The sequence below is a fragment of the Rheinheimera sp. KL1 genome, assembly GCF_001275035.1.
Taxonomy (GTDB): domain Bacteria; phylum Pseudomonadota; class Gammaproteobacteria; order Enterobacterales; family Alteromonadaceae; genus Pararheinheimera; species Pararheinheimera tangshanensis.
The window spans coordinates 57672-113731 of sequence record NZ_LAMX01000029.1 but is presented as its reverse complement, the minus strand read 5'-3'; the positions used below and the strand labels follow the sequence as shown (position 1 = coordinate 113731).

The following is a 56060-nucleotide window of genomic DNA, read 5'->3' as shown; positions in this document are numbered from 1 at the left end:
CCTATGTGACTGGGGCGAGAGCGCGCAGTCAACAAAGCTGCAGCTTCAAGTACGAGGCTATAGTTAGAACTGTACTGTCACCCCAGCCATATAAGTCCGGCCACTAAAGGTGGTGTTATAGGCTCTGTCGCTGGAGTCACTATATAACTCGTCCCGCACATTGGTCAGGTTTATCGCTTCCAGGTTCAGTTTTACACTGTCACTTAAGCGGTAAAATGCAGAGAAATCAACGTTGGTCGTGGCATGGTAACCACGTTCGTCATCGTCAATCGAGCCACTTTCCACACCCGTAATATAATCACTGCGGTAAGCTGCAGCAACACGGGCACCCCATTGTTCTGCTTCGTAATACAGCGTGAAGTTGTAGCTTTGTTTGGATAAACCAGGGAAAGCTTTGACTTGATCTTCGCCTGAGTTTTCGACGTTACGATACAAGGTGTTACCGTCTGCCCAGGTGTAGTTGGCGATCACACCTAAGTTATTAAAAGGCTCTGGCAGGAAATCCAGATCGCGTTGCATCGCCAGTTCAAAACCTTTGATGGTGGACGAATCAGAGTTTTGTGGTGACGACACATTAAAAATGTCGTTGACCGTTTTACCTTTTGGTAATAATTCAGCAGGTAAACCCAGTTCGCTGTACACAATCTGCTGAGTTTCAGTGACGATAAAGTTATCGATATCTTTGTAAAACAACGCCGCAGACAACAGGCCTACATCTTCAAAATACCATTCCAGCGCCGTATCAAAGTTATCAGACTCAAAGGGTTGCAGATGTGGGTTACCCACCGAAATCTGGCCTATATCATTTTCACCCAAAGAGGTTTGGCTAACGTTGGCCGAAAACGCCATAGCGCCTAACGAAGGACGGGTCATGTTTTTGCTCAGGCCAGTACGCCAAATCACATCTTCAGCGAACTCGTAGGCAATATTCAAACTTGGCAAATAGTCCGAATAATCGCGCACCATCTCTGTTGGAATACCTTTGGACAAACCTTTTGAGCTCAGCTCTGTAGTGAAGTAACGCACGCCAACATTGGCACGCAGCGGCATACCTGCCACATCGTATTCAGTGTCGTAAACCAGATAAGCAGCCTGAGTTTCTTCGGCTAAATCATAAGCCGAACTTTCCACTGTGTAGGCCTCTGTTAAAGTGAAATCGCTCAGGCCATAAAAGGCCTGCAAAGCCGCCATATCACCTTGTAACCAGCTTTTATCTGGATGACCATTAAACAGTTGCACCTGTTCTGCCGTCAGAGTTTTTACGCCCTGATTTTGTGGTGTGGCTTTATTGCTTGGGAAATCCTGCGCCACCCGCTCAAAACCTGTGTTAGTGAACTTTTTGTAGTTGGCACCAAATTTCAGGCTGGAACTGTCGGTTAAACCATAGTCAAAATCCAGCTTGGCATTGTCAAAGTCGGAGTAGATAAAGTTCGACTGGAAGTACAAATCTTTGACGGTGTAACCGTCCAGCGTAGTGACATCAAAATCAGGTGAGTAGCTGTGGCCGTAGAAAGCATCCTGAGTAAAGTCGGTAATAATATTCACTTTTTTACTGGCTTCGATATTGAGCTTATTCACACGAGGCTGCTCGTAATCAGACGAACTATGGCCAATCATAGCGCTCATTTTTAAGTCGTCGGTCAGAGTCCAATCTGCGGTTAAACTGGCCTGATTTAATACCGACTCGTTGCGATCCTGCCGGTTTTCATTGCGCCATGTTGCGTTTTTATAATCGGCATAAACCACTTCTTTGCTGCCGTTATTGTCACGCCAGACTAAGTCGTTCACCACAGAGTTATCTTTCACCGCCATATGATGCTCAGACAGTTCGTTTTCCAGTTTGCCGTACATCAAATCCAGCACCAGGCTGAAATCTGAACTGGGTTTGTACTGCAAAGCTGCAGTAATACCTAAACGGTTTTGATCGTTTTCCCAAACCGAATAACGGTGGCCACGCGGGAACCATAATTCACCTGAATCTAACTCGGCTTGTAAGGCAGTATTAGTGGCATCGGCCGCTTTTTTACCGCCTTCACGACGCCAGCGTGTGGTATTAGTGCCGTATTCGTTAGTCGCTCTGTCGCTGTAAGCAACAGACAGCAGCGCACCAAAATCCGACCAGGTATTAGACAATAAAGCTGCGATACGAGGGTCTGTGCTGTCGGTATTGCTGTTGGTGCCTACCTGAGTGGAAACAGCTGCTTGAGCGCCGTCGTAATCAAAAGGTTTGGCAGTACGTAAATTGACAGTACCGGCTATGCCACCTTCTTCCTGATCGGCAGAATAGGATTTTTTTACATCAATCTGGTTAAACAGCTCAGAGGCAAAAATATTGAAGTCAAAAGCACGGGTACGGGACACAGCACCACGCGCATCCATAGGCGAAGACGAAGTACCTAAAGCTTCCATGCCGTTCACCTGAACACGGGTAAAATCAGGGCCCAAACCACGCAAAGAAATCTGCCGGCCTTCGCCGCCTTCACGGGTAATAGTGACACCAGGCACACGTTGTAATGAGTCGGCCAGGTTCAGATCCGGGAAATCGGCAATATCTTCCGCCACTATCGAATCCTGAGCGATCATGGCTTCACGCTTCAGATCTTTGGCTTTGATAATAGAGCTGCGAAAGCCTTTGACCTCAATCACTTCTGTTTCCTGAGCTTTAGCTTCTGTAGCTGCTTGGGCTAAGACCATAGGGCTGTAAAAAGCCGGAAGTGCAGCCAGCACGGCCAAAGCCAGATGACTCTTGCGAAGATTCGTCTTCATAATTAATCCATTATTCCTGGTTAGTTAAGCTGATTAAGTAAATCTGCCAGGCGCAAATGCGCAGCAGTCCCCCTAAAGAGCAACAACCAGTGATTTATGGACAGAGAATTTTATGAAGGTTTTTTTACAGGCGCTGCGGGACTGTAACAACGCTTACAAAGATAGCTTGATGGTCATAAAAATTAACCAAAGCAAAGCCGCGCTATACAGCAGAGAGAAGATTGAATTTAATACTAACAAACTGAGCCACACCGGACCGCTAAACTGGTTTTCGTCTCTTGTTTTTTTTAGACACAGCAGAACTGAAGAGGGAATTAACAATAAAGCGGAAACTAACAGCATCAGCAAAACCAGCATTACACCAAAACCTGAAGAGGGTGAGCTGGATTCATTTGCAGCGTAACTATCGGAAAATGAGAGGTAATAACACACTGCTATGATGGCAATACAAAAACCTGCAACCTGAGCTTTTTTCATTTAACAGCCTTTTATTTTGCGAAGTCAGTAGAGTTCAGATAAGCGTGACCACTAATGCCGTCGCAAACGTACAGTACTTTGCGTTTTGCGACGACCCAAGATAATAACTGTCAGCCACAACAGCGGCCTGGTTTTATTGGATCTCAAACAACTCCACATCAAAAATTAGGGTGGAACCGGCTGGGATTTTGCCTGCGCTGCGGTTGCCGTAAGCCAGATTAGAAGGGATATAAAAACGGAATTTATCGCCCACTTTCATTAACTGCACACCTTCGGTCCAGCCGGGAATCACGCGGTTTAGCGGAAAAGAAATAGTTTCACCGCGCTCCACTGAGGAGTCGAACACTGTGTCGTCGATCAGAGTGCCGTGGTAATGCACCCGCACTGTGCTGCTGGCCGTTGGGTGAGTTTCGCCGCTGCCACTTTGTAACACTTCATATTGCAGGCCTGAAGCTGTAGTTTTTACGCCTTCTTTTTTAGGGTTTTCAGCTAAAAATGCGCTGCCTTTTTCCAGATTTAGCGCTGCGGCTTTTTGGTTGTTGGCGTTGTTGTAGAAGTAAAAAGCTATACAGGCAAGAACTATGATGATTAAAGCAATTTTCATGGTGGGTCCGGTTAATTGAGCTAGATAAAGCCATCTTATTGTTAATGTTGGTTTTGGTCAAAGATTGGCAACAACCCAAGAACTACCGACCCTATTTTTCCCTGTTTTTCTTTGTTTCTAATCGCCGCTATTGAGAGCTATGCAGGCTTTGCCTACAATGGCGCACGTTTTATTGATTACAGGCCAGAGCCATGACAGACACTCAAGACACTGCAGCACGCCCGGATTTACCGGACCGCCTTTGCACCAACCCACGCAGCCCACATTATGTTGCGGCCATTTTTGAACATGACGTCGGTATTCGCCTGAACGGCAAACAGCGTTTTGACGTGGAAGAATATTGCATCAGCGAAGGTTGGGTGAAAGTGGCAGCAGCCAAAGCACTGGACCGCCGTGGCCAGCCTTTACTGATGACGTTAAAAGGTAAAGTAGAAGCTTTTTATACCGAAGCTAGTTAATGCTGCCGCTTTAATTTCGTTTGGATGCAAGACGGGCAGGGATAAACCCTGCCCCTACACTTTCGCGGCGAGTGCAATCTTCGCAGCCGTATTTAGCATCAATAAAATACCAAACTTCCCCATCAAAACTCCGCAGTCACTCCAAGCATATAAGTGCGGCCGCTGTAGGTACTGTTATAAGCTCTGTTGCTGGAGTCGCTGTACAATTCGTCGCGTTGGTTGCTCAGGTTCAGGGCTTCAAGCTTGAGTTTGATATGAGCGTTGAGTCTGTAGTAAGCAGAAAAATCCAGATGAGTACTGGCGTGATAACCTCGTTCATCATCATCGCCAGAACCCGCCTCCACTGCGGTGATGTAATTGCTTCTGTAAGCAGCCGCGACACGGGCGCCCCAGCTTTGGGTTTCATAATACAGCGTCAGGTTATAACTGTGTTTCGATAAACCCGGTAGGCTTTTGCGCTGACTTTCGCCAGTGTTCTGCACATTCGGATACAAGGTATCTCCCTCCGCTCTGGTGTAATTGGCCATCAGGCCTGACTGGTCAAAAGGGGCAGGCAGAAAATCTAAATCCCGCTGCAGCGCCAGTTCAAAACCCTGAATAGTGGCCGAACCGGAGTTTTGTGGTGACGATACATTGAAAATATCCTCGACCGTTTTACCCTCTGGTAATAAGTTGGCCGCTAAACCCAGCTCGCTGTAGCGCTGCGGCCTGGTGTAAGTCAGAATAAAGTTATTGATATCTTTATGAAAAATGGCGACTGAAGCCAAACCAGCATTTTCAAAATACCACTCCAGCGCCGTATCAAAGTTATAAGACTGATAGGGTTGCAGCTCTGGGTTACCTCTGGAGATTTGGCCTATATCGGTTTCGCCCAAGGAGGTTTTACTGACATACACTGAATAAGCCATAGCGTCCAACGATGGTCGGGTTATGTTTTTACTCAGGCCAGTCCGCCAGATCAGCTCCTCAGCCAGGTCATAAACCAGATCCAGACTGGGTAAATAACCTGAATAGGTTCGGTTCAGACGGACGGGTTGGTTATCAGAGAGTCCTTCTGAGCTGAATTGGGTATCAAAAAAACGTAAGCCAAAGCGCGAACGAAATGGCGAGGCTGCAAGCTCTGAATCGCTTTGGTACAGCAGATACAAAGCTTTGGTTTGTTCAGCTAGGTTGTATACAGAGTTTGCCAGAGTATTAGCGTCCGTTAAGGCAAAATCGCTCAGGCCATAAAAATCCTGCACTGCAGCTATATTGCCTTCCAGCCAGCTTTGGCCCGGATGGCCCTGATAAATCTGCACCTGATTTGAGTTCAGGTTAATAATTCCCTGATGCTCAGGCGTCGCGTTGTTATAGGGAAAACCGCTGGCCTCTTGCTCAAAACCTGAATTGTTAAACTTTTTATGGTGAACACCAAAAAGTAACGCCTGACTGTCGCTTAGCTGGTAATCAAAATCCAGCTTGGCATTATCAAAACTTGAGTAGATAAAATTCGACTGGAAAAACAGATCTTTAACTGTGTAACCTTCAATAGAAGTGACATCAAAATCAGCCGAAGAACTGCGGCCATAAAAAGCATCCTGACTGAAGTCTGTGATGATGTTGGCTTTTTTCTTCGCTTCAATATTTAGCTTTTGCAATAGCGGCTGGCTTTAGTCGGATGAACTGTGGCCCAACATAAGGCTGATCTGTAGATCGGCAGTGGCTGCCCAGTCAGCCGCTAAGCTGATTTGATCAAACACCGATTCGTTATAATCCTCGCGGCTTTCATTACGCCAGCTGGCATTTTTATAGCTGGCATACACCACTTCTTTATCTCCCTTAGCGCTTTCCCGCCAGATCAAATCCTTGACCAGATTATTATCTTTTACCGCCATATGGTGTTCAGCAAGCTGGTTTTCCAGCTTGCCATGCATCCAGTCCAGCACCAGACTGAAGTCCTGATTGGGTTTGTATTGCAGCGCTGTTGTGATGCCTAAACGGTTTTGCTCATTTTCCCAGACAGAAAATCGCTGACCACGGGGAAACCACAGCTCGCCTGAATCCAACAAGTTTTGCAGTTCGGTATTGCTGCTGTCGGCCGCTTCTTTACCGGTTTCCCGCCGCCAGCGCGTGGTGTTGCTGCCATATTCATTGGTAGAGCGGATACTGTGAGTGATAGATACCAGGGCGCCAAACTCTGACCAGAGCTGAGAAAATACCGCTGAAAAGCGTGGGTCCTCGCTCCCGGTGTTGCTGTTCGTGCCCAATTGAGCCGAGATACTGCTTTTGGGCCCATCGTAATCAAAAGGCTTGGCGGTGTGTAAATTGACCGTACCCGCTATACCGCCTTCTTCCTGATCGGCAGAAAAGGACTTTTTCACATCAATTTGATTAAACAGCTCTGAGGCAAAAATATTAAAGTCAAAAGCCCTGGTTCTGGACACGGCACCACGCGCATCCATAGGCGAAGAGGAAGTGCCTAAAGCTTCCATACCATTCACCTGAACACGAGTGAAATCAGGGCCCAAACCCCGCAATGAAATCTGCCGGCCCTCGCCCCACTCTCTGTTAATAGTAATGCCAGGCAAACGTAACAAAGAGTTGGCTAAGTTAAGCGCTGGGAAGTCGGTAATGTCGTCGGCCACCAAGGAATCCTGTGCAATCATGGCTTCGCGTTTTAGTGTGTTGGCCTGAGGCAACAGTGCTTTGGTCACCGCATTTTGCTCTGCTACTACACTGGAACGCACTGCTATCACTTCTATAGCTGCAGGAAGTTTTTGGGTCTTAGTGGCGGAAGTGGCCACAACTACTGCGGGTTGTTCAGTCACAACTTTGGCTTTAATCAGCCAGCCTTGTTCCCGCGGCACAGCTTCCAAAGGCTGCTGGGCTAACAATTGATGCAAAGCTTCAGAAGCGTCGAATTCACCTTCAAGCGCAGGGGCTTGCAGCCCTTCAAGCAACGTCGGATCGTACAACAAGGGCTGATTAACAGTGCGGGCAAACTGCAGCAAGGCCGCAGATAAAGGTTGAGATGGTAAGGAATACAACTGCTTCTGTGGAGCGTCAGCAGCCCATAAAGCGGAGCCGTTGCACCAGCACAAAAGCAATAACAGACAGAGTTCAGGTCGTAACCACACAACCCGCCCCTGTTTTACTGTAACTGAGAGGCCGACCGGCTTAACCGGATGCCACTACTGTTATGCTGCAAAGTCAGGCCATAAGCCTCTGTCAGTGCCGACAGGGTTTGTTCGGTATTAGCCAGTTCAAAACGACCTGCCACCCGCAAGTCCGCCAGCTCAGCACTGGCACTGACTGGCACTAAAGCCGAGCGGTTGAGCCGGTGCAGCAAATAGGCTAAGGTTTCGTTTTCTATTTCAATCCAGCCAGAACGCCAATCGACCAACTGTTGTAAATCCACTTTGTGCACTTTTGATAATTTATGCTGTTGAATACGAATCCGCTCGCCCGTTTTGAGTAACACCGTAGGGCCTGCAGCACTAGCCTGCACCTGCACAGCCCCTTCATAGACTGTGATATCAATCAGGTCCGGGTCACGGTCAATATTAAATTCGGTGCCAACAGCCACTACACTGGCTTGATCCAGCCGTACCTCAAAAGGCCGTTGTTTATCTTTCGCCACCGCAAAATAAGCAGCGCCTTCGCCCTGCAACACCTGGCGTTTATCTGCAGTAAAAAATACGGTGAGCTGACTGTCCGGCGCTATATCAAGCACTGAGCCATCATCCAGCTCTTGTTGCATGCTGCTCACCTGAGCAGTCTTTAACTCGTAAGGTACCGGGCTGGAAAACATGCTGCTGTCGCCCAGATAAAGCACCAGCATCAGCACTGAACTGAAGGCCATAGCGGCACCAGCCCACTGTACTTTTAACCACACTTTAGGCCATTGTAAAAAAGACAACCGCCAACGTTTGAACGGCGAATGTTGATAAGCGGCCAAAGCTTTAGTTAAAGCGGGATCCTGCCAGGTTTTGATCATCGAATGCAGCAATTCGGCATGTTTTGGGTCGGCCTCCAGCCAATGACTGAATCGTCTTTTACTCAGACTATCGAGCTCACCACAGGCCAGTTTTTCCACCCAACTCGCGGCCTGAAGATACAGCTCCTGCTCAGCCTGTTCTTTGGTATTCAACTTTTCTTGTTCACTCAAAATAGCACTCACACCCAAAACTTATGCAGCAGGCTGCTGATCAAGCAGACGTTGAATATCGGCCAGCGCTCTGCTGACATGTTTAGAGACTGCATCCTCGCTGATTTGCAACAAAGCCGCAATTTCGCTGCGACTTTTGCCTTCCATTCGCAAAAGCACAAAGACTTGCCGTCTTAATGGCGGCATAGCCGAAAGCGCCTGACTCAACAGATCCACAGTTTGCTGCATGCTGGCCATTTCTTCCGGATTAGCACTCTGGCAGGGCTGCAGATCCGGTTCTTCGGTCTGCGCTGGTTTTAACCGCATCAACATATGGCGGGCTACAGTGAAAGCATAGGCTAAAGGATTCAGGATAGGCCGATGCTTCGCCTGCTCCAACACGCGGACAATAGATTCCTGAAAAATATCAGCAGCATCAGCACTGCTAGCATTGCGCTGCAGATAACGAACCAAAGGCCCGGAGTTTTTTAACGCCTGATGCATATCCTGCTGTAGCTTTTCAACGACAGACATAAAGACCCCATAGTTTCACTCTGGGCCAAACCTTAACTGATGGATATGACAGTATGTTGACAACGATGTCAGAAAGGACAAAGAAGATAAAGATGAAAAAGGAAGGCCAGTGATGGCCTTCCTGAACTGCAGAATTAGTTAATTTCAGTGACAAACTGTTCGCGACTGCGACGCACTTTTTGCAACTTCACCAGCCAGTCGCCTTCGTCAGCGCGGTAACCTAATGGCAGTAACAACACAGAGCGCAAGCCTTTTTCTTTTAAGCCAAGGATTTCATCCACTTTCACCGGATCAAAACCTTCCATAGGAGTACTGTCTACTTTCAGTTCGGCTGCCGCAATTAAAGCTGAACCTAAACCAATATAGGCCTGACGGGCTGCATGTTGAAAATTGGTTTCAGCGTCACGCTGCGGATAAGTATTGAGCAGCATAGCCCGATAGTTTTCCCAGCCTTCATTTTTAAAACCACGAATGTCGTTAGTTAAATCAAACATCTGATTAATACGTTCAGCTGTGTAGTGGTCCCATGCCGCAAATACCAATAAGTGTGAACTGTCGGTGATCTGCCCCTGATTCCAGGCGTGAGGCTTAATTTGCTCGCGTATAGCTTTATTAGTCACCACCAGTACTTCATAAGGCTGTAAACCACTTGAAGTCGCACTTAAACGTATAGCTTCCAGAATAAAGTCGATTTTATCCTGTGAAACCACCTGGCTCGGATCGAATTTTTTGGTGGCATAACGCCATTCTAACTTACTGATTAAATCAGACATCTGGTACTTCCTTAATAATAAAGGGGAAACAAATCGGACCACAATTATACGCTTGCAGCAGGCTATTTTGTTAGTTGATCTGGTTCTGATTTATCGCATTTTATTTTGAAGCGCTTAGCTTTGTGCAGGTTGAAAACTGCAGCTCCGCCCCCAATCCAAACAGCAAAAGAGCCAATGGCCCCTTTGCTGTTCAGACTGTATCAACTGCAGTATTAGTGTTTTGCCGCGGGTGTCACGTCCACTCTTTCCATATCAGCTTCCAGTACGTCCATCGCAAACTCCAGCCTTACCAACATATCTTTATACTCCTGGCCTGTGGCTGAATACTGCCATTGCTCCAAAGCTGTGATACTGACTTTGTCAAAAGTAGCTTCAGGCACAGAACGCACAATACGCACATTACTGACTTTGCCTTGTGCAGACACATCAAACCTGGCATCTACATAACCTTCTATTTTTTGTTCGGCAGCCTGAATCGGATACTTAGGTTCAACACGCATCACAGGCGCTGGTTCATTTTTCTTTGCAGCACCTGCAGCCTGGGCGGGTTGTTGTAACCACAAGCCAGCCGTCAGCACCAGCGCTACAGCTGTAACCAGTGCTGTTTTACTGAAACCTTGCTGAGTTTGTAACTGTAATAAACGTTGTTTCATCTGTTTTATCTCTGTGTAGTGAGTAGTCAGCCCCTGCCAGCGAAACGGCGTTGGCTCTGTGTTGCTTAGTAAAGCTTTACCATAAGCAATTTTGTCTGCTGTGGATGCGTTAGCTAACACCAGCGCATCACAAGCTAATTCCTGATCCTGACGATAGGCTTCATAGGCCAGCCAACACAAAGGGTTAAACCAGAACAACATCAACACAACAAGCGCCAGCATATTGCAAAGCAAATCTCCACGGCGCCAATGTGCCAGTTCATGCTGGATGATCAGTTGTTGTTGAACCACTGAAAAACGTTGGAAAAAGTCGACAGGCAATAGGATCTTAGGCTTTAAAACCCCACTGATATAAGGCCCTTGCATCTTACTACTTAACAAACAAGGCAAATCAGATGGAAGTGAAGCGGACTCAATGAGTCTGGCCGCAGCTTTTTCTCTGAGTAGTTGCAACTGGCCACTCAGCACTACAGCGGCAAATATGATAACGCCCCCTAACCACAACCACAGCCAAAAAGAGCCGCCACTGAACTGCTGCTCAGCCTGTTGCAAACTTACCTGATACACCTTCATCACAGCGGAGCCCGCATGACTGTTCAACTGCAAGGGCGCAATAAAACACAACAACAATAAAGGCACCAGAGACCACAAGGCATACAAAGTACGGGCGCCAAATCGTGTTAACACAGAAGGCCGTAGCAGCAATAAGCTCAATAACATCAAAGACAATGGCAACAGCAGTTCCAGCAGCAGACTAATCATTGTTGTTCTCCCGCTCCCAGCGCGCTATCAGTTGTTTTAACTCGGCAATATCCTGCTCCGCCAGTTTGTCCTGCTGCGCAAAACCTGCCACTAAAGGCGCGATACGACCGGAAAATACCCGCTGAATAAAACTCTGACTTTCCTTCATCTGGTAATCAGCCTGCTGCAGCACAGGGCTATATAAATAAGCTCTGCCATCTTTTTGATAAGACACAGCCCCTTTAGTCACCAGACGGTTTAGCAGAGTTTTCACTGTTTTTTCATGCCACTGACTGGCGTCAGCCAGAGCATCAACAACTTGATTAGCTGTGGCTGGGGCTTGTTGCCAGAGTATTTTTAGTACTTCCAGCTCAGCTTGACTGATATCTTTGCTCATAAACCACCTATCGATTACAAATGTAATACATAAACTATTACACTTGTAATCGATAACTGCAAGCAGATCATAAAAATAAATTTGCGGAAAAATGCAGCAGAGCCAGATGAAAGTCCTCTGCTCTATCTCTGTTTTATCTTAACTGCCATGGCGTTCATCAGGGTTTTATTTATCGCTCTACTGACCTATGCTAGCGTCCACTTATTGCTTTGACTGAATAAAGGCGAGTCTGTATGAAATTTAGTCTTTCGGCTCTGATGATGGTTGTGGCTGCAGGAGCGGCTCAAGCTGCAACCGAACCTTTAACCGCTCAGCATTTATGGCAAGTTGCGCGTCCGGGCGCTATGACCTTATCACCCAGTGGTCAACAGCTGGCATTGACTGTCACTCGTTATGATCTGGCTGCCGATAAAGGCAATGCCGATATTCATATTCTGGATTTACGCACCCAGCAACTAACCGCCTTAACCCAGCATCCGGACTCGGATACTGCACCGGCCTGGAGCCCGGACGGTCGCCAGCTGGTGTTTGTCTCCAAACGCGGCAATGAAACTAATCAACTGTTTTTATTGCCTTTAACAGGGGGTGAAGCCAAAGCTTTAACCAAGTTACCTGTTGCAGTACAGCAGCCTAAATGGTTTCCGGATGGTCAGCGTATTTTGTTTCTGGCCAATGTACCTAAAGGTTTTAATGGTGACTTTGCTGCATTAGCTGAACAGCTCAAACAGAAAAAAGACAATAAAGTCACAGCACGGGTGACTGAAAACAGAGTCTACAGATACTGGGACCATTGGCTGACCGATGACAGCTATCCGCATTTATTTAGTATCAACATCCACACAGGTGAAATTGCCGATTTAACGCCGGGTTGGGATCGCTGGTTTAGTTTAAATGGTGATGCCGAATTTGATATCTCTATCGATGGCCGTCAGATTGCTGTCAGCGCTGTGACTAGTGCGCCCCCTTTTGATCAGATCAATCACGATATTTTACTGCTGAAAACCGATGGTTCAGGTCAGTTTGTCAATATCACAGCGGATAATCCAGCCAGTGACACTAACCCGAAATTCAGCCCTGATGGCAAAAGTCTGGTTTATGGCGCTCAGCGCAGCACCTTTTTTACTGCCGACAATAACCAGCTGATCCGCTTTGATTTTAAACCTCAACAAAAAACCAATCTGACCCAGGATTGGGATATTTCGGTCGACGACTGGGAGTTTGGCAACAATGGCACTTTGTATTTCCAGGCCGCCGATAAAGCTAAATCGGCCTTGTACAGCATGCCTTTGGCTGGTGGTCAGGTAAAACAAATTTTGCGCCAGGCTGATATTAGTCAGCTGCAGATTGGCCAACAGCAACAAGTCTATCTGGTGCAGCACAGCATGAAGCAGATGCCGGAGGTTTATGCTCTGGACAACAAAGGCCGCACCTTAAAGCAGTTGAGTCGACTGAATACCGAGCTGCAGCAAAGTATTAGTTGGGGTAAAACAGAAGAGGTCAGTTTTGCCGGCGCTGATGGCAAACTGGTGCAGGCTTACATTACCTATCCACCGAACTTTGACCCAACTAAAAAATGGCCTTTGCTGAATGTATTACACGGTGGCCCTCACAGCTATTCGGGTGACAGTTTTAGTTATCGCTGGAATACCCAGGTATTTGCTGCTGCCGGTTATGTGGTGATCCAGCCGAACTTCCATGGTTCCACCAGTTTTGGTCAGGCCTTTGCTGAATCAATTCATGGTGAGCATCCAGTGAAACCTTTTATGGATAGCGAAGCCGCTGTAGATTATATGCTGTCGCGCGGTTTTATCGATTCGACCCGTTTAGCTGCCGCTGGCGGCAGTTACGGTGGTTATCTGGTGAGCTGGATTGCAGGCCACACCGACCGCTATAAAGCGCTGATTAACCATGCGGGTGTCTATAACCTGATGGGACAGTTTGCCTCTGACGCCACAGCACACAGAGTACATGCCTATGGTGGCTCGCCCTGGAATGGTCTGGATGTGATGCAGCAATGGAACCCGGCCTTATTTGCCGATAAGTTTGTCACTCCTATGCTGATCATGCATGGTGAGCAGGATTACCGAGTTCCTGTAACTCAGGGGCTGGAAATTTACGGTGTCTACAAGGGCAAAGGCTTAGATGCTCGTTTGGTGTATTTCCCGAATGAAAACCACTGGATTTTAAAACCGAATAATTCCATTTTCTGGTTTAACGAATTTACCAGTTGGTTGCAGCGTTATGTTCCAGCGGGCCCTACAGATTGAGGTCGGATTCCTTAACCTCGCTTTATCAGCAACAGGTCCAACAGGGCCTGTTGTTGTATGACGAGCCACAATATCAGTCGATATTGGCGCTGCAGCAGATAGCGGATCAGTTGTATTCTGGCCTGCCTGCTTTGGGCTTATACATACATGGCCCTGTCGGGCGTGGCAAAACTATGCTGATGGATTTGTTTTATCAGCAGCTGGCTCTGGATGGTAAAATCCGGCTGCATTTTCATCATTTTATGGCGCGGGTGCATCAGGAACTTAAACAGCATCAGGGCGAAGCAGACCCTTTATTGCATATGGCCCAAGACTGGGCATTTAAGTACAAAGTACTGTGTTTTGACGAGTTTTTTGTCAACGACATAGGCGATGCCATGTTGCTTGGCACCTTATGGCGTTACTTATTTCAGTTTGGTGTTGTGCTGGTGACCACCTCCAATGCAGTGCCAGAAGAGCTGTATAAAAACGGCCTGCAACGTCAGCGTTTTTTACCAACCATTGATTTGCTACGCCAGCATTGCAAAGTAGTAACCTTGGATAACGGCATAGATTACCGGCGCTTAACACAAAGTCCGATGCGTTTTTACCAACAAGGCGGCACTGCGGCAGAGTTAAAACAACAGGCGCAAGAGCTATTTGGCAAAGTACAGCCCCTGCCCGACTTTGAATTGTTGGGACGAAGTTTTGCTGCGCTCTGGAGTAACGATCACGTCATAGGTTTTGATTTTATGGCGCTGTGCTCAGGGCCACGCAGCCAGCTGGATTATATGCAGTTAGCCAGCCGCTACCAGGCCATAGCAGTGCTGGACGTACCGCAATTTAGCGCTGTATCGGACACAGCCATTTTGCATGGCGTGGAAGACTGTTATCAGCGTGAACATCAGGATATCTTTATCAGCAAGCTGGACAATGAAGCCCGACGTTTTATTGCGTTGGTGGACGAATGTTATGACAGAGGGTGTTTGTTACTGCTGAGCTCTGCAGTAGCTATTTCAGACTTGTATCAGGCGAAACAGCTGGAGTTTGCTTTTGCCCGCTGTGAGTCGCGTTTATATGAAATGCAGCAGTGGTTGCCTGACCCCGCTGAAAAACAACAGCAGGCACAGACAACCTGATGACTACAAATAACGTATCCAGGCCTGCTGGCTGCGTTTTTTATACAAAGAGAATTGCTTAGTTGGGTAATATAAAGCTGCCGCTAATAGCACGCTAGTCAGCCAGATCCACCCCATATGTTCCATGCCAAAGCCTACTCCCTGATTTGGGCCGTACACCGCCAACACAATCCGATACAGCACCAGCAAGACATACAAATGCAGTATGTAGAAAAACATCGGTGCCGAACCAAAGTTCACCAGCACCTGAGTCCAGTTGCCTTGTTGTTTCTCCAGCGTAAACAACAGTAAAAACATCAGACCTAAGGTCACCAACAAGTAATTTAATGAAGGTGGATACTTGGTCAGATTCAGGATCGACATCAGGCTGGTCAGCAGATCCGGATACAGCTGCCAATCGAGTGTTTCACCATAGATATTAAAACCACGCAGCACAATAAACAGCAGCAGACAGCCTGCACCCAATTGCAACAACAAACGGCCTCTGTGCTCTGCAGACATAGTTTTACTGTATAAAGGCCCTGCCAGATAACCCAAAATAATTACCCCTATCCAGGGTAAAACCGGGTAACTGGCTTTAATTTTCACAGCCCCTTCACTGACTAAAAAATTACGGTCATGCAAAATAGTCCATAAACTGTAGCCCCACTCATCCGGTTGAAAGCTGACAGGTGTCAGTAAGTTGTGGCCAAAGACAATACTAAAACCCAGCAAAGCCAACACAGCTTTTGGCCACTGACTGACCAGAGCCAACACCACCATACTCAAACCTATAGCCCAAATCACCTGTAACCAGATAGTGTGATAAGAACCCATCCATGAAAAATTGATGATGGTGACTTCCAGCGCTATTAAAAACAGACCTCTTTTCAATAGGAAGCCACGGGCCGAACGTGCCGGGCCATTCGCTGGATTGGCATACAACCAGGCCGACAAACCTGTTAAAAACACAAATACCGGTGCACATAAATGCGCGGCAAAACGGCTAAAAAACAAGCTGGCGGACGTTTCATCCAGATCCATAGGATCCAACACCTGCATATGATAAAAAAACCGCTCCCGCACATGGTCCAGCAACATAATCAGCATCACCAGCCCGCGCATCATATCGATGCTTTGAATGCGGCTACGGATAAAGGCTTGATCAGAATGCATAGGTCAGACTCACTTTATACGAGCGTGGCTCACCCGGCACTGTCCAGAGCGCTGAATAGGAGTTATGGATATAGAACTTATCGAACAAGTTATCGACATTTAGCTGAGCTTTCCAGTTCTGATCTAAATCAGCAGCCCAGGACAGGCCAAATAAAGTATGGGATGGCAACATATAACTACTATCGACTGAATCGCCGAGTCGTTTGGCGACATGATTAACACGCAGCCCTAATCGGCTTTCGACTGAACCCAGTGGTAACAACTGAGTCAGCATCAGGCTGGCATTGTGTTTAGGAATATTCACCAGACGACTACCAGCCGGCACATTGACCCCCCAGTCGATGTTGATCATATCGTTGGCGGTTTGAGTATCCAGGAAGGCATAAGACAATTGAGCTGAAAGCTGTTCTGTCAGCTGTCCTTGTAAGTCAAGCTCAATACCACGGCTGGTGGCTTCACCTAAAGTGGCAGAGAACCCCACATTGACCGGATCTGAAGTCAGGATATTGGATTTTTTCGCATCAAAAAATGCCACAGTGCCTGTGACACCCGAAGTAGTGAATTTCGCACCAATCTCATAAGAGTCACTTAACTCTGGATCAAAAGGGTTACCGGCATAATCAGTACCGCTTAAAGGAAGGAAACCTTCGGAATAGCTGCTGTAGAAGCTTAATTCTGGGTTTACTTCATACACCAAACCAATACGAGGGCTGACTTGAGTGCCGCTTTTGTCCGAACGGGTGGCTTTTAACAGCTCCTGAATATCCTGCTGATAATCGTCAAAACGTAGGCCCAGCAATAACTTCCAATGCTGTGTCAGATCCATCTGATCCTGCAGATAGACACCCCAGGCTTTTTGGCTTTCCAGATTCTCATACAAAGGCGCTGGAGAAGTTGCTGTTCCGCCATACACTGGGTTAAAAATATCTAAAGCGTAAGTACCTTTTGGACCACGAAACCGTGACAACAAGGTATACAAATCATAATCGTAGCCATCAGCGCCTATCAGAAGATGATGCACAATACCGGCAGTATTTAAATGACCACTTAATTCAAAACGTACTGAGGTATCTTCAGCCTGATAATCACGGTAACGGCGCTGACGGGTTAAGGTTTTGCCATCGTCAAACAAGGACTGGCGAGCGGCCGCTAACTCCGCATCAGACGAAAAACCATTTAAAGAGGAGTCGCGATAACCTAAACCTGCTAAAAAAGACCAGTCGTCGCTTAGGCTGGTTTCATAAGATAACTGATGACCAGTGGCTTCAATTTCGGTAGGGCCATCGCCAGGTTCACCTAAATAACGTGAGCGTGGCACAGTATTAAAATCGCCATTTAACACTACTATGCCGCGGTCAAATAACTGCTCTTGTTTCAGGTATTCAAACTCGTATAACAAGGCGGATTTATCATCCAGATCAATACGTACCGAAGGGGTAAATACTTGTTTTTCGCTGCTGACATAGTCGCGGAAGCTACCGTAATCCTGCACTGCGCCATTAATACGTACCGCTACATTGTCACTGATACCGTTAGTGTAATCGGCTTCTACTCTGTGCTGATCAAAACGGCCAGTAGAGACTTGCAGGTAACCTTCCTGCTGTTTTTGTGGTTTACGGGTGACCACATTGATAGTGCCACCAGGCTCTGAACGGCCATAAAGTGCTGAGCCCGGGCCTTTTAAAATTTCGACATATTCCACATTGGATAAGTCGCGATGACCACTGAAACCACGGCCGCCGTTAAAACCATTGATTAAATAACCGGATGGCATATTTTCATTGCCAGGAAAACCACGCAGCGAAAAACTATCCCATAAACCACCACCGTTATTCTGCCGTGAAATGCTGGCAGAAAAATCCAAAGCATCCTGAAAACGCGTTAAGGCATTATCTTGCAATACACTTTTGTCGATGACGCTAATAGACTGAGGTAAAGACTGGGCCGGAATATCGCCACGGTAAGCCTGGCGATATAGCACTTCGATACGCTCAATATCCTCTGCTGTCTCGGCCAGAGCAACAGGAACAGCGGCGATAAAGCCAAGAGAAAGCATAAGAAAAGACAGTTTAAAATTTAGACTTAGATGGTGGCTTGGCATGATGTTTTTAGTCCGGTCACTACAAAAGATTGGGCTGAATCGATAAAGTCAGGATTAAAATGATACAATATAACATATCTGTAAGCCAACAGATTTATCGGATCTCTTTGTGGTTCTGACGGCAAAGCAGCTTGAATAAGCCAGCCTCTGCCCCGATACTGCCTGTATAAAAGCTTTTCTCAATCGATGTGAGTGATAGATGGAACAATGGTTACAGCAGTTGCTGACTGAATATCAGGCTTATGCCCTGCTGATTTTATTTTTACTGACTTTTGCTGAATCTGTGGCTGTGTTGGGTTTGTTGGTGCCAGGCACTGCGCTAATGTTTAGTTTTGGTGTGCTGATTGGTGCAGAACAAATGGGCTTCTGGACTGCCTGCATGGTCGCCGCAGCAGCAGGTTTAGTAGGTGACTCTTTGTCTTATCTGGCTGGTCGCAAATTCAGGCCTCAACTGGAAAGCTGGAACTGGTTATCACGCCAGCAAAAAGAGTTAGATAAAATCAGTGGTGCTTTAGAAAACAATGTCTGGCTGGCGATAGTGGCAGGACGTTTTATTGGTCCAAGCCGGCCGCTATTACCTCTGCTCGCCGGTATGTTGCAGTTAGCACCATCACGTTATTTCCCAGCGGCCACTCTGGCTTGTGTATTGTGGCCCATCGCTTATTTCCTGCCTGGTATTTTGGCTGGTGTAGCCTGGCAGCTCAAAGGCACCAACCTGACCTTGTTTTACAGCTTGCTGGCCGGCTCAGTGGTATTGGCTATATTAAGCAGCTACTTGCTAAAAAAGTACTTACAACACAAAGAGCAGGACAAACCTAAACACCACTGGTTTTGGGGTTCTTTAGTTAGTATCTTCCTGACCGCTTTTTTGTTTTTTGAATTAAGCCAGCATCCGGCTACGCCTTTGTACTTAAAAGAGTTATCCGGATTAATGTTTTGATCAGATATGAATGACGCAATGCCACTTCGTGGCGATTGCATCCTACATTTGACGCTTTAGTCCCGGCCTAATTTAGATAATAAATGCCGTCTGACCGTCGGCCATTCGCAGGCGATAATGGAATAGACCACAGTGTCTCGTACTGAGCCGTCTTTTAAAATCATATGCTGGCGCAAGATACCGTCCATTTTAGCGCCCAAACGTTCTATGGCTTTGCGCGAGCTGTGATTAAAAAAGTGAGTGCGAAACTCTGCAGCTATAGCCTGATGTCTCTCAAATAAATTACTTAATAACAAAAATTTAGCTTCAGTATTTATCGCTGTGCGCCGCACAGATTCTGCATACCAGGTATAACCAATCAAGGCTCTTCTGCTGGCTTCATCCACCATATAGTAACGACTGGTGCCAACGACTTTTCCTGTCATTTTGCAACGCACCACATAAGGTACAGCTCCTTGCGCTTTGCTGGCTAAAGCCTCTTGCACATAAGCTGGCATTTCTTCCACTGTAGGCACCATGGCATACCAGAGTTTCCAGCTTTCACCATCAGCAACGGCTTGCTGCAAATCTGCTATATGCGACAACGCCATAGGTTCCAACCGGACAAATTCGCCTTCTAAAACCTCATTCTTTAACCATGTCATCTTTTCTAATCCTTTATTTTTTAACCTTGCCAGTTTTTAACCTTGCCACTCTCTACCCATGCCAATGCTGCCGCAGCTTTTGTAACAGGAACTCAGATAAGGCTTTTAGCACAGGCGATGAAGACAACCTTTGCACCGCCAATAAATACAAAGGGGCTTGCTCAGTTTTATAGTCAGGCAACAACTTCAGCAAAGCGCCGGAGCCTAAGTCAGACAGAATATCCAAACGTGATTTATAGGCAATACCTAAACCTGCCACAGCCCAGCGCCTGACAACATCGCCATCGTCTGCTACTAAAGCACCACGCACTTGTACTTGTTGTAATTGTCCATCTAACCAGAACTGCCATTTGCTATGCACAGCTTCTCCCAACACCAGCTGTAACACCTGATGCGAGCTGATGTCATCTGGTCGCTCTGGCGCACCACAGCGGCGAATATAATCAGGGGAAGCACAAAGCACCCTATGATTATCTGGTACTAAAGGTAGAGCAATCAGCTGTGAATCTTTAGGTTCGCCATAACGTAAGGCTAAATCCACAGGCTGACGGCCTAAATCAGCTAAGCGGTCACTGACCCGGATTTTCAGCTGCAATTTAGGGTGCTGCTGCTGAAACTCCGCCAGCCACAAAGCCATGCTATTACGACCAAAATCGGACGGCATAGATAAGGTCAGTTCGCCGGATAGCTGCTCTTTGCCCTGTTGTAATACTTGCTGGCCCTGCCCCAGCAGTTGAATAGCCTGACGGGCATAATCCAGATAGGCCATACCAGCTGCGGTGAGCCTTAAACTGCGGGTAGAACGCAAAATCAGTTGAGTATTCAGTTGCTGCTCCAGTCGTTTTAACGCCACACTGGCCAGCGCAGGCGAAAGATCCAGCTCACGCGCAGCAGCAGAAATAGAACCTAAATCAGCAGTTAATACAAAAAGTTGTAAGTCGTCACTTCTTAGCATCATTATCAAATAAATTTTGAAACTGAATCCAAATTTAGCATATTTTTCTAAATAGTCAGCACCTATAGACTAGCTCTATTGATCCAATGGAGTATTCAGATGAAAGCCATAGTTTATAGTCAAAATTTACCAGCCACAGATCCACAATCTTTGTACGACACAGAGCTGCCCACGCCAACGCCGGGCGAACATGATCTGCTGGTTGCTGTGAAAGCTGTATCCGTCAATCCGGTCGATACCAAAATACGCCGCAATGCCGACACTCAGGGCCAGCAAAGAGTATTAGGCTGGGATGCGGCAGGTGTTGTGACCGCAGTAGGCAGCGCAGTCACTGGTTTTAAGGCAGGCGATGAAGTCTGGTATGCAGGTGCCATAGATAAGCCGGGCTCAAATAGCGAGTTTCAGCTGGTGGATCAGCGAATAGCCAGCCATAAACCAAAAAGTTTAAGTTTCAGCCAAGCAGCAGCTTTGCCTTTAACCGCTATCACAGCTTGGGAATTGTTATTCGACCGTCTGGAACTGAATGAGCACAACAGCAAAGGTAAATCTCTGCTGGTGATTGGCGCCGCGGGCGGCGTAGGTTCGGTGCTATTACAACTGGCGCGACAAAAAACCCAGTTAAAAGTGATTGGGACAGCCTCAAGACCTGAGACTAGTGAATGGGTAAAAACCTTAGGTGCAGATTTAGTGCTGGATCATAAAAAGCCAATGGCAGCACAACTGAAAACTCTGGGCTTACCTGAAGTAGATTATGTCATTAGCCTGACTCATACCGACCATCACTTTAACGACATCATCGAACTAATTAAACCACAAGGCAAACTGGCGCTGATAGACGACCCTGAACCTATTGATGTGCGCCAACTGAAACGCAAGAGCCTGTCCTTGCATTGGGAGCTGATGTTTACCCGATCTTTGTACCAAACCGAAGATATGAGTGCTCAACAGCAGTTATTACAACAGGTGGCGGATATGGTGGATGCTGGTCAGCTTAAAACAACCTTAAACGCAGACTTTGGCACTATTAACGCCGAAAATCTGCGTAAGGCTCACCAGTTGATTGAAAGCCAACAAGCTATTGGAAAATTGGTCTTAACCGGTTTTTAATGCACAGGGCAGGAGTTCAGGGCAATCTGTTATTGTGAGCTGAGAAGTCCGGCACAGTGCGGTGATAGTCCTGTCCGACTAAGGCTGATGTAACAATAAAATCCGCTGTGGCTTTATTACAAGCCACAGGGATATTCCATACCACAGCTAAACGGATCAGCGCCTTAACATCAGGATCATGAGGCTGAGACGACAGCGGATCCCAAAAGAACACCAGCCAATCAATTTTCTGCTCAGCAATTAAAGCTCCAATTTGCTGGTCGCCGCCCAAAGGACCGCTGGCCAGACACAATACTTCTTTGTTTAACGCTTCATTCAGTAAACGACCTGTGGTGCCTGTCGCTACCAATTGCTTATCCTGAAAAAAATCAGCGTGTTGTTTTACCCAGGCCAGCAACTCAGCCTTTTTTCCATCATGCGCTACTAAAGCTATAGTTTTCATTGTTCTACTCCTTAAGATTGCTGCAAGCATACACCGAGTTTTTCATAGAGTTCAGCATACTTTGCCAAAGTATTTACTATTGCAATCAGGCGACAAGCCATCGAGTCCCAAGGAGCATAGTCCACTATGTGACTTGGGCGAGTGAGCGTAGGCAACAACGCTGCGGCTGCAAGTACGAAGACAAATAAAAAAAGCCCGGCAAAAGCCGGGCAAACAACCAAGGTCCACGTAAAAACTCGGTACTTGGGGTGAGACTGGAAAGTCTCTGCTATCAACCGACGATTTTTTTCATCGCGGTCATATAGCCCCTTAACTTTTTGCCAACCAGCTCAACAGGATGCTGGCGGATTGCTTCGTTGACAGCAATCAGGCGGATATTGTCTACACCATTGGCTGCAGAGCTTAAACCCTTGCCCACATACTCAGTGCTCAGCTTGTTAACGAAATCACGTAACAGCGGCACTGCAGCGTTACTGAACAGGTAGTTACCGTATTCAGCAGTGTCTGAAATCACCACGTTCATTTCGTACAAACGTTTACGCGCTATGGTATTGGCGATCAACGGTGTTTCATGCAATGACTCGTAATAAGCTGATTCTTCGACAATACCTGCAGCAACCATGGTTTCGAACGCCAGCTCAACACCGGCTTTTACCATAGCGACAAACAAAATGCCGCGGTCGAAATAATCCTGCTCTGGAATTTGTTCGCTGGATACCGGCGCATTCTCAAAACCAGATTGACGAGTTTCTTCGCGCCAGCCAAACAACTGCTTATCATCATTGGCCCAATCGGCCATCATGGTGCGGGAGAATTCACCGCTGATGATATCGTCCATATGTTTTTCAAACAGCGGACGTAAGGTAACCTTTAATTCTTCAGCTAAATCATAAGCTTTGATTTTGGCCGGGTTCGACAAACGGTCCATCATGTGAGTGATGCCGCCGTGTTTTAAAGCTTCAGTTACAGTCTCCCAGCCAAACTGGATTAACTTGGCGGCATAACCAGGCTCCACACCTTCAGCCACTAACTTGTCGTACGCCAGAATAGAGCCGGTTTGCAACATGCCACATAAAATGGTTTGTTCGCCCATTAAGTCAGATTTCACTTCGGCGACAAAAGACGACTCCAGTACCCCGGCACGATCACCACCTGTTGCTGAAGCGTACGCTTTGGCAATTTCTAAACCTAGACCTTTAGGGTCGTTTTCAGGGTGCACTGCAATCAGCGTTGGCACACCAAAACCACGTTTGTATTCTTCACGTACTTCAGTACCTGGGCACTTAGGCGCCACCATCACTACAGTGATGTCTTTACGAATTTGTGTGCCTTCTTCCACAATATTGAAACCGTGCGAATACGCCAAAGTGGCACCTTGTTTCATCAATGGCATCACGGCTTTAACAACACTGGTATGCTGCTTATCTGGCGTCAGGTTTAATACTAAATCTGCAGTTGGAATTAACTCTTCGTACGTGCCTACTTTAAATCCATTGTCAGAAGCGTTCTGGAACGACTTACGTTTGGCGGCGATAGCTTCAGCACGCAAGGCATAAGAAATATCCAGACCTGAGTCGCGCATATTCAGGCCCTGGTTTAAGCCCTGAGCACCACAACCAACAATCACCACTTTCCAGCCTTTCAATAAGTCAGAGCCTTTCGCGAACTCTTCTTTGGCCATAAAACGGCATTTACCTAACTGTTTTAACTGCTGACGCAAATTCAATGTATTGAAGTAGTTACTCATAACAAATCCCAACAAATTCTTTTAGCTGGCTAACCATTGTGCGCAGCGTAACAGGGCAGAGAAGTCATGCACTGTTTTGATGCCTTTGAGAATAAAACAGTGCAATGATTGCGTGAAGTGATATATTCACAATACAGTATTTCACTTTATGCAACACAAACGCTCAGTGCGGAGACACTTATGGATATTCGCAACGCCCAGCTTTTTTTACACCTGGCCAGCAGCCTGAACTTTGCCCGCACCAGCGAACAAATGTATGTCAGCCCTTCGACCTTAAGCCGGGTGATCCAGCGCATGGAAGAAGAGCTTAGTGTTGAGTTGTTTCAGCGGGATAATAGATCAGTACGGCTAACCTTGGCAGGCCAAAAGGTACAGGCCTTCGTGAAGAGTTACTTAGAGCAGTGGCACCAGTTGCAAATAGCTTTGAGTGAAACCAGCGCATCGCTAAGCGGCGAAATCCGCTTGTTTTGCACTGTCACCGCCAGCTTTAGTCATCTGCCCGCTATATTGGATAAATTCCGTTTAGTCTGCCCTTTGGCCGAAATTAAGCTGATTACAGGAGATGCCTCAGCAGCCTTGGAGAAAGTAAAACAAGACGAAGCCGATATAGCGCTTGCTGTGTACCCTGAACATTTCCCACTGAATATGGCCTTTCGCAGTATTGCCAAAGTGCCGCTGCAATTGATAGCGCCTGTGATCCCCTGCAAAACCAATGATTTGCTTAGCCAAAGCCCTATTCCATGGGATTCAGTACCTTTTATTCTGCCTGAGCATGGTCCTGTACGTAGTCGCTTCGAGTTATGGCGTAAAGCCCGTATTAGTGAACCCAAGGTGGTCGCTAAAGTAGAAGGTCATGAAGCTATGGTCAGCATGGTAGCATTGGGTACTGGGGTGGCCTTGGTGCCCGCTGTAGTGGCACAGCAAAGCCCGGCACGAGACAGAGTGAGGTATTTAACGCAAGGCGATGAATTTGCGCCTTTTGATCTAGGTTTATGTACTTTATCAAAGCGGTTGCATGAGCCATTATTAAGAGCATTTTGGCAGGTTGCATCTGAGCTGATCTAACTCAGATGCGTATCTATAAAGCCAGTTTCGCTCTGCGAGTTATTTCACGACGCGCAGGTGTGAAACTTTTTTGCCTTTGTTTGGATCAGTAGGCTCGTCATCCGGCGGCGTATCGCCGTCGTGACGCATGTCTTCGTCAGACACAGCTTCCAGATGATGAATATCATCCTCTGTGTCTTCTTCTGCATCAAACATAGTACCAGCCCCATTTTCGCGGGCATAAATAGCCAATACAGCTTTGATGGGTACTGTCAGCGCAAAAGGTTTGCCACCAAATCGGGCGTTAAAGGTAATCACCTCATTACCCATTAGCATGTTGCCTACAGCTGACGGCAGAATATTCAACACGATCTGTCCATTCTGGATATGTTGAGTCGGTACCTTACAACCCTTAACACTGGTGTTCACGACCAGATAAGGGGTTAAGTTGTTATCCACTATCCATTCATAAAAAGCCCGGATTAAATAAGGTTTGTTCGACGTCATCTCCATCAGTAACCACGCCCCCGACGAATTTCCCGCTCAGCTTCAGTTAACGACTGCTGAAAACCGTCACGTTCAAAAATACGGGTCATATAAGTTTGCAGCAACTTGCTACCTGTGCCTGTCAGTTCAATACCAAACATCGGCAAGCGCCAGAGTAAAGCAGCCAGATAACAATCAATCAGGCTATACTCGTCGCTCATAAAATACGGATGTTCCTGAAACAATGGCGCCATAGCCAATAAGCCTTCGCGTAAATCACGACGGGCTATTGCAGCGTCCGGACCATCCTGCAGAATTTTTTCGGCTAAACCATACCAGTCTTTTTCAATGCGATGCATCATTAAACGGGCATTCGCTCGGGCTACCGGGTACACCGGCATTAACGGTGGGTGTGGAAAGCGCTCGTCCAGATATTCATTAATAATATCGGCTTTAAATAAAGCCAAATCTCTGTCCATCAAAGTGGGCAAAGAACCATAAGGATTAACCTCATAGACATCTTCAGGCAGGCTCTCTGTGCTGACCTGAATAATATCTACCGTGACGCCTTTCTCCGCCAGTACCATTCTGACCTGATGACAGTACATGTCATTTGCTGTTGAAAACAAGGTCATCACAGCACGTCTGTTGGCAGAAATCGCCATAGGATCCTCCGGTTATAAATATAAATACAAAGGGGCCTCGCGGCCCCCTTTAAAGGCTAACACTACAGTCCTTAGTGGACATCTCTCCAGTACTCTTTCTTCAACAGGAAAGCGAAGATAAAGAAGATACCTAAGAAAATCAGAACTTTAATACCTAAGCTACGCGATTCCAGTTTGGAAGGCTCGCCGACGTATTCCAGATAGTTCACCAGGTCAGCTACTGCACGGTCGTATTCTTCCGTACTCAGTTCACCTGAACCATCGGTCTTAATACCTACATCCACTTCTGTTGGCACACCATCGACCAAACGTGTTTCAGTAGCTTTGTAAGGAATACCTTGCAGCTCCTGTAACACGTGTGGCATACCGACCAGAGGGAATACTTCATTGTTCACACCGAATGGACGGCTTGGGTCCGCATAGAAGGTGCGCAAGTAAGTGTAAATCCAGTCTGGACCACGCACACGGGCTACGTTAGTCAAATCTGGTGGCGCAGCACCAAACCAGTTCGCCAGGTCCGCTTTAGGAGCTGCGTTTTTAATATGGTCACCCACTTTATTCGCAGTAAAACCTAAAGTTGCCATACCTACGTCATCAGGGATCCCTAAATCACGGAAAGTACGGGAATAGCGCTGGTACTGCATCTGGTGGCATCCTAAGCAGTAGTTCTGGAACATACGAGCACCACGTTGCAGTGACTCTTTGTCCGTCAGATCAATAGGTGCTTTATCTAAATGCACAGTATGACCACCAGCTGCCATAGCTGCGCTGGATGCTACCAGCGCAAGTACAGTAAATAACTTTTTAATCATCAGGATAACCTCACTGGCAACGGCTTGGTTTTCTCGTTTTTACTGTAGAACCATAACAGACCAAAGTAAGCAAAATAAGTAAACGAGAAAATCTGCGCTAACAAGGTATAAGTTGGAGTCGCAGGTAACACACCCAACACACCCAAGACCACAAAGCTGATACAGAACATAGTCAAGTTAGCTTTGTGCAGATTGCTACGGTAACGAACTGAACGAACCGGGCAACGATCTAACCATGGCAATAAAGCCAGGAAGATAATAGCCAGGAACATAAAAATTGCACCAAACAGCTGATCAGGTACAGCACGTAAAATGGCGTAGAAAGGTGTGAAGTACCAAACCGGCGCTATATGATCAGGGGTCTTCATCGGGTTTGCCGGTTCAAAGTTTGGCGGCTCGAGGAAGAAACCACCACCTTCTGGCGCAAAGAAAATAACCCAGCAGAAAATAAACAGGAAACCGACCACACCTACTATATCCTTCACCGTGTAGTAAGGATGGAAAGGAATAGCATCAACGATAATCTTCTTACCGCCTTTAGTAAAATACTGATGGAAAGTAAATTTGTCAGACACATTGTCTTCAATTTTCTCACCGGTATTTTCACGTTTTACATCAATACCGTCCGGGTTGTTTGAACCCACTTCATGCAGAGCGATGATGTGCAGGAACACCAGAACCACTAACACCAATGGCAGAGCAATAACGTGTAATGCGAAGAAACGGTTTAAAGTAGCGCCTGAAATAACGTAGTCACCACGGATCCACAAGGTTAAATCATCACCAATCACCGGAATAACACCGAAGATAGAGATAATAACCTGAGCGCCCCAGAACGACATCTGGCCCCATGGTAACAAATAACCCATAAAAGCTTCAGCCATTAAGACTAAGAAAATCAGCATACCGAAGATCCACAGCAGTTCCCGTGGTTTCTGGTAAGAACCATACATCATGCCACGCAGCATATGCAGGTAGACCACAACAAAGAAGGCAGAAGCACCGGTGGAGTGCATATAACGCAGCAACCAGCCGTAGTCGACATCACGCATGATGTATTCAACAGAAGCAAAAGCGCCCTCAGCTGTAGGAACAAAGTTCATGGTTAACCAAATACCGGTCAAGATTTGGTTCACTAGTACTAACATGGCTAAAGAGCCAAAGAAGTACCAGAAGTTAAAGTTTTTTGGCGCTGGGTACTGCATCACATGGAGATTCATCTTCTCCATAAATGGCATGCGGTACTCAATCCAGCTCATAAAGTTTTTAAACATTAAGCTGTCCCCTCATCTTCACCAATCAAAATGGTGGTGTCATCGACAAACATATAAGGTGGGATCATCAGGTTTTTAGGCGCTGGAACGCCAGAGAACACGCGACCAGCCATATCGTAGGTAGAACCATGGCATGGACAGAAGAAACCAGAAGGAATGCCTTCAACCTGAGCATCGAAATCTTTCATCAGGTAAGTTGGTGAACAGCCCAGGTGAGTACAGATCCCCACAGCGACAAAAATTTCAGGCTTTTTCGAACGATGATCGTTTTTAGCGTAATCAGGTTGTTGCGGTTCTTCTGAGGCAGGGTCACGAAGTTTATCTACTGATTTGGTCAGACTTTCCAGCATAGCTGGTGTCCGTTTCACGATCCATACTGGCTTACCGCGCCACTCAACCCGTATTAACTGCCCGTCTTCGAGTTTACTAATGTCAGCGGTGACTGCAGCACCAGCTTGTTTAGCTTTTTCACTCGGATTCCAGGAAGCAATAAAGGGAACAGCAGCTCCAATCGCACCAACCCCACCAACTACAGAAGTTGCTATGGTCAGAAAGCGACGGCGACCATGATCTACAGGCGCATTGCTCATCCACTCATCTCCACGTTAAACGCTTAAATGTTGATATTTTAAGCGGCTGAATTACAGCGATTATTATAAGTTGAAAAATACGGCGGATCATAATGAAAAGCCCTGCTTTACACAAGGATTTAGCCGAATTCTCTTTGTTCTGGCATCAGTTTTTCGACGAAATACAAAACCAGAATAGTCAGTAAAACTTTGCATCACCATGTTTTAACCTGAAAAAGACCTTTCTGCCATGATCAAGCTCAACAGTAGCAGATTTCATGCAAAGAAAATTCACCGCTATTGGAATCCGTCTTAAGCAAGATAATTCTGAATCAATAGTGATGCAGCTCTGAGGCGAAGCAGGTAGTGAAAAGCAGATAATAAAAAACCCGGTACAAGACCGGGTTCTTTGCAACAAAAAACGAATTAACGTTTTGAGTACTGTGGACGCTTACGAGCTTTATGCAGACCCACTTTCTTACGTTCAACTTTACGGGCGTCACGAGTGACGAAACCAGCTTTACGTAATGCAGGGCGCAGAGACTCGTCGAACTCCATCAGAGCGCGGGTGATACCGTGGCGGATTGCGCCAGCCTGACCAGAAATACCACCACCTTTAACAGTGACGTATAAGTCAAACTTGCCTACCATTTCCACTAACTCTAATGGTTGCATCACAACCATACGAGCAGTTTCACGACCGAAGTATTCAGTGATAGAGCGTTGGTTGATAACGATGTTACCTGAACCTGCTTTGATGAATACACGAGCTGTAGAGGTCTTACGACGACCAGTACCGTAATATTGATTAGTTGCCATGTTCTGCTCCGATTAGATATCTAAAACTTGCGGTTGCTGAGCAGCATGTTGATGCTCGGCGCCTGCATATACTTTTAACTTACGGAACATAGCGCGGCCCAGAGGACCTTTAGGCAACATACCTTTTACGGCTGCTTCCAATACCATCTCCGGCTTCTTCACAAGCAGTTTTTCAAAGTTAATTTCTTTGATACCACCTGGGAAACCACTGTGAGAGTAGTACATTTTGTTTTTTGCTTTGTTACCAGTGACTGTCACTTTGTCAGCGTTTACAACGATGATGTAATCACCGGTGTCAACGTGTGGAGTGTACTCTGGCTTGTGCTTTCCGCGTAAACGAAGAGCGATCTCAGTTGCGATACGACCAAGTGTCTTACCTGTTGCATCAACAACGAACCAGTCACGTTGCACGCTTTCTGGCTTAGCAGTAAAAGTTTTCATCTAAAAACTACCCAAAAAAAATAACACTGTTACACCTAACACAATCTTCATTGTGTCGCTTATCGCACCCCTTCGAGTACATAAACTGCCAGGCTACGGCAGTTTCAGGCTGTAACGTGGGCCGGCCGCGGATTATATAGTAACCAATGATAAAAAACAGCCATTTAACGAAAAAATTAAGGTAAATGTTGTTTCGCCAGATAATCATGCGATTGCATTTCCTGCAAACGACTTAAACAGCGCTTAAATTCAAAGGATAAAATGCCTTCTGTGTAAAGTTGTTCCATAGGCACTGCGGCTGAAATAATCAGTTTAACGTGACGTTCATAGAACTCATCAACCAGGGCGATAAAACGTCTGGCGACATCATCACGGGTCTGTCCCATCTGCGTCACATTGGACAACAATACAGTGTGATAACACTTACTCAATTCCATGTAGTCGTATTGGCTGCGAGCTGTCTCGCAAAGTTCTGGGAAATCAAACCAGATAATGCCATCGGCCTCTTTGCGACTGGTTAAAGTCCGGCCGGCAATTTCAATCTGGGCCTTATCCTGACGCGGTTCAACCGATAGTGCCAGGAAGTATTCAGCCAGATTGCTGTCGGCTTTTTCATCCAGCGGCGAATGATAAATTTCAGCCTGAGTCAAAGTACGAAGCCGGTAATCGATACCACTGTCGACATTGACAGTTTCAGTGTATTGCTTGATCAGTGCTATTGCGGGCAGAAAGCGCGCACGTTGCAGACCATTGCGATACAAACCATCCGGCTCGATGTTCGAGGTTGCCACCAGTGTAATACCGCGGGCAAACAGTTCTTGCATCAGGGTGCCTAAAATCATCGCATCGGTGATATCTGAGACAAAAAACTCATCAAAACACAAAATATCGGTTTCAGCTTTAAAGCGATCAGCCACTATTTTTAACGGGTCCGAAACGCCAGGCAAAGATTTCAGCTCCTGATGCACCTTATGCATAAAGCGATGAAAGTGGATACGTAGCTTGCGAGTTGTCGGCAGGCACTCATAAAAGGTGTCCACCAGATAAGTTTTCCCCCGGCCTACCCCGCCCCAGAAATAAAGTCCTTTCAATGGCTCTGTTTTGGGCCTTTTTCCCAGCAATTTATCGAAGAAACCTTGCTTAACAGGTTTATCCTGCACAAATTGCTGATACAGACGTTCCAGATGTTGCACCGCATTTTGCTGGGCCGCATCAAACAGAAAATCATCACGTTTGAGGTCTTGTTGATATTTTTGCAGTGGTGTAGTCATGCCGGATATTGAAAAATAAGCCAATTAACCCTAAATAATGGTCGTAATAGTAACATGCCTTACCACTCTGGATAAGAAGATAGGTTAAACTATTGTTGAACTAACTAATTTTTCAGGAGTTGTTATGACTGTTACTTTTGCCTTGGCCTGGTTAATAGCTGGCTTAGTGGTTGGCATAGTGGCAACCCGCTTGTACTGTTTGCGTCAATTTAATCAAAGCAAACTTCAGGTGGAGCTAAACGAAACCAAACAACAGCTGCAACAATATCGTAGCGATGTGACAGAACATGTGGAAACGACCCATCAACTGATGAGTCAGCTCCACGAAAACTACGAAAAAATTGCCCGCCACATGGCGCAGACCAAGATGCAGTTGATCGAAAGACCAACTTTTGATAACCGCAGTGAGCTGAATTATTTCTCAGCTGACACTACGGCACAAATACGCCAGTCGATCCACAAACTGGATGAGCGTCGCAAAGTAAAGGATGAACCATCCTATCAACCGCTGGATTATTCCAATACCGCCAGTGGTTTAATGAAAAATAAAACTGAGCAAAACTCATCGGGCAACTGAACTTTTCGACTGGTAAAGCATTCTTAGTGACGTCATCTGTACCTTAGTGAAGTCACTTGTACGAAGGAGCATTACCTACTATGAAGTCGCAGTTATCTTTAGTCAGTATCAGTATTTTTGCCGCTTTACTGCTGGCGCAGCCTGCGCCAGCTCAAGCCAAGTTGCCTTTTTTTGGCGCAGGCGATCAGGAAATGCCTAGTCTGGCTCCTATGTTGGAGAATGTAACTCCAGCTGTTGTAAACATCTCAGTGGCAGGTAGCCGCGAAGTACGTCAGCGCTTGCCTGGTGCTTTAGAGCAATTCCTCGGTCGTGGTGGTGAGCTACGTCAGGAACAACCTTTCCGTGGTTTGGGTTCAGGTGTCATCATTGATGCCAAAAAAGGCTATGTAGTCACCAACCACCATGTGATCAACGAAGCCTCTGAAATTCAGGTGACCTTAAAAGACGGTCGCAGCTTTAAAGCCAAAAAGATTGGTGAAGATCCTGAAAGCGATATCGCACTACTACAAATCGAAGCTGAAGATCTGACTCAAGTCGCTTTGGCCGACTCGGATGCCTTAAAAGTGGGTGATTTCACTGTGGCCATAGGTAATCCTTTTGGTTTAGGCCAAACCGTCACTTCAGGTATTGTCAGTGCCCTGGGCCGCGGTGGCTTGGGTATTGAAGGTTATGAAGACTTTATCCAAACGGATGCCGCCATCAATAGTGGCAACTCAGGTGGCGCTTTAGTCAATCTCAAAGGCGAACTCATCGGTATTAACACAGCGATCCTGGGACCGAATGGCGGCAACATCGGCATTGGTTTCGCTATTCCAGCCAATATGATGAAAAACCTGGTGGCTCAATTTATTGAATATGGCGAAGTGCGTCGCGGTGCTTTAGGTGTAAGGGGTGGCGACTTAAACGCTGAAATAGCTAAAGCCATGAAAGTGAAAGCCAATAAAGGAGGCTGGGTGCAGGAAGTTATACCTGGTTCGGCGGCCGATAAAGCGGGTTTGAAAAGTGGTGACATTATTACTCATCTGAACGGTAAGCAGATTGATTCTTTTACCGAAATCAGAGCTAAGATCGCCACTTTAGGCGTAGGTAAAGAAATTAGCTTGGGTATCTTGCGCGAAGATAAAGCCATGACAGTAAAAGTGACACTGGAAGCGGCTGAAGCAACTACAGCAGAAGCTAAAACACTACACCCTATGCTGGAAGGTGTCACCTTAAGTGATGGTAAAACCCCGGATGGTGAAAAAGGTATTGTCATAGATGAAGTCGCTGCGCGATCACCAGCTGCTGCTTTAGGGCTGGAGAAAGGTGACGTCATTGTCGGTGTTAGCCGCAGCCGTGTGACAACCACTAAAGAGCTACGTGAGATACTGAGTAAAAGCTCTGGCGTGATAGCGCTGCAGGTACAACGCGGTGAACGTATCCTTTATGTACTAATACGTTAACTTTTTGCAGTAGCAAGCCTGTGGCTTGCTACTGCTCCCGTTATTTTAGTGTTATGCTTGCAAAATCTTTCAGTTTCTTAATTTCTTCCTGTGCCCAAACTTCTGATAAGTCTATTAAAAAGTGTCGCTTACGGTCTGGCAATCGCTATGCTGTGGCTGGTCTTTTTCAACCAGGAACAAGGATTGAAGCTGAATTTTTGGCAGCAAAAAGAGCAGCTGCCTGCGCCTGTTTCCTATTCTAAAGCAGTACGTGCTGCAGCACCTGCAGTGGTCAATGTCTATACCAAAAGCACCACTCAAGACCCACGTTCTTACCAAAGCCGTACTATAGAGCGCCAGGAACTGGGCTCTGGTGTCATTATGAATGCTCAGGGTTATGTACTCACAAACTACCATGTGGTCTATGGTGCTGATCAAATTTCTGTAGCATTGCAGGACGGTAGAGTCTTTGATGCCGTGCTGATTGGTCAGGATCAATTGACGGACTTAGCCGTACTCTATGTTGAAGCAGATAACTTGCCTGTGATACCGCAAGATGCCAGTTTAGAGCCTCAGGTGGGTGATGTAGTGCTCGCGATAGGTAACCCATTTAACTTAGGCCAGGCTATTACTCAAGGCGTGATCAGCGCAACAGGCCGCGCCGGGTTAAGCCCTGCCAATGGTTATGCTGACTTTATGCAAATGGATGCAGCCATTAATGCCGGTAATTCTGGTGGCGCTTTAATTAACAGCAATGGTGTTTTAGTTGGAATCAATACTGCGGCTTTTCAGCGGCAGCGTAATCAGGACATTCAAGGGATATTTTTTGCAGTACCCTATCGTTTAGCCAGCAATGTATTGCAGAAACTGATCCAGCATGGTCGGGTGATCCGTGGTTATTTAGGCGTCAGTGGTGATCCCGTGGTCAACCCTGCCGGCGATCTGATGATATCCACAGCGCAAACCTTATTTGGTGTGAAAATCAGCGCCATCGAACCTTTAAGCCCTGCAGCTATAGCAGGTTTACAGGTCGGCGACGTGTTGCAGAAAATCAATGGTGAAACACTGACCAGCGTGCATCATGCGCTGGATTTAATAGCCGAAACACCACCTGATACGACTTTGCAAATGTCCATCGAACGCGGTGGGAAAGCTTTGACTGTGCCAGTGGTGATCAGAGAACTGAACTAAGCATTCAAGCGGACACAAAAAAGCCAGTGACTAGCACTGGCTTTTTTGTTTAAAGCAACAGATCAGGCTGGAGCATTGATGCGCTGAATATTAGCGCCCAAACCTTTTAGCTTGTACTCGATTTGCTCGTAACCACGGTCGATATGGTAAATACGATCAACCACTGTCTCTCCCTCAGCTACTAAACCTGCAATCACTAAGCTGGCGGAAGCTCTTAAATCGGTTGCCATCACCTGAGCGCCCATCAGCTTATCTGTATGCTTAATCAGCGCTGTATTGCCTTCCAGCTGAATATCTGCGCCCATACGTTGTAACTCAGGCACATGCATAAAGCGGTTTTCAAAAATGGTTTCAGTCACCATACCTACACCTTCAGCCACCACATTCAACACAGTAAACTGTGCTTGCATGTCGGTAGGGAAACCTGGGTGAGGTACTGTTTTTACATTGACTGATTTTAAGGTTCGGCCTGTCATGTTCAGACGGATCCAATCCGGTCCGGTAGTCACGTCAGCGCCAGCTCCCGTAGTTTCTCCAGCACGACTTCAAGTTCAGCTGGCGATGCATTTAAGCAGGTGACATCACCGCCTGTTACAGCAGCTGCAACTAAAAAAGTACCGGTTTCAATCCGATCAGGTAATACAGTGTGACGTGCGCCGTGCAGCTTTTCTTTACCGGTAATACGGATGGTATCAGTGCCTGCGCCCTGAATATCCGCACCCATAGCAATCAGATACTTGGCTAGGTCCACCACTTCAGGCTCACGTGCAGCGTTTTCAATGATAGTTAAACCGTCAGCCAGCACCGCAGCCATCATCAGGTTTTCAGTGCCTGTGACACTGACTATATCCATGAAAATATGAGCCCCCTTTAAGCGGGTCGCTTTGGCTTTGATATAGCCAGCTTCCACTGTGATCTCGGCACCCATTTTGCGCAGACCATCGATATGAAGATTCACCGGACGTGCCCCAATGGCACAGCCGCCAGGTAAGGACACTTCGGCATGACCGAAACGGGCTAACAAAGGCCCTAAGGCCAAAATAGAGGCGCGCATGGTTTTCACCAGCTCGTAAGGTGCCATTTGACTATGAATAGCAGTTGCATCCACTGTCACCTGATGGTCATCACGGCTAACGTCAGCACCAAAAATACGCAACAATTTAAAGGTGGTATCAATGTCTTTTAATACAGGAACATTGCTAAGCACCGAAGGCTGCTCTGCCAGAATAGTGGCAAATAAAATAGGAAGTGCGGCGTTTTTAGCGCCGGAAATAACAACGTCACCTTTTAAAGTGGCGCCGCCTGAAACCAGAAATTGTTGCATTTTTAACTACTATACAGGTGGGTTAAGTAATTTTTCACGGCGCCATTGAGTCGGCGTGAAGGTTTTTATTGAAACAGCGTGAATACTACCATCAGCAATAGCCGCCATCAAAGGGGCATAAATCATTTGTTGCTGCTTCACCCGGCTCACACCGTCAAAACAGTCACCTATTGCCGTCACAGCGTAATGATTGCCTTCGGCTTTAACATAGACTTCAGCCAGCTTTAATTCTTCGGTTAACAGTTGCTCAATGTCATTACACTGCATGGCCTTTATCCTCTTTTTCTAGTGGCAACAAAGCCAACACATCTGACAACTGCGCCAGAGAAATTAACTGCTCCGGCACACGACGCATTTGGATAGTCAAACCCAGTTTAGTAGCTTGCGCCACCTGATGTAGTAACCAGGCAAGACCTGCTGTGTCCACTAAAGCCAGTTCGCTGAAATCAAACACTACAGTGCCATTCAATTTTTTTAATAACTTAAATGGCCACTGGGTTGGCACTGTGTCCCGGTCTAAAGCTCCGGTAAAAAACAGAGTCTGTTCTTGCTGACTAATTTTTAGCATCATTACCCTGCAAAGGAGCTGTGATAGGAGCTTTTGATTTTTCGATTAACAGTGCGGTGACGCTGGCTAAACCTTGTTGACGGATCAGGTTACCCAACTCTGCTCTTTTGCTGTCCAGCAGAGAAATGCCCTCAGCCACCATGTCAAACACCTGCCAGTTTTGAGCATCTTTAGCACGGCGCAGTTTAAACTCGATATTGATATCTGGTTTGCCCGGATCAATAACGCGGGTTTTGATGGTGACAATATTCTGATTACCTACGGCTTTGGCTGGTTCAAAAATTACTTTTTGATTTTTATACTGGGTCAGAGCACCAGCATAAGTCGCCACCATATAATCTTTAAAAGCCACCACAAAAGCGTCACGCTCTTCTGGTTTGGTTTGTTTGATGTAGTTGCCTATCACGCGAAACGCGGCATAACGGCTATCAATGTAAGGCACTAACTCTTCATTGACGATAACGCGTAAATGCTCCAAATCTTTTTGGATCACAGGTTGATCAGCAGAAATACGGCGAAAGGTTTGATCCGCTACAGATTCAATCATTTTGTACGGGTCATCATAAGTTTTTACTTCAGCGGCGCTAGCCTGAGCAACCAGCCCAAAAGAAATCAGCGCAGTAGCTGCGATTTTTACCAGCAAATTTTTCATGCTTAGTTACTTCCTCTATTAAATAAGAATTGGCCAATCAACTCTTCCAGTACGATAGCCGACTTGGTGTCCTCTACATAATCACCACTTTTCAGAATGCTGACTGTTTCGTCGACAAAACCAGGTTGTAACCCTAAATACTGTTCACCCAATAAACCTGAGGTCAAAATAGCCACTGAGCTGGTTTCAGGAAAATTGTTGTATTGGCTGTCAATTTCCATCGCCACTACAGGTGAGTACTCTTCAGTATTCAATTCAATAGAACGCACACGCCCCACAACCACGCCTCCTACCTTAATAGGAGAACGCACTTTTAAGCCGCCAATATTTTCAAACTTGGCATACAGCATGTAAGTCTGACCAGAGCCTGTCATACCGCTGTTCGCTACTTTCAGAGATAACAACAAAAAAGCGGCGATAGCCAGAGCAACAAATAAACCTACCAACACTTCGATTCTGCGAGATGTCATTTTTTATCCACCAAACATTACAGCTGTTAATATAAAGTCAAAACCTAAGACCGCTAAAGAAGAGGTGACTACTGTCTGTGTGGTCGCCTGACTGATCCCTTCAGAGGTTGGAACCGCATCAAAGCCTTTATGTAAGGCTATCCAGGTCACAATCAAGGCAAAGACAACACTTTTAATCACACCGTTCAGAATATCCTGCTGGAAGTCGACATTGGCCTGCATGGCTGACCAATAACCACCACCATCCACACCTAACCAGTCCACACCCACCAGATGGCCACCTAAAATACCTACGGCAGTAAAGATCAAAGCCAGTAATGGCATGCTGATCACACCAGCCCAAAAACGGGGAGCGATAATACGGCGCAGCGGGTCCACAGCCATCATCTCCATACCGGAGAGCTGCTCTGTTGCTTTCATCAGGCCAATTTCAGCCGTCAAAGCACTACCTGCGCGCCCCGCAAACAATAACGCTGTAACCACAGGGCCTAACTCACGCAGCAGGCTCAAAGCCACCAAGGGGCCTAACATTTGTTCGGCGCCAAATTTAGACAGTACAGTGTAGCCTTGTAACGCCAGCACCATACCGATAAACAACCCCGAGACCAGAATAATCAGTAAAGACAGCACACCCACCACGTACAACTGCTTTAGCAACAAAGGAAAACTTTTGCGCGGTGTTGGCCAGGCAATCAGGGCACCAAACAACATTAAAGTTGCACGACCCATACCCTGGATTTTAGCAATACTGTGCTGTCCGAGTTGCTGTAACTTATCCACTATCACTTCGCTAACTCCATTAATTCAGTACTGTAATTGGCTGCTTTAAAGTGGAAAGGTACAGGACCATCAGACTGTCCCTGTAAAAACTGTTGCACTAAGGCAGAAGGATGAGCGCGAAGTTCATCTGGCGTGCCCTGCCCTATCACTTTTCGTTCAGCGACTACATAAACATAGTCGGCAATACTCATCACTTCATTCACATCGTGGGATACAACCACAGAAGTTAAGCCCAAAGCGTTATTCAGTGAACGGATCAAGCGCACTATCACGCCCATTGAGATAGGATCCTGTCCGGCAAAAGGCTCATCGTACATAATAAATTGCGGGTCCAGTGCAATGGCACGGGCCAAAGCCGCTCGTCGCGCCATACCGCCAGAGAGCTCTGCTGGCATTAAATCGCGAGCACCACGCAATCCTACGGCCTCGAGCTTCATCAACACCATCAAACGGATGATGTCTTCAGGCAAGCGGGTATGCTCGCGGATAGGAAAAGCGACATTGTCATACACAGACATCTCACTGAACATGGCGCCACTTTGGAACAACATGCCCATTTTTTGCCTGGCTTTGTACAAATCTTTACGACTAAGCTGCGGAATATTCTGACCATCGACCAGAATTTTGCCCTGTTCAGGTTTTAGCTGACCACCGATAAGACGCAATAATGTGGTTTTACCAATACCACTTGGCCCCATAATGGCGGTGACTTTGCCACGCTGAAACTGCATGCTCATGTCGTCATAGATCACACGGTCACCGCGTTTAAACGTCAGGTGCTGAATGTCTACCAGAATATCTGACACGTTGATCCTCGTTGATAAAAAACAGTAGCGCGTATCGCTAAAATTAAAGGCGCGCAATATACCTAGGCACAGCAACGACTTCAAGCGAAGCGGATTCACAGAGGCCTGCTATTGTATAGGTTTTTCGCCGCAACAACCTTATAAAAAATAGTAACAACTGATTGCAAAAACAGAATAATGTGATTGTTTTACGTAATCTTTTGCATTTAGGTCAGAGAAGCACGAAAATATCAGCCTCTGTGTATGGGCATAAAGTGTGCCGCGCTGAAAATGAATCGCAGCTTAATATTTCAGCTCTGCCTGGCCTAAGTGATTGGTTTTGCATATAGCATCCAAACAATAGAGCTGGATAATCACGCAGATTTTCTTACTGGATCCTTTCCAAAGAACTACAGATCCAACTAAGTTGACAATGGCTATTAAATGGGGATTTTTGCATGACTCTGGATTTTCGCCCTCAGGCTCTACAGGTATTACAGATTGAAGCCACAGCAGTCACCCAACTGGCCGCTTACATAGATGAGAGTTTTAATTCGGCTTGTCAGATGATGTTTGACTGCACAGGTCGGGTCATTGTCATTGGCATGGGTAAATCGGGTCATATTGCCAATAAAATTGCAGCCACCTTAGCCTCCACCGGCACACCAGCATTTTTTGTGCATCCGGCTGAGGCCAGTCATGGCGACTTAGGCATGATCACCAGTGACGATGTGGTCCTTGCCATTTCCAACTCAGGTGAAACCGCAGAGGTTCTGGCTATAGTGCCAGTACTAAAACGTCGTGGTATCAAACTGATCAGTATGACAGGTCGCCCTGAATCGACTTTAGCCACCTTATCCAATGTCCATCTCTGTGTTCGGGTAGAACAGGAAGCTTGCCCTTTAGGACTGGCCCCTACAGCCAGCACCACAGCAACCTTGGCTATGGGTGATGCAATAGCAGTAGCGCTATTGGATGTGCGGGGCTTTTCTGCTGATGACTTTGCTTTATCTCATCCGGGTGGCAGCTTAGGGCGTCGTTTGTTATTACGACTGGAAGATGTGATGCACAGTGGTGAGGCTTTGCCAGTGGTTCATCACCAGGTCAGTCTGAAAGAAGCACTATTGGAAATATCCCGTAAAGGTTTGGGCATGACGGCTATTGTCGATGATGCCGGCAAACTGGCAGGTTTATTTACCGATGGCGATTTACGCCGCGTTCTGGATCAACAAGTCGATTTACATCAGGCCAGTATTGCCAGTCTGATGACCAAAAACTGTATCACGGCTAAACCTGCTATGCTGGCGGCAGAAGCCTTACAAGTGATGGAACAACGAAAAATTAACGGGCTTATCGTAGTCAATGAGCAACAACAGCCTGTAGGTGCGCTGAATATGCATGATTTATTAAAAGCCGGAGTACTCTGATGTCGTCTTTATTTTCACAGATGTATCAAGCCATCAGCCCGGAGCTGGAACAAAAAGCGCAGCACATCCGTTTATTGATTTGTGATGTCGACGGTGTGTTTTCTGACGGCCGTATTTATATGGGCAACCAGGGCGAAGAACTCAAAGCTTTTCATACCCGCGATGGCTATGGCATTAAAGCGCTGCGTCATGCCGGTATTGAAGTGGCTGTGATTACTGGCCGTCGTTCAGAGATAGTGCTGCAACGTATGACCTCACTGACCGTACCTTACATTTATCAGGGGCAGGAAAATAAACTCGCTGCTTTTGCTGAACTCCAGCAAATACTGGGACTCCAAGCGTCACAAATCGCCTTTATGGGTGATGACTTAGCGGACTGGGCCGTAATGCAACACTGTGGATTAAGCGTTGCAGTTCAGGATGCACATCCTTACCTTGTGTTGCATGCAGACTACCGTTGTCAATTACCCGGGGGTTTTGGTGCAGTACGTGAACTTTGCGATTTGCTACTGACCGCTCAGGGCAAATTTGCTGAATTTTCAGGAAGCAGTACATGATCCGTCAATTCCTCTGGTTAGTGCTGATCGTAGCGGGTGCTGCGGGTTTTTACAGTTGGCAACTGCTGGATCAGGAACAAAGCGGCACGCCAGCCAATCAGGACAGTCAACCTGATTATGTGGCGCAAGATCTGACACGGATGATTTATAACGAGGAAGGCCATCTGTCGGATTTAATCCGGGCTCAACGCATGGAACACTTCGAGCGCTTTGGTTTTTTACAATTTGATTTCCCTATCTACACCATTTATCAGGAAAAAGTGCCATTATGGCAAGTGACAAGCGAGCAGGCTGTGCTTTATCCTGACGATAAACTTATTCTTGAACACAGAGTGGAACTGCGCAATATGGCGACAGACCCACTCTTTACCCGAATAGAAACCAATGCAGTTGAGCTATTGTTCAACAGCAATACGCTGCAATCGAGCGAACAAGTGCGGATTTTTGGGCTGGGTTTCCAGATCACAGGCCAAGGCATGCAGGCCGATTTGAACGCACAGAATATAGAGCTGAAAAAGCATACTAAAACGGTTTATTACAATGAAAAGTAACATTATTTTATTGAGTATCGCTCTGACATTCAGTAGCGTCGTTCAGGCAGGACCTGATGATTTCAAAAAAGAAATTCAGGTCGGTTCTGATCGCCAGTTTGGCTCGATCAAAGACAAGGTGATGACTTTTGTCGATAACGTCAAAGTAGAGCAAGGCAGCTTACTGATTGAAGCCGACAAACTTGAAGTCATTGCCAGCGCGGGGAAAGGCAAAGAGGTGTTTATTGCTTCAGGCCAACCAGCCACCTATTCACAGCTGCTCGATGGTGAAAAGCCAATCAAAGCCAGTGCGAATGAAATCCGCTACGACGTAGCCAATGGCACGCTGGTGCTGACTGGTAATGCGGAACTGAGTCAAAATGGCAGCATGGTGCAAGGTGCAGTGATTAAATACAACCTTGAAAAACAAGAGCTGGAAGCGGAGTCTGACGGTAAAAAAACCGAACGAGTGACGACTGTGTTCAGCCCGGAAGGAAAACAAGAATGAAGTTAGTCGCGTCCCATCTGGCTAAAAGTTATAAAGGCCGTCAGGTGGTCAAAGACGTCAGTCTGGAAGTGAATGCAGGTCAAATTGTCGGTTTACTTGGGCCAAATGGTGCGGGAAAGACCACAACCTTTTATATGATTGTCGGCTTAGTCCCTTCCGATAAAGGCGAAATCACTTTGGATGGCAAAGAGATCACTTTTGATCCCATTCATGCCCGCGCCCGTTCCGGCATTGGCTACCTGCCGCAGGAAAGCTCAATATTCCGCAAACTAACGGTCTACGACAACCTGCTGGCCATTTTGCAGCATCGCAAAGATTTAACCGAAGAGCAGCGCGAAGAAAAAGCAGATGCGCTGCTGGACGAATTTCATATAGGCCATATCCGTAATAGCCTGGGCATGAGTTTATCCGGTGGTGAACGTCGCCGGGTGGAAATAGCCAGAGCATTGGCCGCAGATCCGGCATTTATCCTTTTAGATGAACCTTTTGCTGGTGTTGATCCTATTTCAGTGTTAGATATTAAAAAAATCATTCAGCATCTGTGCCAACGAGGTATAGGCGTGCTGATCACTGACCACAATGTGCGCGAAACTCTTGATGTCTGTGAAATTGCCTATATTGTAAGTCATGGAGAACTGATTGCTGCAGGTACCCCGGCTGAGGTTTTAGCAAACCAACAAGTTCGTGATGTCTACCTTGGTGAGCAATTCAGGTTATAGTTTAAAACAACATCCGAATAGGGTTGTTTGGAGAAAATAAGAAGTACATGAAACCGTCTCTGCAACTTCGTCTTGGTCAGCAGCTCACAATGACTCCGCAATTGCAGCAAGCAATAAAACTGCTGCAATTATCTACCATTGAACTGCAACAGGAAATTCAGGAAGCGCTGGATGCTAATCCTTTGCTTGAAGCTGAAGACGACTATGCTGTATTTCAGGAACCTTCCTCTAAAGATCTAAATCATGGCGCCGAGTTTGATTCCGCTGACTACGACATCAGCCATGATGAGCATTACGAACCTGAAGTCAAAGACAGCAGCGAAGCGATGTCCGAGCAAAACATCAAAGAAGATTTGCCACTGGATAGCCATTGGGATGATTTAGTCAGCGCAGCCCCTGTAGCAGGCGCTAATAACTTCAATGGCGATGAAGATACGGTGTTTCAGGGCGAAACCACAGAAAGCCTGCAGGACTATTTACGTTGGCAAATGCAGCTAACACCTTTTTCCGACACTGACCGAACCATTGCCGAAATCATCATCGAAGCGATCGACGAAAACGGTTTACTGACGATAGATACAGACGAAATTCTTGAGTCTTTGGGCATGCCTGATGTGGAAGCGGACGAAGTCGAAGCGGTAATCAAACGTATCCAGTTATTCGACCCTGTTGGTGTCGGAGCCCGCAGCATTCAGGAGTGTTTATTGGTACAACTGCGCCAATTCGATCCTAAAACTCCTTATCTGGCGGAAACTCGGCATATTATTAAAGAATATACTGACTTTTTAGCCAACAGAGATTTCCGTTCTCTGATGCGTGTGACTAAACTCAAAGAAGATGATTTAAAAGAAGTGATGCGGCTTATTCACAGCCTGAACCCACGACCTGGGGCAGATGTGATTCGACAAGAACAGTCCTATGTGATTCCGGATGTGTCGGTGGCGAAAATTAAAGGACGCTGGATGGTTGAGCTCAACCTGATGCGATGCCAAAAATCAGAATAAACGAGCAATACGCCGCCATGTCACGTAACGCCCGTAACGCATCCGATGGTCAATTTATTCGCTCCCATTTGCAGGAAGCCAAGTGGTTTTTAAAGAGTCTGGAAAGTCGCAACGAAACTTTACTTAAAGTGGCCAACTGCATAGTGCAGCAACAACAGGCTTTCTTTGAGCACGGTGAAGAAGCCATGAAACCCATGGTGTTAAACGATGTCGCAGAGATGGTGGGCATGCATGAATCAACTATTTCCCGTGTGACCACACAAAAATATATGCACACTCCCAGAGGAATATTTGAACTTAAGTTCTTTTTCTCCAGTCATGTAAGTACAGAGAGTGGCGGTGAATGTTCATCCACCGCAATCCGCGCCTTTATAAAAAAATTGGTGGCGGCGGAAAATCCTGCCAAACCTTTGAGTGATAGCAGGATGGCAGAAATACTGTCAGAACAAGGGATTAATGTCGCACGGCGTACCATTGCCAAGTATCGTGAAGCCTTGTTTATTCCGCCGTCTAATCAGCGCAAGAGCTTGCTTTAACAGCTCTAAAAAGAAGGAAGAGTCTATGCAAATCAACTTAACTGGTCGTCATGTAGAAATCACTGAAGCACTGAGAGAGTACGTCGATAGCAAATTTTCCAAACTTGAACGTCATTTTGATCATATTAATAATGTACATGTAGTGCTGAACGTGGAAAAATTGAAGCAGATTGCAGAGGCTAAGTTACACCTCAATGGAGGTGAAGTATTCGCTGTATCGGAAGACGAAAATATGTACGCTGCGATAGACCAGCTGATCGATAAACTGGATCGCCAAGTTATTAAACATAAAGAGAAAATTTCTCGTCATTGATTCTGAAACTATGAACCTGAGCTCAATGTTATCGGAGGACTGCACCAAGAGTGCGGTCCTTTTTAATAGTAAAAAACGCATTCTGGAATACATAGCTGAACTGGCACATCAGCGTTTACCGGAAGTCCCTGAGTACAACATACTCGAAGCCCTGATGAGCCGCGAGAAACTCGGTTCCACAGGTATTGGCGGTGGTATTGCCATTCCTCATGGCAAACTAAAAAATGTCACTACGCCTTTGCTGGTGTTTGTTGTCAGCAAGGATCCAATACAGTTTGATGCTATTGATAACCAGGCTGTCGATATTTTTTGTGCCATCCTGATCCCAGAAAATCAATGTCAGACACATTTATCCACCTTGTCCGGCATAGCCCGTATGCTCAGTCAGAAAGAATTCACCAAAAAAATCCGTCACAGTGCCAGCAGCCATGATTTGTATCAATTGCTGATGGTGGGAGCTGAACAGGTGTTGGCAAAATGAAGTTATTGGTCGTCAGCGGTCGATCGGGTTCGGGCAAATCTGTTGCCCTGCGCGTCATGGAAGATCTTGGTTATTATTGTGTAGATAACATCCCGGTTAATTTACTGCCGACTTTAGCGAATGCCGTGATGGGTCAATATGAACGGGTTGCTGTCAGTATCGACGTGCGCAACTTGCCACAAGACCCGGATGAGCTGACCGATATTCTGTCTTATCTGCCGCACAAAGTTGATCTGACCATTCTTTACCTCGACGCCGACCATACCAGCCTGATTAAACGCTTCAGTGAGACACGTCGCTTGCATCCGCTGTCGCATCAAGCCATGTCACTGGATGAAGCCATACAACGCGAACAGCAGCTACTGGACCCCATCTCCAGCCGCGCAGATTTGTATCTGGATACCACAGAGCTGAACGTGCATCAGCTGGCAGAGCAGCTTAGAGAGCGTATTCTGGGGCAAAAAACTGGCCGGCTAGTTATTTTGTTTGAATCTTTTGGTTTTAAATACGGTATTCCCAAAGATGCTGACTATGTATTTGATGCGCGCTTTTTACCAAACCCACATTGGGAACCAGAGCTGAAGATCCTGACAGGATTAGATAAACCTGTACAAAACTATCTGTCATCTCAGGCGGTAGTGGCTCAATATATCTGGCAAATCAATCAGTTTATCGGTACCTGGTTACCGCATTTAGAACGCAATAATCGCAGCTATCTGACGATTGCCATAGGCTGTACCGGCGGACAACACCGTTCTGTGTACATCGCTGAATCTCTGGCAGAAAGTTACCGTTTACAACGCGAAGACGTACAAATCCGTCACCGCGAATTGGTAAGACATCATGGCCGATAAACTTCGACAAACAGTCACCATAGTCAATCAACTGGGTTTACACGCCAGAGCTGCCACTAAGCTGGTGCAGTTATGTCGTCAGTTTGATGCAAAAATTGAATTACAACAGGAAGGCCAGACCGCAGATGCCAGCAGCGTGCTCGCATTGTTGATGCTGGCAAGCAGCAAAGGTAAAACTTTGGAAGTCTGTACTGAAGGTGCTCAGGCGCAAGAGGCACTGAGTGCTGTGGTGGCTTTGATTGAAAACGGTTTTGACGAAGAAAACTAATAGACCCTGCCGCAGATCTCACTAAAGATCTGCTTTTTGTTGCCCTGATGTCCGTTCTGCGCTGTCCAGCTTTAAGTGCAATGCCGCTTTAATCAGCATATGGGCTGTAATGGGTGCCGTAATAAATAAAAACAACGCGATAAGCAATTGCTGCAAACTCAGCTCGCCTTTGACGAAGTTAAAATAAGCCATAGAAGACAACACCAAAGCCCCCAAACCTAAGGTTGTAGCTTTAGTCGGGCCATGCAAACGGGTGTAGAAGTCCGGTAGTTTCACCAGCGCTACCGAGCCCATTAAAACAAATAACGAACCCGCCACAGCCAAGAGTGCCACTAGCCATTCAATCATGCTCATCTGTTACTCCTTATTCGCTGACTTACTCAATAATATCGCCGCGCAGCAAAAACTTACAAACAGCCACTGTGCTGACAAAACCTAACATGGCGATCAGTAACGCCACTTCAAAATTTAAGCTGGTGCCCAGATAAATGCCGTACAGCAGCAGCAGCGCTATGCTGTTGATATACATGGTATCCAGTGCCAACAAACGATCCACCACTGAAGGCCCGCGAATAGCGGCGTATAAATTCAGCACCAGCGCCAAACCTACCACCACAAAACAACCTTGTAGTATTAAAGCCAGCATTAAAATATCTCCTTTAATGGTGCTTCATAGCGTTGTTTCACCTGATCAATCAGTTCTGCTTCATCTGCTAAATCCAACACATGCAGCAGTAAAAAACGCTGCTCTGCGCCTTCAGCATTGAGTGACAGCACATCAGCACTAACAGTACCTGGAGTTAAAGATACAGTGCTCGCCAGTATGGTAATGGCCAGATTATCCGTTAAATCCAGCGGTACTAAAACAAAAGCAGGCCGCAGTTTTTTGTTAGGACCCAACACCAGCCTAATCACCTGCAGGTTAGCGACAATAATATCCCACAGCACCATCAAGCCATAAGTGAGAGCTGCGCCAGGCTTTTTAATACCGGGCTGGATCAAACGAAACTTATGGATAAGTAAAGGGATCAGCCAGGCCAGCAACAAACCAAAAAACAGATGGATCAACGCCACACTGTTATTCAGTAATAACCAGACCAGAAACAAAAACAGGCTACGGACAGGGGTTGGCCACCAGTTCTTTAAAGACAACATTAGAAGGCTCCCGGACTAAGATTGGCAATTTGCTGTAACTGCACCGCAGCAGCCTGACACCAGGTCGTTAATGGTCCGGCAAACAAGCTTAATAGTGGACTCGCTGCGACCAGCAACAGTAAAGCGCTGGTGCGGCGACTTCCAGCAAGACGAGCGTCAACATCTGAGCCTGATACCTGCCAGAACAGAATGCTACCCGCTCTGCTCAGAGCAATCAGCAACACCACACTGCTGCCTAGTAAAAATGACCAGTACCACAACATGGCGCCGCCTTGCGGCACAGCCTGCAGCAGTAATAGCTTGCCTATAAAACCAGAAAAAGGAGGCATGCCTACAATACTGAGCGCCACGACAATAAAAGCAGTGCCAAGTAACACAGGCTGAGCGATTTTGCGGCCGTTCACCAGCCTATCCCCAGCTTTGCCACGCTGGTTAGCAATCAAATCCGCCAGTAAAAACAAAGCCGCCGTAGCAAGCGTTGAGTGCACCAGATAATACAACAGCGCCTGCACCGACTCCGGTGTGCCTAAAGATAAAATAGCGACCAAAGCCCCTACCGATACAATCACCAGATAGCTGGCCATTTTGCGTAAGTCTTCGCTGGCCAAAACACCCAACACACCCATCACTATGGTTAGTAAGCCCGTCCACCACAACACAGGGAACACCCAGCTGGCGACAAAACCTGCATCCTGCAATACCATTGCAAAAACGCGTAATAAGCTATAAATACCTACTTTAGTCATAATGGCAAACAAAGCAGCCACTGCTGGTGAAGCGGAAGAATAGGCATTGCCTAACCAAAAATGCAAAGGCATCACAGCAGCTTTTAAGCCAAACACCACCAAGAGTAATGCAACTGCAGCCTGTAATAATTGCAGTTGAGTGTCAGACAAAGCGGCCACTTTGGTGCCTAAATCCAGCATATTTAAGGTGCCTGTAGCGCCATAAATCAGCGCCAGCGCAAATAAAAATAGCGCAGAACCAACTAGATTCAGAATCACATAATGCACTGCTGCTTTGGTCTTGGCTTTACCACCGCCATGGATCATTAAGGAGTACGAGGCAATCAACAGCACTTCAAAAAATACAAACAAGTTAAATAAGTCAGCGGTTAAAAAGGCGCCGTTAATCCCCATCAGTTGGAAATGTAGTAAGGCGTGGAAAAAAGGACCGTTTTCATCTTCACCACTGCTGGCATATAAACTGGCCGCCAAAGCTAACACAGAGGTCAGACACAACATCAGACTGCTGACTTGGTCCAGCAGTAGGCTGATGCCAAAAGGCGCAGGCCAGTTGCCCAGTTGATAGAGTTGGGCCGGGCCATCCGTGCTTTGAATCACCAGCATCACACTCAGCAGCACCAGTACCGCAGAGCCTCCGACACTTAAGCAGCGGCGTAGTAACAAGTTCTGATCAAAAGGCGGCAGCATCGTCAGCAGAGCCACTAACAAAGGCCAGAGAATAGGCAGGATAATCAAATGGTTCATGACGAAGCCCCCTGTCGGGTATTTTTCGCTACCGGCAATTTACCGTCGACATGATCATTACCTAAATCAGCGCGGGCGCGGATAGACAACACCACCAGAAAAGCCGTCATCGCAAAACCAATGACGATGGCGGTTAATACCAAGGCTTGAGGCAAAGGGTCAGCATAGTCTTCTGTCGCTTTAAGCACAGCGCCAGCTCCCATCTTTAAACCACCACTGGCAAAAATGAATAAATTGACGGCGTAAGACAACATGGTCAGCCCCAGCATCACGGCGAAGGTTCTGGCCCGTAAAATCAGAAAGACGGCACTGCAGGTTAAAACCCCTATGATGATTGCAACCAGTAATTCCATTAGTTTTGCCCCTCATGCACAGGTCTATGGTCCGTGGTCATTTTGCCCAGATTGGCCAAAATCATCAGCGTAGACCCTACTACGGTCAGATAAACCCCTAAATCAAAAGCGATAGCGCTGGCCAGCTCAATTTCGCCTAAAAGCGGTAACTGGAAGTAATCAAACCAGGAGGTTAAAAAAGGTCGCTCAAACAGCCAACTGGCGGCGCCTGTCAGGGCGGAAATCAGCACACCTGCCGCAACCAGCCTATGGTATTCCAGCGTCAGCCGCTGTTTTACCCAATCCACGCCTTGGGCTACATACTGCAAAATAATAGCGATAGCCGTGATTAAACCCGCCACAAATCCGCCACCTGGTAAGTTATGACCACGGAAAAAGATATACACCGAGACCAGCAGCGCCAGAGGCAATAAAGCCTGTGACACTACAGCCAGCAGCATAGGGTGTTTATCCAGCGCCCATTGCCGTCCTTGTGCGTCTGAGGTGGGTTTAAATAAAGGCAACCGGGTTAATAACTTAAAGATCCCTAAAGCGGCAATGCCCAATACGGTAATTTCGCCCAAGGTATCAAAACCGCGGAAGTCGACCAGAATGACGTTAACGACGTTATAGCCACCGCCCCCTGTTTTAGCATTGGCCAGGAAAAAGTCAGAGATCCGCTGCTGCGGCTCCAGCATCATGGCGTAACTTAAACTGCCAATCACCACACCACAGACAGAAGCTATAGCTCCATCACGAATAAGTCGGCCAGCATTGGATGCCCTGCTGATTTTATGCGGCAGGAAAAACAGCGCCAACATCAGCAGTACTATGGTCACCACTTCAACAGACAACTGAGTTAACGCCAGATCCGGTGCTGAAAAACGCACAAAAATCAGCGTCACAACCAGACCCACGATAGAGATCATCACCAAGGCCAATAAACGCTGGCGTTGACACAATACGGTTGCAAAAGCAGCGATGATAGCGACCAGTACGGCAGTTAACATCAGGCCATCTACAGGTAACATAGTGTTATGCTGCGTAAACTGGCCCATTTGCTGTAGCGGCCAAATTAGCAATACGATAACGATTAGGAACATCCACAATAAATAGCGTTGCAACTCAGAAGACTCAAACTTCTGATGCCATTTTTGCGCAGTGCTTAGCAAGGCTTTTATCTTTTGCTCGAATAACACCAAAGGATTCAACTCGGGCAACTCAGCCTGGAAACGAAATAAGTGCTTGCGGTTCAGGTACAGCAAAATACCTAAAGTCAGCGCCATCACACTCATCATCAGCGGCAAATTCACACCATGCCAAATCGATAAACTGTATTCAGGTAAAGGTCCGCCTAATGCGGCGCTAGAAGCGACAGCCAATAAATCTCCCACAATGTATTGCGGAGCTAAACCCACCAAAATACAAAGCGCCACTAAAATTTCGACCGGCACCCGCATATAACGGGGTGGTTCATGCGGAGTGCGGGGCAAACCCTTCGGCTGGCCGTTAAAAAATACGTCATGAATAAAACGGGCTGAATAAGCCACAGATAAAGTGGCCGCTACTGTAGCCAGCACAGGGATCAGCCAGGACAATGCGCCTAACACATCCTGGTGCAGCGTTTCGGCAAAAAACATCTCTTTGGATAAGAAGCCATTGAGTAAAGGCACCCCAGCCATAGATGCTGATGCCACCATAGCGAGCGTGGCTGTTACCGGCATAAATTGCCAGAGTCCGTTCAGTTTTCGCATATCCCGCGAACCGGATTCATGGTCGATAATACCTGCAGCCATAAACAACGAGGCTTTAAAAATAGCGTGATTGATAATATGAAAAATCGCAGCCACTGTGGCCAAGTCAGTGTCTAAACCCAGCAACAAGGTAATCAAACCCAAATGACTAATGGTGGAATAAGCCAGCAAGCCTTTCAAATCGTGCTGGAACAAAGCCAGATAAGCGCCCACCAACAGAGTTGTCATACCGGTGATAGTGACCAGTAAGAACCATAAATCTGAGCCAGCTAATAACGGATACATCCGCGCCAGCAAAAAAATACCAGCTTTGACCATAGTAGCCGAATGCAAATAAGCACTGACAGGAGTTGGCGCCGACATCGCATTAGGTAACCAGAAATGAAACGGGAACTGAGCTGATTTAGTAAAAGCTCCCAACAACACCAGAATAAGAATCACCGGATAGAGGCTATGCTGTTGCAGTACGTCAGCTTTAGATAACAGTACATCCAGCTCAAAACTACCCAACACCTGACCAATAAGCAAAATGCCAGCCAGTAAAGCTAAACCACCAAAACCTGTGATGGTTAATGCCATACGGGCACCGCTTCGCGCGTCTGCTCTATGCCACCAGAAACTGATCAGTAAAAAAGAACTGATACTGGTCAGCTCCCAAAATAGCCAAAGCTGTAATAAGTTATTCGATAAAACTATCCCCAGCATGGCGGTCATAAACAGCATCAAAAAACCGTAAAAACGTGCCATCGAATCTGTGACAGCCAGATAATATCGGGCGTATAAGATCACCAATAAACCAATACACAAGATCAGTAGTGCGAACAGCAGAGATAAGCCATCCAGCCTAAAGCTTAATGACAACCCCAAGGCTTCGACCCACGGTATTTGGTAGAATAAGGTTTCACCGGAAAAGATGGCAGGTGCGAGCTGCAGAACAACGGCTAAAGCTCCTGCGGGTAGTATCGCTGTAGCCAAAGCACTATAACTACGCGACCAGCTTTTTGTCAGCACTGGCACTACTGAACCAATCAAGGGAAGTAAAACCAGAAACAGAAGTTCAATCATGTATTTGCGTCCTCTTTGCAGGCTCAGTCAGCTCCAACACAAAACAACCTGAGCAGTATGCCAAGCAGCATATTCTATTGCGCCAGACAGAGGGTGAAATACCCCAAAAATCTTATATGCCGTACTTTATACCTTTATGGATAAAGGCTGTCCAGACGTTCCGGTGCATGACAAGCTGAAGAGGGAAAAACAAAGGATCAGAGGAATACCCCTCTGATCCATAACAACTTAGTGCCCTGTCGCTACTGCTGCTGCAGCAGCTGCGGCATCATAATGATGGATCCAACCTGCGGCATACATCCAATGAGTCACTTCAGGCAGCAAGAAGGTGGTGCTCAGTAAACCCACTATCGCCAGCACTATAGTGTAAGGCACTGCCATCCAAACCATTTTCATATAGGACAAGCGGATCAACGGAGCCAAAGCACTGGTCAGCAGGAATAAAAATGCTGCTTGTCCATTTGGTGTCGCCACACTTGGCAAGTTGGTACCCGCATTAATCGCAATAGCCAGCATTTCAAACTGTTCACGACTGATGGTGCCCGCTTCCCAAGCGGATTTCACTTCATTGATATAGACGGTACCGACAAACACATTATCACTGACCATGGATAACAAGCCATTGGCCATAAACAACACCGCCATCTGCTGCTGACCATCGAAGGTCAGCACAAAATCAATCACAGGTTTAAATAAATGCTGGTCAATAATCACGGCCACTACGGCAAAAAATACCACGAGTAAAGAGGTAAATGGCAAGGCTTCCTGAAAGGCTTTACCTATCGCATGTTCTTCCGTCACACCACAGAAGGTGGTCGCCAGAATAATTACCATTAAACCTATTAAACCAACAGAAGCTAAATGCAAACTTAGACAAACAACCAGCAAAACAGCGATGATGCTTTGAACCCATAATTTACTCACGTCAGATGCCGTCATACGTTCGGTCTGATAATTATCATAGGCAATCAATACATCCTGCACTGCTTCAGGTAAACGCACACCAAAATCGAATAAACGGAATTTTTCCAGTACTATGGTCGTCAGTAAACCAGCAATCAGCACAGGGATGCTGACAGCGGCCATCCGCAATGCAAATTCAGCAAAACCCCAACCAACAGCTTCAGCAATAATCAGGTTTTGTGGCTCGCCGACCATAGTGGACACGCCACCCAAGGCCGTACCAACACCAGCGTGCATCAGCAGGTTACGTAAAAAACCACGAAACGCATCTAAATCCGCACGGGACAATTCAGCGACATCACAATCTTCATTGTGGTTGTGTGGGTCTGGGAATTTTTTGCCAGAGGATATTTTGTGGTAAATCGCGTAAAAACCGATACCTACAGCAATAATTACAGCAACTACTGTTAAGGCATCTAAAAAAGCCGATAAAAATGCCGCCATGCAGACAAAAGCTAAAGATAATCGGGTTTTAGAACGCACACGGATCAGTAACTTGGTAAAGACAAATAACAGCAGGTCTTTGACAAAATGAATACCTGCCACCATAAAGACCAGCAGTAAAATCACTTCGATATTCACTTCAATTTCATGCATCACCTTAGTGGTACTGGTCATGCCCATCACGATGGCCTGCAGCACCAATAAGCCACCAGGCTGCAATGGGTAACATTTTAAAGCCATCGCCAGAGTGAAAATAAACTCAACCACTAAAGCCCAACCGGCTATGTAGGGGTTTTGCAAAAACAAAATGGGGTTGATAAAAAGAAAAGCGATGATACTTAGTTTGTACCAGTTAGGCGCCTGCCCAAGAAAGTTATTGTACAAGGCCAAAGCCATGCCTGATGGTTTCATAGTGTTTACCCAAATTCGAATTGTTGCGTGTTGGATTTATGTTTTGTTATTTACCATAGTTCAATTCTGTGTAAAGGTGATGACAATTAGCACAGAAATTATCAGGTAGTTCAGTTTGTTATACATAGCGCATCAGGGTTTGTCCAGACAGATTCAAACAGCAATGAGACCAGCGGAGCAAATAAAAGACCAACACCATAGTGTCAAATCAATTTGGTTAAACATAGCTTTGGGTGATGAGAACAGAATGTAACCAACATAAAAAAACAAAAAAACATAAAATTCATCAACTCTTCAGTTGTCACTTATAAAAAAAGTAAGTAAAACATCTGAGCTTGTTGAACTTTATTCACAAAAATAAAAATATCAGCTTAACTTAATTGAAGTACTTACTGCAGGAAACTTATTATGGCAATACTCAATGTTGCACAGGTCGCCGCCTTTTTAGGTATTCAGGAGATCCGTGTTGAACGTCTGGCACGCGAAAATCTGCTGGTTGCTAACGGCAAAGATGAACAAGGCAAACCTCTGTTTGACGAGGAAGATGTAAAGCGCTACAAAATTCTGGCTGAGCGATTAGGCGGACTTTAGTAACTTAGCTTTGAACAAGCCGCAGTAATAGCTGGTAACAGTCTGCTGCGGCTTGTTTGTATCTCGGATCTTGATTGTCCAGCTCTTCCTGCCAATACCATAACCAGCAAAAGCCTGCATACACTACTTTAGCCAAGGCTAATTTCTCTACTAATTGTGTGCTGCAGCTGTCCCTCCTCGATGCCCTATAATTGTCAAGCAACAGCTGTTGTTCAGCCTCAGATAACTCAAACTGAACTATCAATGCCACTAAATCAAACACCACATCCGCCAGTTGGCAATACTCAAAATCAATCAGCCATAACTTGTTCTGCCACAACAACATATTCTGTACGTGCAAATCCATATGGCACAAACCTATATCAGCCTGGAAATACTGCAGATCACGGGCAGCCGTGATCAAAGGCAACCAGATTTTTTCTGCTTGTGCTGTCCAGTGCGGCTCCAACTGTTTTTTCAGTTGTTGTAAATATAACCAGGGGTCCAGTACTGCAGTTTGCACTGGCAACTGATGCAAAGTCGCCAGTTTTTGGGCTAGTTCCGGCAGGTTCTGTCGAATGTGGGCAGCCGAAGGTAGCAAAGCATCAGGTAAAAACTCAGTGATCAGCATGCGCTGATGATTATTCAGACACAAAGGCGCAGGCGCCAATCCCACGGCGGCGGCGGCATGCTGGCAACGTAATTCCTGCTGCCGGCACACTCCTAATACAGAAGGGCCATAATGGCGCACTACGTAGTGACCTCTGTCCGTTTGCACCTGGTAGGAACTGGTTCTTTTGCCTTGTGTCAGTTGTTTTAACAGCAGCGGTTTGTGATCAGCAAAAAACTCCAGTTGTTGACATAAATGCCAGATCACAGAGGAAGAGTCTGCTGCTGTTGTTGCTGATAGCTGCTGCGCCATACAAAAAATCCGATCAGGGCAATAATGGTATAGAGTACAAAAAGTGCCGTTGTAAAATACAGATGTTTTTGTATATAGACATAAATACAGACCGCGTCTATCACCACCCAATACAGCCAGTTCGATACCACTTTGCGTGCCACCAGATAAGTAGTCATCACACTAAAAGCTGTAGTTTGTGCATCTATGTAAGCAAAATCAGCATGAGTGTATTGGTCCATCAGATAACCCAGTACAAGTCCTGCTATCGCTGTGCCACCAATTAAATTCAGATGAGTACTGGCGGACCATTCGGTCACGCCCGACTGCCCTGCAGGTAATAGCTGCTTTTGTTGGCGCCAGCTGTACCACCCATACAAAGCCATACCAGCATAATACAGCTGCAGCAGCGCATCAGATAACAACGCCGAATGCCACATAATATGGGTGTACAACAAAGTGCTGAGCAATGCTGCTGGCCAGCACCATAAACTCTGTTTCATTGCTAAAAGTACGTAAGCCAGCGCCAACAAAGTCGCCGCCAGCTCAAGCTGAGTCAGAGTTTGCCAGCCGCTAAACAGCTGCCACCAAGCCTCTGTCATGGCCGTAAATCGCCATGCAGAA

Annotated in this window: 59 protein-coding genes and 2 pseudogenes (1 of these 61 only partly in view); 20 read left to right on the top strand and 41 right to left on the bottom strand. The window is 46.5% G+C overall.

The window, feature by feature from the left end:
• Positions 1-63 precede the first annotated feature (63 nt).
• The 3 genes from WH43_RS17460 to bamJ all read right to left on the bottom strand — a co-directional run bounded on the left by WH43_RS17460 (position 64) and on the right by bamJ (position 3847).
• Positions 64-2766: a TonB-dependent receptor gene (locus tag WH43_RS17460; RefSeq protein WP_053425847.1), complete on the bottom strand. Its 2703-nt coding sequence runs from the start codon at positions 2764-2766 to the stop codon at positions 64-66.
• Positions 2767-2919: 153 nt separating this feature from the next.
• Positions 2920-3243, bottom strand: a complete 324-nt coding sequence (locus tag WH43_RS17455; RefSeq protein ID WP_053425846.1) for a hypothetical protein — start codon at positions 3241-3243, stop codon at positions 2920-2922.
• A gap of 133 nt (positions 3244-3376) precedes the next feature.
• On the bottom strand, positions 3377-3847 hold the full coding sequence (gene bamJ / locus WH43_RS17450) for a BamJ family beta-barrel-assembly machinery protein (RefSeq protein WP_053425845.1): 471 nt from the start codon (positions 3845-3847) through the stop codon (positions 3377-3379).
• Positions 3848-4038: 191 nt separating this feature from the next.
• Between bamJ and WH43_RS17445 the strand changes: the two genes are divergently transcribed.
• The gene (locus tag WH43_RS17445; protein WP_053425844.1) at positions 4039-4305 is read left to right on the top strand and encodes a DUF3297 family protein; all 267 of its coding nucleotides are present in this window, start codon (positions 4039-4041) and stop codon (positions 4303-4305) included.
• 122 nt (positions 4306-4427) lie between these two features.
• Here the strand turns inward: WH43_RS17445 and WH43_RS20925 are convergent, their stop codons facing one another.
• From WH43_RS20925 to WH43_RS17415, 7 genes are all read right to left on the bottom strand, one after another.
• Complete coding sequence (locus tag WH43_RS20925; protein ID WP_286049993.1) at positions 4428-5942, bottom strand: TonB-dependent receptor; 1515 nt, start codon at positions 5940-5942, stop codon at positions 4428-4430.
• A 12-nt stretch (positions 5943-5954) separates the two neighbouring features.
• On the bottom strand, positions 5955-7421 hold the full coding sequence (locus WH43_RS20920) for a TonB-dependent receptor (RefSeq protein WP_286049992.1): 1467 nt from the start codon (positions 7419-7421) through the stop codon (positions 5955-5957).
• A gap of 14 nt (positions 7422-7435) precedes the next feature.
• Positions 7436-8452, bottom strand: coding sequence for a FecR family protein (locus tag WH43_RS17435; protein WP_286049991.1), 1017 nt, complete (start codon positions 8450-8452; stop codon positions 7436-7438).
• 21 nt (positions 8453-8473) lie between these two features.
• On the bottom strand, positions 8474-8965 hold the full coding sequence (locus WH43_RS17430; protein WP_053425842.1) for an RNA polymerase sigma factor: 492 nt from the start codon (positions 8963-8965) through the stop codon (positions 8474-8476).
• A gap of 134 nt (positions 8966-9099) precedes the next feature.
• Positions 9100-9738 (bottom strand): NAD(P)H-dependent oxidoreductase, encoded by a 639-nt coding sequence (locus WH43_RS17425; RefSeq protein WP_053425841.1) that lies wholly within the window; start codon positions 9736-9738, stop codon positions 9100-9102.
• Between the two features lie 212 nt (positions 9739-9950).
• The gene (locus WH43_RS17420; protein ID WP_053425840.1) at positions 9951-11153 is read right to left on the bottom strand and encodes a M56 family metallopeptidase; all 1203 of its coding nucleotides are present in this window, start codon (positions 11151-11153) and stop codon (positions 9951-9953) included.
• On the bottom strand, positions 11146-11529 hold the full coding sequence (locus tag WH43_RS17415; RefSeq protein ID WP_053425839.1) for a BlaI/MecI/CopY family transcriptional regulator: 384 nt from the start codon (positions 11527-11529) through the stop codon (positions 11146-11148). The genes WH43_RS17420 and WH43_RS17415 overlap by 8 nt, the downstream gene beginning before the upstream one ends.
• A gap of 233 nt (positions 11530-11762) precedes the next feature.
• Here WH43_RS17415 and WH43_RS17410 point away from each other — a divergent pair, with 233 nt between their 5' ends.
• A complete protein-coding gene (locus WH43_RS17410; RefSeq protein WP_053425838.1) occupies positions 11763-13796 on the top strand; it encodes an alpha/beta hydrolase family protein in 2034 nt (677 codons plus the stop codon).
• Positions 13793-14914: a cell division protein ZapE gene (gene zapE / locus WH43_RS17405; RefSeq protein ID WP_053425837.1), complete on the top strand. Its 1122-nt coding sequence runs from the start codon at positions 13793-13795 to the stop codon at positions 14912-14914. Before WH43_RS17410 ends, zapE (WH43_RS17405) begins: the two co-directional genes overlap by 4 nt.
• Before the next feature lie 3 nt (positions 14915-14917).
• On the opposite strand, the gene WH43_RS17400 is transcribed toward zapE (WH43_RS17405), so the two are convergent.
• On the bottom strand, positions 14918-16069 hold the full coding sequence (locus WH43_RS17400) for an acetyltransferase domain-containing protein (protein ID WP_053425836.1): 1152 nt from the start codon (positions 16067-16069) through the stop codon (positions 14918-14920).
• Complete coding sequence (locus WH43_RS17395; RefSeq protein WP_286049990.1) at positions 16059-18125, bottom strand: TonB-dependent siderophore receptor; 2067 nt, start codon at positions 18123-18125, stop codon at positions 16059-16061. Before WH43_RS17395 ends, WH43_RS17400 begins: the two co-directional genes overlap by 11 nt.
• Before the next feature lie 244 nt (positions 18126-18369).
• Between WH43_RS17395 and WH43_RS17390 the strand changes: the two genes are divergently transcribed.
• Complete coding sequence (locus WH43_RS17390; protein WP_053425834.1) at positions 18370-19110, top strand: DedA family protein; 741 nt, start codon at positions 18370-18372, stop codon at positions 19108-19110.
• A gap of 56 nt (positions 19111-19166) precedes the next feature.
• Here the strand turns inward: WH43_RS17390 and WH43_RS17385 are convergent, their stop codons facing one another.
• Positions 19167-19754, bottom strand: a complete 588-nt coding sequence (locus WH43_RS17385) for a GNAT family N-acetyltransferase (protein WP_053425833.1) — start codon at positions 19752-19754, stop codon at positions 19167-19169.
• Between the two features lie 52 nt (positions 19755-19806).
• Positions 19807-20712, bottom strand: a complete 906-nt coding sequence (locus tag WH43_RS17380; RefSeq protein WP_286049989.1) for a LysR family transcriptional regulator — start codon at positions 20710-20712, stop codon at positions 19807-19809.
• Between the two features lie 96 nt (positions 20713-20808).
• Between WH43_RS17380 and WH43_RS17375 the strand changes: the two genes are divergently transcribed.
• Positions 20809-21816: a zinc-binding alcohol dehydrogenase family protein gene (locus WH43_RS17375; RefSeq protein WP_053425832.1), complete on the top strand. Its 1008-nt coding sequence runs from the start codon at positions 20809-20811 to the stop codon at positions 21814-21816.
• A gap of 16 nt (positions 21817-21832) precedes the next feature.
• On the opposite strand, the gene WH43_RS17370 is transcribed toward WH43_RS17375, so the two are convergent.
• Positions 21833-22258 (bottom strand): methylglyoxal synthase, encoded by a 426-nt coding sequence (locus tag WH43_RS17370; RefSeq protein WP_053425831.1) that lies wholly within the window; start codon positions 22256-22258, stop codon positions 21833-21835.
• Positions 22259-22529: 271 nt separating this feature from the next.
• Complete coding sequence (ilvC, locus tag WH43_RS17365; RefSeq protein WP_053425830.1) at positions 22530-24005, bottom strand: ketol-acid reductoisomerase; 1476 nt, start codon at positions 24003-24005, stop codon at positions 22530-22532.
• A 180-nt stretch (positions 24006-24185) separates the two neighbouring features.
• Between ilvC and ilvY the strand changes: the two genes are divergently transcribed.
• Positions 24186-25070, top strand: coding sequence for an HTH-type transcriptional activator IlvY (gene ilvY, locus WH43_RS17360; RefSeq protein WP_053425829.1), 885 nt, complete (start codon positions 24186-24188; stop codon positions 25068-25070).
• Positions 25071-25109: 39 nt separating this feature from the next.
• Here ilvY and WH43_RS17355 read toward each other — a convergent pair whose 3' ends face one another.
• The 8 genes from WH43_RS17355 to zapE (WH43_RS17320) form a co-directional block, all read right to left on the bottom strand.
• Positions 25110-25556: a ClpXP protease specificity-enhancing factor gene (locus WH43_RS17355; protein ID WP_053425854.1), complete on the bottom strand. Its 447-nt coding sequence runs from the start codon at positions 25554-25556 to the stop codon at positions 25110-25112.
• 5 nt (positions 25557-25561) lie between these two features.
• On the bottom strand, positions 25562-26200 hold the full coding sequence (gene sspA / locus WH43_RS17350; RefSeq protein WP_053425828.1) for a stringent starvation protein SspA: 639 nt from the start codon (positions 26198-26200) through the stop codon (positions 25562-25564).
• Between the two features lie 71 nt (positions 26201-26271).
• The gene (locus WH43_RS17345; protein ID WP_082335850.1) at positions 26272-27012 is read right to left on the bottom strand and encodes a cytochrome c1; all 741 of its coding nucleotides are present in this window, start codon (positions 27010-27012) and stop codon (positions 26272-26274) included.
• Complete coding sequence (locus tag WH43_RS17340; protein WP_053425827.1) at positions 27012-28286, bottom strand: cytochrome b; 1275 nt, start codon at positions 28284-28286, stop codon at positions 27012-27014. Before WH43_RS17340 ends, WH43_RS17345 begins: the two co-directional genes overlap by 1 nt.
• Positions 28286-28876, bottom strand: coding sequence for a ubiquinol-cytochrome c reductase iron-sulfur subunit (petA, locus tag WH43_RS17335; protein WP_053425826.1), 591 nt, complete (start codon positions 28874-28876; stop codon positions 28286-28288). Before petA ends, WH43_RS17340 begins: the two co-directional genes overlap by 1 nt.
• 405 nt (positions 28877-29281) lie before the next feature.
• Positions 29282-29674, bottom strand: a complete 393-nt coding sequence (gene rpsI, locus WH43_RS17330) for a 30S ribosomal protein S9 (protein WP_008899943.1) — start codon at positions 29672-29674, stop codon at positions 29282-29284.
• Positions 29675-29686: 12 nt separating this feature from the next.
• Complete coding sequence (rplM, locus tag WH43_RS17325; protein ID WP_046519663.1) at positions 29687-30115, bottom strand: 50S ribosomal protein L13; 429 nt, start codon at positions 30113-30115, stop codon at positions 29687-29689.
• A 176-nt stretch (positions 30116-30291) separates the two neighbouring features.
• Complete coding sequence (gene zapE / locus WH43_RS17320; RefSeq protein ID WP_053425825.1) at positions 30292-31386, bottom strand: cell division protein ZapE; 1095 nt, start codon at positions 31384-31386, stop codon at positions 30292-30294.
• A gap of 124 nt (positions 31387-31510) precedes the next feature.
• Here zapE (WH43_RS17320) and WH43_RS17315 point away from each other — a divergent pair, with 124 nt between their 5' ends.
• The 3 genes from WH43_RS17315 to WH43_RS17305 all read left to right on the top strand — a co-directional run bounded on the left by WH43_RS17315 (position 31511) and on the right by WH43_RS17305 (position 34575).
• Entirely contained in the window at positions 31511-31963 is a 453-nt protein-coding gene (locus tag WH43_RS17315; protein ID WP_053425824.1) for a Z-ring associated ZapG family protein, read from the top strand.
• A gap of 80 nt (positions 31964-32043) precedes the next feature.
• A complete protein-coding gene (locus tag WH43_RS17310; protein ID WP_053425823.1) occupies positions 32044-33405 on the top strand; it encodes a Do family serine endopeptidase in 1362 nt (453 codons plus the stop codon).
• 183 nt (positions 33406-33588) lie between these two features.
• A complete protein-coding gene (locus WH43_RS17305) occupies positions 33589-34575 on the top strand; it encodes a trypsin-like peptidase domain-containing protein (protein WP_229670211.1) in 987 nt (328 codons plus the stop codon).
• 62 nt (positions 34576-34637) lie between these two features.
• On the opposite strand, the pseudogene murA reads toward WH43_RS17305, so the two are convergent.
• From murA to WH43_RS17270, 7 genes and pseudogenes are all read right to left on the bottom strand, one after another.
• Positions 34638-35899 (bottom strand): annotated as a pseudogene (gene murA / locus WH43_RS17300) (UDP-N-acetylglucosamine 1-carboxyvinyltransferase).
• 9 nt (positions 35900-35908) lie between these two features.
• On the bottom strand, positions 35909-36166 hold the full coding sequence (locus WH43_RS17295) for a BolA family protein (RefSeq protein WP_053425821.1): 258 nt from the start codon (positions 36164-36166) through the stop codon (positions 35909-35911).
• Positions 36156-36467 (bottom strand): STAS domain-containing protein, encoded by a 312-nt coding sequence (locus tag WH43_RS17290; protein ID WP_185148525.1) that lies wholly within the window; start codon positions 36465-36467, stop codon positions 36156-36158. Before WH43_RS17290 ends, WH43_RS17295 begins: the two co-directional genes overlap by 11 nt.
• Positions 36454-37119 carry an MlaC/ttg2D family ABC transporter substrate-binding protein gene (locus WH43_RS17285; protein ID WP_053425819.1) on the bottom strand — a complete coding sequence of 222 codons (666 nt, stop codon included), beginning with the start codon at positions 37117-37119 and terminating at the stop codon, positions 36454-36456. Before WH43_RS17285 ends, WH43_RS17290 begins: the two co-directional genes overlap by 14 nt.
• Positions 37120-37121: 2 nt before the next feature.
• Positions 37122-37589 (bottom strand): outer membrane lipid asymmetry maintenance protein MlaD, encoded by a 468-nt coding sequence (mlaD, locus tag WH43_RS17280; RefSeq protein ID WP_053425818.1) that lies wholly within the window; start codon positions 37587-37589, stop codon positions 37122-37124.
• Between the two features lie 3 nt (positions 37590-37592).
• Positions 37593-38375, bottom strand: a complete 783-nt coding sequence (gene mlaE, locus WH43_RS17275; RefSeq protein ID WP_053425817.1) for a lipid asymmetry maintenance ABC transporter permease subunit MlaE — start codon at positions 38373-38375, stop codon at positions 37593-37595.
• Positions 38372-39175 (bottom strand): ATP-binding cassette domain-containing protein, encoded by an 804-nt coding sequence (locus WH43_RS17270; RefSeq protein WP_053425816.1) that lies wholly within the window; start codon positions 39173-39175, stop codon positions 38372-38374. The genes mlaE and WH43_RS17270 overlap by 4 nt, the downstream gene beginning before the upstream one ends.
• A gap of 437 nt (positions 39176-39612) precedes the next feature.
• Here WH43_RS17270 and WH43_RS17265 point away from each other — a divergent pair, with 437 nt between their 5' ends.
• The 10 genes and pseudogenes from WH43_RS17265 to WH43_RS17220 all read left to right on the top strand — a co-directional run bounded on the left by WH43_RS17265 (position 39613) and on the right by WH43_RS17220 (position 46351).
• Positions 39613-40581: a KpsF/GutQ family sugar-phosphate isomerase gene (locus tag WH43_RS17265; RefSeq protein ID WP_053425815.1), complete on the top strand. Its 969-nt coding sequence runs from the start codon at positions 39613-39615 to the stop codon at positions 40579-40581.
• Complete coding sequence (kdsC, locus tag WH43_RS17260; protein ID WP_053425814.1) at positions 40581-41138, top strand: 3-deoxy-manno-octulosonate-8-phosphatase KdsC; 558 nt, start codon at positions 40581-40583, stop codon at positions 41136-41138. The genes WH43_RS17265 and kdsC overlap by 1 nt, the downstream gene beginning before the upstream one ends.
• On the top strand, positions 41135-41689 hold the full coding sequence (gene lptC, locus WH43_RS17255; RefSeq protein WP_053425813.1) for an LPS export ABC transporter periplasmic protein LptC: 555 nt from the start codon (positions 41135-41137) through the stop codon (positions 41687-41689). Before kdsC ends, lptC begins: the two co-directional genes overlap by 4 nt.
• Positions 41679-42176, top strand: a complete 498-nt coding sequence (gene lptA, locus WH43_RS17250; RefSeq protein ID WP_053425812.1) for a lipopolysaccharide transport periplasmic protein LptA — start codon at positions 41679-41681, stop codon at positions 42174-42176. The genes lptC and lptA overlap by 11 nt, the downstream gene beginning before the upstream one ends.
• Positions 42173-42895 (top strand): LPS export ABC transporter ATP-binding protein, encoded by a 723-nt coding sequence (lptB, locus tag WH43_RS17245; protein ID WP_053425811.1) that lies wholly within the window; start codon positions 42173-42175, stop codon positions 42893-42895. Before lptA ends, lptB begins: the two co-directional genes overlap by 4 nt.
• A 47-nt stretch (positions 42896-42942) precedes the next feature.
• A pseudogene (locus WH43_RS17240) lies at positions 42943-44435 on the top strand (RNA polymerase factor sigma-54).
• Between the two features lie 25 nt (positions 44436-44460).
• Positions 44461-44748 (top strand): ribosome hibernation promoting factor, encoded by a 288-nt coding sequence (gene hpf, locus WH43_RS17235; RefSeq protein WP_046520423.1) that lies wholly within the window; start codon positions 44461-44463, stop codon positions 44746-44748.
• Positions 44749-44773: 25 nt separating this feature from the next.
• Entirely contained in the window at positions 44774-45229 is a 456-nt protein-coding gene (gene ptsN, locus WH43_RS17230) for a PTS IIA-like nitrogen regulatory protein PtsN (RefSeq protein WP_286049973.1), read from the top strand.
• Positions 45226-46083 (top strand): RNase adapter RapZ, encoded by an 858-nt coding sequence (gene rapZ / locus WH43_RS17225; RefSeq protein ID WP_053425809.1) that lies wholly within the window; start codon positions 45226-45228, stop codon positions 46081-46083. Before ptsN ends, rapZ begins: the two co-directional genes overlap by 4 nt.
• Entirely contained in the window at positions 46073-46351 is a 279-nt protein-coding gene (locus WH43_RS17220) for an HPr family phosphocarrier protein (RefSeq protein WP_053425808.1), read from the top strand. The genes rapZ and WH43_RS17220 overlap by 11 nt, the downstream gene beginning before the upstream one ends.
• A gap of 21 nt (positions 46352-46372) precedes the next feature.
• Here WH43_RS17220 and WH43_RS17215 read toward each other — a convergent pair whose 3' ends face one another.
• The 7 genes from WH43_RS17215 to nhaB form a co-directional block, all read right to left on the bottom strand.
• On the bottom strand, positions 46373-46705 hold the full coding sequence (locus WH43_RS17215; protein WP_053425807.1) for a Na+/H+ antiporter subunit G: 333 nt from the start codon (positions 46703-46705) through the stop codon (positions 46373-46375).
• A gap of 22 nt (positions 46706-46727) precedes the next feature.
• Positions 46728-46997 carry a K+/H+ antiporter subunit F gene (locus WH43_RS17210; RefSeq protein WP_053425806.1) on the bottom strand — a complete coding sequence of 90 codons (270 nt, stop codon included), beginning with the start codon at positions 46995-46997 and terminating at the stop codon, positions 46728-46730.
• Positions 46997-47506, bottom strand: a complete 510-nt coding sequence (locus WH43_RS17205) for a Na+/H+ antiporter subunit E (RefSeq protein WP_053425805.1) — start codon at positions 47504-47506, stop codon at positions 46997-46999. The genes WH43_RS17210 and WH43_RS17205 overlap by 1 nt, the downstream gene beginning before the upstream one ends.
• A complete protein-coding gene (locus tag WH43_RS17200; RefSeq protein ID WP_053425804.1) occupies positions 47506-48996 on the bottom strand; it encodes a monovalent cation/H+ antiporter subunit D in 1491 nt (496 codons plus the stop codon). Before WH43_RS17200 ends, WH43_RS17205 begins: the two co-directional genes overlap by 1 nt.
• The gene (locus WH43_RS17195) at positions 48993-49349 is read right to left on the bottom strand and encodes a Na+/H+ antiporter subunit C (protein ID WP_053425803.1); all 357 of its coding nucleotides are present in this window, start codon (positions 49347-49349) and stop codon (positions 48993-48995) included. The genes WH43_RS17200 and WH43_RS17195 overlap by 4 nt, the downstream gene beginning before the upstream one ends.
• Complete coding sequence (locus tag WH43_RS17190) at positions 49349-52147, bottom strand: monovalent cation/H+ antiporter subunit A (RefSeq protein ID WP_286049967.1); 2799 nt, start codon at positions 52145-52147, stop codon at positions 49349-49351. Before WH43_RS17190 ends, WH43_RS17195 begins: the two co-directional genes overlap by 1 nt.
• Positions 52148-52375: 228 nt before the next feature.
• Positions 52376-53965, bottom strand: a complete 1590-nt coding sequence (gene nhaB / locus WH43_RS17185) for a sodium/proton antiporter NhaB (protein WP_082335848.1) — start codon at positions 53963-53965, stop codon at positions 52376-52378.
• A gap of 408 nt (positions 53966-54373) precedes the next feature.
• Between nhaB and WH43_RS17180 the strand changes: the two genes are divergently transcribed.
• Positions 54374-54556, top strand: coding sequence for a hypothetical protein (locus WH43_RS17180; RefSeq protein WP_053425802.1), 183 nt, complete (start codon positions 54374-54376; stop codon positions 54554-54556).
• 4 nt (positions 54557-54560) lie between these two features.
• Here WH43_RS17180 and WH43_RS17175 read toward each other — a convergent pair whose 3' ends face one another.
• The 3 genes in view from WH43_RS17175 to WH43_RS17165 are tightly spaced (each overlapping or abutting the next) and all read right to left on the bottom strand, a layout consistent with a single transcriptional unit that may run on beyond the window.
• The gene (locus WH43_RS17175; protein ID WP_082335847.1) at positions 54561-55457 is read right to left on the bottom strand and encodes a phosphotransferase; all 897 of its coding nucleotides are present in this window, start codon (positions 55455-55457) and stop codon (positions 54561-54563) included.
• On the bottom strand, positions 55409-56038 hold the full coding sequence (gene pnuC / locus WH43_RS17170; protein ID WP_053425800.1) for a nicotinamide riboside transporter PnuC: 630 nt from the start codon (positions 56036-56038) through the stop codon (positions 55409-55411). The genes WH43_RS17175 and pnuC overlap by 49 nt, the downstream gene beginning before the upstream one ends.
• Positions 56035-56060, bottom strand: partial view of a YkoF family thiamine/hydroxymethylpyrimidine-binding protein gene (locus WH43_RS17165; RefSeq protein ID WP_046520436.1) — the 3' portion only. The gene runs 223 nt beyond the window's last position; the window shows 26 of its 249 coding nt (coding positions 224-249); its start codon lies off the right edge, out of view; its stop codon occupies positions 56035-56037. Before WH43_RS17165 ends, pnuC begins: the two co-directional genes overlap by 4 nt.

Excerpts from the sequence above, each read along its gene's own strand:
- WH43_RS17460 (WP_053425847.1), bottom strand. The coding sequence starts at position 2,766 with ATGAAGACGAATCTTCGCAAGAGTCATCTGGCTTTGGCCGTGCTGGCT.
- WH43_RS17455 (WP_053425846.1), bottom strand. The coding sequence starts at position 3,243 with ATGAAAAAAGCTCAGGTTGCAGGTTTTTGTATTGCCATCATAGCAGTG.
- bamJ (WP_053425845.1), bottom strand. The coding sequence starts at position 3,847 with ATGAAAATTGCTTTAATCATCATAGTTCTTGCCTGTATAGCTTTTTAC.
- WH43_RS17445 (WP_053425844.1), top strand. The coding sequence starts at position 4,039 with ATGACAGACACTCAAGACACTGCAGCACGCCCGGATTTACCGGACCGC.
- WH43_RS17430 (WP_053425842.1), bottom strand. The coding sequence starts at position 8,965 with ATGTCTGTCGTTGAAAAGCTACAGCAGGATATGCATCAGGCGTTAAAA.
- WH43_RS17425 (WP_053425841.1), bottom strand. The coding sequence starts at position 9,738 with ATGTCTGATTTAATCAGTAAGTTAGAATGGCGTTATGCCACCAAAAAA.
- WH43_RS17420 (WP_053425840.1), bottom strand. The coding sequence starts at position 11,153 with ATGATTAGTCTGCTGCTGGAACTGCTGTTGCCATTGTCTTTGATGTTA.
- WH43_RS17415 (WP_053425839.1), bottom strand. The coding sequence starts at position 11,529 with ATGAGCAAAGATATCAGTCAAGCTGAGCTGGAAGTACTAAAAATACTC.
- WH43_RS17410 (WP_053425838.1), top strand. The coding sequence starts at position 11,763 with ATGAAATTTAGTCTTTCGGCTCTGATGATGGTTGTGGCTGCAGGAGCG.
- WH43_RS17400 (WP_053425836.1), bottom strand. The coding sequence starts at position 16,069 with ATGCATTCTGATCAAGCCTTTATCCGTAGCCGCATTCAAAGCATCGAT.
- WH43_RS17395 (WP_286049990.1), bottom strand. The coding sequence starts at position 18,125 with ATGCTTTCTCTTGGCTTTATCGCCGCTGTTCCTGTTGCTCTGGCCGAG.
- WH43_RS17390 (WP_053425834.1), top strand. The coding sequence starts at position 18,370 with ATGGAACAATGGTTACAGCAGTTGCTGACTGAATATCAGGCTTATGCC.
- WH43_RS17385 (WP_053425833.1), bottom strand. The coding sequence starts at position 19,754 with ATGACATGGTTAAAGAATGAGGTTTTAGAAGGCGAATTTGTCCGGTTG.
- WH43_RS17380 (WP_286049989.1), bottom strand. The coding sequence starts at position 20,712 with ATGATGCTAAGAAGTGACGACTTACAACTTTTTGTATTAACTGCTGAT.
- WH43_RS17375 (WP_053425832.1), top strand. The coding sequence starts at position 20,809 with ATGAAAGCCATAGTTTATAGTCAAAATTTACCAGCCACAGATCCACAA.
- WH43_RS17370 (WP_053425831.1), bottom strand. The coding sequence starts at position 22,258 with ATGAAAACTATAGCTTTAGTAGCGCATGATGGAAAAAAGGCTGAGTTG.
- ilvC (WP_053425830.1), bottom strand. The coding sequence starts at position 24,005 with ATGAGTAACTACTTCAATACATTGAATTTGCGTCAGCAGTTAAAACAG.
- ilvY (WP_053425829.1), top strand. The coding sequence starts at position 24,186 with ATGGATATTCGCAACGCCCAGCTTTTTTTACACCTGGCCAGCAGCCTG.
- WH43_RS17355 (WP_053425854.1), bottom strand. The coding sequence starts at position 25,556 with ATGACGTCGAACAAACCTTATTTAATCCGGGCTTTTTATGAATGGATA.
- sspA (WP_053425828.1), bottom strand. The coding sequence starts at position 26,200 with ATGGCGATTTCTGCCAACAGACGTGCTGTGATGACCTTGTTTTCAACA.
- WH43_RS17345 (WP_082335850.1), bottom strand. The coding sequence starts at position 27,012 with ATGATTAAAAAGTTATTTACTGTACTTGCGCTGGTAGCATCCAGCGCA.
- WH43_RS17340 (WP_053425827.1), bottom strand. The coding sequence starts at position 28,286 with ATGTTTAAAAACTTTATGAGCTGGATTGAGTACCGCATGCCATTTATG.
- petA (WP_053425826.1), bottom strand. The coding sequence starts at position 28,876 with ATGAGCAATGCGCCTGTAGATCATGGTCGCCGTCGCTTTCTGACCATA.
- rpsI (WP_008899943.1), bottom strand. The coding sequence starts at position 29,674 with ATGGCAACTAATCAATATTACGGTACTGGTCGTCGTAAGACCTCTACA.
- rplM (WP_046519663.1), bottom strand. The coding sequence starts at position 30,115 with ATGAAAACTTTTACTGCTAAGCCAGAAAGCGTGCAACGTGACTGGTTC.
- zapE (WP_053425825.1), bottom strand. The coding sequence starts at position 31,386 with ATGACTACACCACTGCAAAAATATCAACAAGACCTCAAACGTGATGAT.
- WH43_RS17315 (WP_053425824.1), top strand. The coding sequence starts at position 31,511 with ATGACTGTTACTTTTGCCTTGGCCTGGTTAATAGCTGGCTTAGTGGTT.
- WH43_RS17310 (WP_053425823.1), top strand. The coding sequence starts at position 32,044 with ATGAAGTCGCAGTTATCTTTAGTCAGTATCAGTATTTTTGCCGCTTTA.
- WH43_RS17295 (WP_053425821.1), bottom strand. The coding sequence starts at position 36,166 with ATGCAGTGTAATGACATTGAGCAACTGTTAACCGAAGAATTAAAGCTG.
- WH43_RS17290 (WP_185148525.1), bottom strand. The coding sequence starts at position 36,467 with ATGCTAAAAATTAGTCAGCAAGAACAGACTCTGTTTTTTACCGGAGCT.
- WH43_RS17285 (WP_053425819.1), bottom strand. The coding sequence starts at position 37,119 with ATGAAAAATTTGCTGGTAAAAATCGCAGCTACTGCGCTGATTTCTTTT.
- mlaD (WP_053425818.1), bottom strand. The coding sequence starts at position 37,589 with ATGACATCTCGCAGAATCGAAGTGTTGGTAGGTTTATTTGTTGCTCTG.
- WH43_RS17265 (WP_053425815.1), top strand. The coding sequence starts at position 39,613 with ATGACTCTGGATTTTCGCCCTCAGGCTCTACAGGTATTACAGATTGAA.
- kdsC (WP_053425814.1), top strand. The coding sequence starts at position 40,581 with ATGTCGTCTTTATTTTCACAGATGTATCAAGCCATCAGCCCGGAGCTG.
- lptC (WP_053425813.1), top strand. The coding sequence starts at position 41,135 with ATGATCCGTCAATTCCTCTGGTTAGTGCTGATCGTAGCGGGTGCTGCG.
- lptA (WP_053425812.1), top strand. The coding sequence starts at position 41,679 with ATGAAAAGTAACATTATTTTATTGAGTATCGCTCTGACATTCAGTAGC.
- lptB (WP_053425811.1), top strand. The coding sequence starts at position 42,173 with ATGAAGTTAGTCGCGTCCCATCTGGCTAAAAGTTATAAAGGCCGTCAG.
- hpf (WP_046520423.1), top strand. The coding sequence starts at position 44,461 with ATGCAAATCAACTTAACTGGTCGTCATGTAGAAATCACTGAAGCACTG.
- ptsN (WP_286049973.1), top strand. The coding sequence starts at position 44,774 with ATGTTATCGGAGGACTGCACCAAGAGTGCGGTCCTTTTTAATAGTAAA.
- rapZ (WP_053425809.1), top strand. The coding sequence starts at position 45,226 with ATGAAGTTATTGGTCGTCAGCGGTCGATCGGGTTCGGGCAAATCTGTT.
- WH43_RS17220 (WP_053425808.1), top strand. The coding sequence starts at position 46,073 with ATGGCCGATAAACTTCGACAAACAGTCACCATAGTCAATCAACTGGGT.
- WH43_RS17215 (WP_053425807.1), bottom strand. The coding sequence starts at position 46,705 with ATGAGCATGATTGAATGGCTAGTGGCACTCTTGGCTGTGGCGGGTTCG.
- WH43_RS17210 (WP_053425806.1), bottom strand. The coding sequence starts at position 46,997 with ATGCTGGCTTTAATACTACAAGGTTGTTTTGTGGTGGTAGGTTTGGCG.
- WH43_RS17205 (WP_053425805.1), bottom strand. The coding sequence starts at position 47,506 with ATGTTGTCTTTAAAGAACTGGTGGCCAACCCCTGTCCGTAGCCTGTTT.
- WH43_RS17200 (WP_053425804.1), bottom strand. The coding sequence starts at position 48,996 with ATGAACCATTTGATTATCCTGCCTATTCTCTGGCCTTTGTTAGTGGCT.
- WH43_RS17195 (WP_053425803.1), bottom strand. The coding sequence starts at position 49,349 with ATGGAATTACTGGTTGCAATCATCATAGGGGTTTTAACCTGCAGTGCC.
- WH43_RS17190 (WP_286049967.1), bottom strand. The coding sequence starts at position 52,147 with ATGATTGAACTTCTGTTTCTGGTTTTACTTCCCTTGATTGGTTCAGTA.
- nhaB (WP_082335848.1), bottom strand. The coding sequence starts at position 53,965 with ATGAAACCATCAGGCATGGCTTTGGCCTTGTACAATAACTTTCTTGGG.
- WH43_RS17180 (WP_053425802.1), top strand. The coding sequence starts at position 54,374 with ATGGCAATACTCAATGTTGCACAGGTCGCCGCCTTTTTAGGTATTCAG.
- WH43_RS17175 (WP_082335847.1), bottom strand. The coding sequence starts at position 55,457 with ATGGCGCAGCAGCTATCAGCAACAACAGCAGCAGACTCTTCCTCTGTG.
- pnuC (WP_053425800.1), bottom strand. The coding sequence starts at position 56,038 with ATGACAGAGGCTTGGTGGCAGCTGTTTAGCGGCTGGCAAACTCTGACT.